General features: G+C 69.6%; 65 protein-coding genes and 2 pseudogenes (1 of these 67 running past the window's edge). 33 read left to right on the forward strand and 34 right to left on the reverse strand.

Annotation, left to right across the window (positions count from 1 at the left end; translation table 11 throughout):
• Positions 1-24 precede the first annotated feature (24 nt).
• Positions 25-474: a hypothetical protein gene (locus M2302_RS10965; RefSeq protein WP_280837804.1), complete on the forward strand. Its 450-nt coding sequence runs from the start codon at positions 25-27 to the stop codon at positions 472-474.
• Positions 475-625: 151 nt separating this feature from the next.
• On the forward strand, positions 626-1390 hold the full coding sequence (locus tag M2302_RS10970) for a hypothetical protein (RefSeq protein ID WP_280837805.1): 765 nt from the start codon (positions 626-628) through the stop codon (positions 1388-1390).
• Between the two features lie 45 nt (positions 1391-1435).
• On the opposite strand, the gene M2302_RS10975 is transcribed toward M2302_RS10970, so the two are convergent.
• A complete protein-coding gene (locus M2302_RS10975; protein WP_280837806.1) occupies positions 1436-1891 on the reverse strand; it encodes a hypothetical protein in 456 nt (151 codons plus the stop codon).
• A gap of 161 nt (positions 1892-2052) precedes the next feature.
• Between M2302_RS10975 and M2302_RS10980 the strand changes: the two genes are divergently transcribed.
• The gene (locus tag M2302_RS10980) at positions 2053-2262 is read left to right on the forward strand and encodes a hypothetical protein (protein ID WP_280837807.1); all 210 of its coding nucleotides are present in this window, start codon (positions 2053-2055) and stop codon (positions 2260-2262) included.
• A gap of 48 nt (positions 2263-2310) precedes the next feature.
• Here the strand turns inward: M2302_RS10980 and M2302_RS10985 are convergent, their stop codons facing one another.
• The 28 genes and pseudogenes from M2302_RS10985 to M2302_RS11115 all read right to left on the reverse strand — a co-directional run bounded on the left by M2302_RS10985 (position 2311) and on the right by M2302_RS11115 (position 27828).
• Positions 2311-2703: a hypothetical protein gene (locus tag M2302_RS10985; RefSeq protein ID WP_280837808.1), complete on the reverse strand. Its 393-nt coding sequence runs from the start codon at positions 2701-2703 to the stop codon at positions 2311-2313.
• Positions 2696-2974 (reverse strand): thioredoxin family protein, encoded by a 279-nt coding sequence (locus M2302_RS10990; protein ID WP_280837809.1) that lies wholly within the window; start codon positions 2972-2974, stop codon positions 2696-2698. Before M2302_RS10990 ends, M2302_RS10985 begins: the two co-directional genes overlap by 8 nt.
• A complete protein-coding gene (locus tag M2302_RS33100; RefSeq protein ID WP_348529416.1) occupies positions 2971-3357 on the reverse strand; it encodes a peptidoglycan-binding protein in 387 nt (128 codons plus the stop codon). Before M2302_RS33100 ends, M2302_RS10990 begins: the two co-directional genes overlap by 4 nt.
• A 129-nt stretch (positions 3358-3486) precedes the next feature.
• Positions 3487-3987 (reverse strand): annotated as a pseudogene (locus tag M2302_RS33105) (hypothetical protein); the annotation flags it as partial.
• Positions 3988-3989: 2 nt separating this feature from the next.
• A complete protein-coding gene (locus tag M2302_RS11000) occupies positions 3990-4412 on the reverse strand; it encodes a deaminase (protein WP_280837811.1) in 423 nt (140 codons plus the stop codon).
• A complete protein-coding gene (locus M2302_RS11005) occupies positions 4409-4750 on the reverse strand; it encodes a DUF2746 domain-containing protein (protein WP_280837812.1) in 342 nt (113 codons plus the stop codon). The genes M2302_RS11000 and M2302_RS11005 overlap by 4 nt, the downstream gene beginning before the upstream one ends.
• A complete protein-coding gene (locus M2302_RS11010) occupies positions 4747-6099 on the reverse strand; it encodes a fibronectin type III domain-containing protein (RefSeq protein ID WP_280837813.1) in 1353 nt (450 codons plus the stop codon). The genes M2302_RS11005 and M2302_RS11010 overlap by 4 nt, the downstream gene beginning before the upstream one ends.
• Positions 6100-6109: 10 nt before the next feature.
• The gene (locus M2302_RS11015; RefSeq protein ID WP_280837814.1) at positions 6110-6796 is read right to left on the reverse strand and encodes a hypothetical protein; all 687 of its coding nucleotides are present in this window, start codon (positions 6794-6796) and stop codon (positions 6110-6112) included.
• A 68-nt stretch (positions 6797-6864) separates the two neighbouring features.
• Positions 6865-7119, reverse strand: a complete 255-nt coding sequence (locus M2302_RS11020; protein WP_280837815.1) for a hypothetical protein — start codon at positions 7117-7119, stop codon at positions 6865-6867.
• A 9-nt stretch (positions 7120-7128) separates the two neighbouring features.
• The gene (locus M2302_RS11025) at positions 7129-9693 is read right to left on the reverse strand and encodes a hypothetical protein (RefSeq protein WP_280837816.1); all 2565 of its coding nucleotides are present in this window, start codon (positions 9691-9693) and stop codon (positions 7129-7131) included.
• Position 9694: 1 nt separating this feature from the next.
• The gene (locus M2302_RS11030; protein ID WP_280837817.1) at positions 9695-12433 is read right to left on the reverse strand and encodes a phage tail domain-containing protein; all 2739 of its coding nucleotides are present in this window, start codon (positions 12431-12433) and stop codon (positions 9695-9697) included.
• Positions 12434-16711, reverse strand: coding sequence for a hypothetical protein (locus M2302_RS11035; RefSeq protein WP_280837818.1), 4278 nt, complete (start codon positions 16709-16711; stop codon positions 12434-12436).
• Between the two features lie 3 nt (positions 16712-16714).
• Positions 16715-17041 (reverse strand): hypothetical protein, encoded by a 327-nt coding sequence (locus tag M2302_RS11040; RefSeq protein WP_280837819.1) that lies wholly within the window; start codon positions 17039-17041, stop codon positions 16715-16717.
• A gap of 59 nt (positions 17042-17100) precedes the next feature.
• Positions 17101-17457, reverse strand: a complete 357-nt coding sequence (locus M2302_RS11045) for a phage tail assembly protein (RefSeq protein WP_280837820.1) — start codon at positions 17455-17457, stop codon at positions 17101-17103.
• Positions 17458-17584: 127 nt separating this feature from the next.
• Positions 17585-18148, reverse strand: a complete 564-nt coding sequence (locus tag M2302_RS11050; protein ID WP_280837821.1) for a hypothetical protein — start codon at positions 18146-18148, stop codon at positions 17585-17587.
• A 17-nt stretch (positions 18149-18165) separates the two neighbouring features.
• Positions 18166-18660: a hypothetical protein gene (locus M2302_RS11055; RefSeq protein WP_280837822.1), complete on the reverse strand. Its 495-nt coding sequence runs from the start codon at positions 18658-18660 to the stop codon at positions 18166-18168.
• Positions 18660-19043, reverse strand: coding sequence for a DUF5403 family protein (locus tag M2302_RS11060; RefSeq protein WP_280837823.1), 384 nt, complete (start codon positions 19041-19043; stop codon positions 18660-18662). Before M2302_RS11060 ends, M2302_RS11055 begins: the two co-directional genes overlap by 1 nt.
• The gene (locus M2302_RS11065; protein ID WP_280837824.1) at positions 19043-19378 is read right to left on the reverse strand and encodes a phage head-tail adapter protein; all 336 of its coding nucleotides are present in this window, start codon (positions 19376-19378) and stop codon (positions 19043-19045) included. The genes M2302_RS11060 and M2302_RS11065 overlap by 1 nt, the downstream gene beginning before the upstream one ends.
• Positions 19375-19833 carry a hypothetical protein gene (locus M2302_RS11070; RefSeq protein WP_280837825.1) on the reverse strand — a complete coding sequence of 153 codons (459 nt, stop codon included), beginning with the start codon at positions 19831-19833 and terminating at the stop codon, positions 19375-19377. Before M2302_RS11070 ends, M2302_RS11065 begins: the two co-directional genes overlap by 4 nt.
• Before the next feature lie 66 nt (positions 19834-19899).
• Positions 19900-20961, reverse strand: a complete 1062-nt coding sequence (locus M2302_RS11075) for a hypothetical protein (RefSeq protein ID WP_280837827.1) — start codon at positions 20959-20961, stop codon at positions 19900-19902.
• Positions 20962-21035: 74 nt separating this feature from the next.
• Complete coding sequence (locus tag M2302_RS11080) at positions 21036-21539, reverse strand: hypothetical protein (RefSeq protein WP_280837828.1); 504 nt, start codon at positions 21537-21539, stop codon at positions 21036-21038.
• A 5-nt stretch (positions 21540-21544) separates the two neighbouring features.
• Positions 21545-22651, reverse strand: a complete 1107-nt coding sequence (locus M2302_RS11085; protein WP_280837829.1) for a hypothetical protein — start codon at positions 22649-22651, stop codon at positions 21545-21547.
• Entirely contained in the window at positions 22648-24111 is a 1464-nt protein-coding gene (locus tag M2302_RS11090) for a phage portal protein (RefSeq protein WP_280837830.1), read from the reverse strand. The genes M2302_RS11085 and M2302_RS11090 overlap by 4 nt, the downstream gene beginning before the upstream one ends.
• 12 nt (positions 24112-24123) lie before the next feature.
• Positions 24124-25767 (reverse strand): terminase, encoded by a 1644-nt coding sequence (locus M2302_RS11095; RefSeq protein WP_280837831.1) that lies wholly within the window; start codon positions 25765-25767, stop codon positions 24124-24126.
• A gap of 158 nt (positions 25768-25925) precedes the next feature.
• Entirely contained in the window at positions 25926-26360 is a 435-nt protein-coding gene (locus M2302_RS11100) for a hypothetical protein (protein ID WP_280837832.1), read from the reverse strand.
• Positions 26361-26493: 133 nt separating this feature from the next.
• Positions 26494-26742, reverse strand: a complete 249-nt coding sequence (locus M2302_RS11105) for a hypothetical protein (protein ID WP_280837833.1) — start codon at positions 26740-26742, stop codon at positions 26494-26496.
• 128 nt (positions 26743-26870) lie between these two features.
• Positions 26871-27086, reverse strand: coding sequence for a hypothetical protein (locus M2302_RS11110; protein WP_280837834.1), 216 nt, complete (start codon positions 27084-27086; stop codon positions 26871-26873).
• Between the two features lie 430 nt (positions 27087-27516).
• A complete protein-coding gene (locus M2302_RS11115) occupies positions 27517-27828 on the reverse strand; it encodes a hypothetical protein (protein WP_280837835.1) in 312 nt (103 codons plus the stop codon).
• A 102-nt stretch (positions 27829-27930) separates the two neighbouring features.
• Here M2302_RS11115 and M2302_RS11120 point away from each other — a divergent pair, with 102 nt between their 5' ends.
• From M2302_RS11120 to M2302_RS11225, 22 genes are all read left to right on the forward strand, one after another.
• Positions 27931-28125, forward strand: a complete 195-nt coding sequence (locus M2302_RS11120) for a hypothetical protein (protein WP_280837836.1) — start codon at positions 27931-27933, stop codon at positions 28123-28125.
• Between the two features lie 1243 nt (positions 28126-29368).
• A complete protein-coding gene (locus M2302_RS11125) occupies positions 29369-29737 on the forward strand; it encodes a hypothetical protein (RefSeq protein ID WP_280837837.1) in 369 nt (122 codons plus the stop codon).
• Positions 29738-29831: 94 nt separating this feature from the next.
• Entirely contained in the window at positions 29832-30005 is a 174-nt protein-coding gene (locus M2302_RS11130) for a hypothetical protein (protein ID WP_280837838.1), read from the forward strand.
• A gap of 95 nt (positions 30006-30100) precedes the next feature.
• Positions 30101-30718, forward strand: coding sequence for a hypothetical protein (locus tag M2302_RS11135; protein ID WP_280837839.1), 618 nt, complete (start codon positions 30101-30103; stop codon positions 30716-30718).
• A gap of 103 nt (positions 30719-30821) precedes the next feature.
• Positions 30822-30953, forward strand: coding sequence for a hypothetical protein (locus M2302_RS11140; protein WP_280837840.1), 132 nt, complete (start codon positions 30822-30824; stop codon positions 30951-30953).
• 29 nt (positions 30954-30982) lie between these two features.
• A complete protein-coding gene (locus tag M2302_RS11145) occupies positions 30983-31201 on the forward strand; it encodes a hypothetical protein (RefSeq protein WP_280837841.1) in 219 nt (72 codons plus the stop codon).
• Between the two features lie 98 nt (positions 31202-31299).
• A complete protein-coding gene (locus M2302_RS11150) occupies positions 31300-31701 on the forward strand; it encodes a hypothetical protein (protein ID WP_280837842.1) in 402 nt (133 codons plus the stop codon).
• Positions 31702-31776: 75 nt separating this feature from the next.
• A complete protein-coding gene (locus M2302_RS11155) occupies positions 31777-32046 on the forward strand; it encodes a hypothetical protein (RefSeq protein WP_280837843.1) in 270 nt (89 codons plus the stop codon).
• A gap of 1 nt (position 32047) precedes the next feature.
• Positions 32048-32239: a hypothetical protein gene (locus M2302_RS11160; protein ID WP_280837844.1), complete on the forward strand. Its 192-nt coding sequence runs from the start codon at positions 32048-32050 to the stop codon at positions 32237-32239.
• 33 nt (positions 32240-32272) lie between these two features.
• Positions 32273-32560 (forward strand): hypothetical protein, encoded by a 288-nt coding sequence (locus M2302_RS11165; protein WP_280837845.1) that lies wholly within the window; start codon positions 32273-32275, stop codon positions 32558-32560.
• Positions 32557-32763, forward strand: a complete 207-nt coding sequence (locus tag M2302_RS11170) for a hypothetical protein (RefSeq protein ID WP_280837846.1) — start codon at positions 32557-32559, stop codon at positions 32761-32763. The genes M2302_RS11165 and M2302_RS11170 overlap by 4 nt, the downstream gene beginning before the upstream one ends.
• A gap of 88 nt (positions 32764-32851) precedes the next feature.
• Entirely contained in the window at positions 32852-33274 is a 423-nt protein-coding gene (locus M2302_RS11175; RefSeq protein ID WP_280837847.1) for a hypothetical protein, read from the forward strand.
• Positions 33274-33477 (forward strand): hypothetical protein, encoded by a 204-nt coding sequence (locus M2302_RS11180; RefSeq protein WP_280837848.1) that lies wholly within the window; start codon positions 33274-33276, stop codon positions 33475-33477. Before M2302_RS11175 ends, M2302_RS11180 begins: the two co-directional genes overlap by 1 nt.
• 125 nt (positions 33478-33602) lie before the next feature.
• A complete protein-coding gene (locus tag M2302_RS11185; protein WP_280837849.1) occupies positions 33603-34328 on the forward strand; it encodes a DUF2786 domain-containing protein in 726 nt (241 codons plus the stop codon).
• Positions 34329-34436: 108 nt separating this feature from the next.
• Complete coding sequence (locus M2302_RS11190; protein ID WP_280837850.1) at positions 34437-34913, forward strand: hypothetical protein; 477 nt, start codon at positions 34437-34439, stop codon at positions 34911-34913.
• Positions 34914-34933: 20 nt separating this feature from the next.
• Positions 34934-35494: a dATP/dGTP diphosphohydrolase domain-containing protein gene (locus tag M2302_RS11195; protein ID WP_280837851.1), complete on the forward strand. Its 561-nt coding sequence runs from the start codon at positions 34934-34936 to the stop codon at positions 35492-35494.
• A gap of 70 nt (positions 35495-35564) precedes the next feature.
• Complete coding sequence (locus M2302_RS11200; protein ID WP_280837852.1) at positions 35565-36476, forward strand: hypothetical protein; 912 nt, start codon at positions 35565-35567, stop codon at positions 36474-36476.
• Between the two features lie 43 nt (positions 36477-36519).
• Positions 36520-36951: a hypothetical protein gene (locus M2302_RS11205; protein ID WP_280837853.1), complete on the forward strand. Its 432-nt coding sequence runs from the start codon at positions 36520-36522 to the stop codon at positions 36949-36951.
• Between the two features lie 13 nt (positions 36952-36964).
• Complete coding sequence (locus M2302_RS11210) at positions 36965-37183, forward strand: hypothetical protein (RefSeq protein ID WP_280837854.1); 219 nt, start codon at positions 36965-36967, stop codon at positions 37181-37183.
• The gene (thyX, locus tag M2302_RS11215) at positions 37180-37878 is read left to right on the forward strand and encodes an FAD-dependent thymidylate synthase (RefSeq protein ID WP_280837855.1); all 699 of its coding nucleotides are present in this window, start codon (positions 37180-37182) and stop codon (positions 37876-37878) included. Before M2302_RS11210 ends, thyX begins: the two co-directional genes overlap by 4 nt.
• Positions 37879-37927: 49 nt before the next feature.
• A complete protein-coding gene (locus M2302_RS11220) occupies positions 37928-38386 on the forward strand; it encodes a WhiB family transcriptional regulator (RefSeq protein ID WP_280837856.1) in 459 nt (152 codons plus the stop codon).
• 14 nt (positions 38387-38400) lie between these two features.
• Positions 38401-38727 carry a hypothetical protein gene (locus M2302_RS11225; RefSeq protein ID WP_280837857.1) on the forward strand — a complete coding sequence of 109 codons (327 nt, stop codon included), beginning with the start codon at positions 38401-38403 and terminating at the stop codon, positions 38725-38727.
• A 117-nt stretch (positions 38728-38844) separates the two neighbouring features.
• Here M2302_RS11225 and M2302_RS11230 read toward each other — a convergent pair whose 3' ends face one another.
• Entirely contained in the window at positions 38845-39123 is a 279-nt protein-coding gene (locus tag M2302_RS11230; protein ID WP_280837858.1) for a hypothetical protein, read from the reverse strand.
• Positions 39124-39299: 176 nt separating this feature from the next.
• Between M2302_RS11230 and M2302_RS11235 the strand changes: the two genes are divergently transcribed.
• A complete protein-coding gene (locus M2302_RS11235) occupies positions 39300-39461 on the forward strand; it encodes a hypothetical protein (RefSeq protein WP_280837859.1) in 162 nt (53 codons plus the stop codon).
• Here M2302_RS11235 and M2302_RS11240 read toward each other — a convergent pair.
• Positions 39442-41046 (reverse strand): recombinase family protein, encoded by a 1605-nt coding sequence (locus M2302_RS11240; RefSeq protein ID WP_280837860.1) that lies wholly within the window; start codon positions 41044-41046, stop codon positions 39442-39444. The genes M2302_RS11235 and M2302_RS11240 overlap by 20 nt on opposite strands.
• 29 nt (positions 41047-41075) lie before the next feature.
• Here M2302_RS11240 and M2302_RS11245 point away from each other — a divergent pair.
• The 3 genes and pseudogenes from M2302_RS11245 (at position 41076) to purE (ending at position 44910) form a co-directional block, all read left to right on the forward strand.
• Positions 41076-43132, forward strand: a pseudogene (locus M2302_RS11245) (thioredoxin domain-containing protein).
• Between the two features lie 75 nt (positions 43133-43207).
• Entirely contained in the window at positions 43208-44365 is a 1158-nt protein-coding gene (locus M2302_RS11250; protein WP_280837861.1) for a 5-(carboxyamino)imidazole ribonucleotide synthase, read from the forward strand.
• Positions 44366-44418: 53 nt separating this feature from the next.
• On the forward strand, positions 44419-44910 hold the full coding sequence (purE, locus tag M2302_RS11255) for a 5-(carboxyamino)imidazole ribonucleotide mutase (protein WP_280837862.1): 492 nt from the start codon (positions 44419-44421) through the stop codon (positions 44908-44910).
• 247 nt (positions 44911-45157) lie between these two features.
• On the opposite strand, the gene M2302_RS11260 is transcribed toward purE, so the two are convergent.
• Both M2302_RS11260 and M2302_RS11265 read right to left on the reverse strand, forming a co-directional pair.
• Positions 45158-50071: a permease gene (locus M2302_RS11260; protein ID WP_280837863.1), complete on the reverse strand. Its 4914-nt coding sequence runs from the start codon at positions 50069-50071 to the stop codon at positions 45158-45160.
• A 157-nt stretch (positions 50072-50228) separates the two neighbouring features.
• On the reverse strand, positions 50229-51656 hold the full coding sequence (locus tag M2302_RS11265) for a UDP-glucose/GDP-mannose dehydrogenase family protein (protein ID WP_280837864.1): 1428 nt from the start codon (positions 51654-51656) through the stop codon (positions 50229-50231).
• Between the two features lie 249 nt (positions 51657-51905).
• Between M2302_RS11265 and M2302_RS11270 the strand changes: the two genes are divergently transcribed.
• Positions 51906-53069 (forward strand): acyl-CoA dehydrogenase family protein, encoded by a 1164-nt coding sequence (locus M2302_RS11270; RefSeq protein ID WP_280837865.1) that lies wholly within the window; start codon positions 51906-51908, stop codon positions 53067-53069.
• 88 nt (positions 53070-53157) lie between these two features.
• Positions 53158-53646 carry an HIT domain-containing protein gene (locus M2302_RS11275; protein WP_280837866.1) on the forward strand — a complete coding sequence of 163 codons (489 nt, stop codon included), beginning with the start codon at positions 53158-53160 and terminating at the stop codon, positions 53644-53646.
• 316 nt (positions 53647-53962) lie between these two features.
• Here M2302_RS11275 and M2302_RS11280 read toward each other — a convergent pair whose 3' ends face one another.
• Positions 53963-54628: a hypothetical protein gene (locus M2302_RS11280; RefSeq protein ID WP_280837867.1), complete on the reverse strand. Its 666-nt coding sequence runs from the start codon at positions 54626-54628 to the stop codon at positions 53963-53965.
• Between the two features lie 23 nt (positions 54629-54651).
• Here M2302_RS11280 and M2302_RS11285 point away from each other — a divergent pair, with 23 nt between their 5' ends.
• Both M2302_RS11285 and M2302_RS11290 read left to right on the forward strand, forming a co-directional pair.
• On the forward strand, positions 54652-55170 hold the full coding sequence (locus M2302_RS11285; protein ID WP_154939395.1) for a hotdog domain-containing protein: 519 nt from the start codon (positions 54652-54654) through the stop codon (positions 55168-55170).
• 172 nt (positions 55171-55342) lie between these two features.
• Positions 55343-56145, forward strand: partial view of an acetoacetate--CoA ligase gene (locus M2302_RS11290; RefSeq protein ID WP_280837868.1) — the 5' end (the start) only. 1189 nt of this gene lie beyond the right edge of the window; only the first 803 of its 1992 coding nucleotides appear in the window; the start codon lies at positions 55343-55345; the stop codon falls past the right edge of the window.

The following is a 56145-nucleotide window of genomic DNA, read 5'->3' on the forward strand; positions in this document are numbered from 1 at the left end:
ATCGTGTGTCCACGTTCGTGGACCGTGCGTCCTGTCACCTGGACGAACCCGCAGGTCAGGGGCTACGGTGGCGTCGCCGCCAAGCAGAACCAGGAGGCGTACATGATTGACCACGAGCTGGCGAAGCTCATCGAGAAGAGGCGGAAGGAGCGCAGGGAGTCGTACGGAGACATCGCCGACCGCGGCGGTGAGCACCTGTCGAAGTCGTACGTGCACAAGCTGGCAACCACCGACCGCCCGCCCATGCCCAAGCCGGAGCAGATCACCGCGCTCTCGGCCGCCCTTGAGGTGCCCGAGGACATCGTGCTGCGCGCGGCCCAGCAGTCGGCCGGCTACCACGTCTACGAGACCGAGACGCCGGACACAGGCACGCGGATTCTGATCAGCAACATCGAGAAGCTGACCCCGGCGCAGCAGGCTTCGGTGGCCGCGCTCGTCGAGCACCACCTCCGCGAACTCGGTGACCGAACGTGACCAAAAGGGTGAGCGTTCAACAGTTGCACCGCGACAAGAGGCACGTTTACGATCTCCTGCGTAGCGCCTGACCAGGCAATATGATCAACCCGGGCCCCCACAAGAGGTGCCCCTCTCCCCGCCAGTAACACCAGCACCAAGGACACGCACCGTGAAGATCGTGAAGGCGCACACCGGGGCCGACGCTGTCCCGGTCCCAGGTAGGGACGTCATCCTCGTCGACCCGGAGATCGGCCGCACCACGGCGATCAACGCCATCAGCGCCATCCTCCCCACGCATCGGGCGATGGTGGAGAGCTGGGTCGACCCGGTCATTCCCTCCCGCCGGCCGGTGATCGAGGCGATCACCCAGGAGATCCCGGTGGTCGCCCGCCAGTACCGCCCGGTGCGGCCGATCGAGATCCAGCCGGGACGGCACCGTGTCCCGCAGAGTCGCCGTCGACCCCTCAGCAAGCCTGTCCGGGTGGCGCTCCGGTCCGCCTCGCTGGCCGTCATCGCCACGATCGGGCTCACGCTGGGCGCGATGATCGGCGGCGGCCCGCAGCCGGCGTCCGCCGACGGGGTGTGGAGTAAGCCGGCCTTCACCACGGTGAGCCAGACGGGGATTGGCTGGACGTGCGAGACCCATCCCGAGCTGGCCGAGTGCATCTCCGACGAAGGTGCCCCGGTGACGGTCGAGGCGTGGGACGGGCCCGACGGGATGAAGTACACCTTCGAGTACGAGGACCCGATCACGCTGGAGAAGCATCGCGTCGACCTCAAGGTCTTCGAGTCCGAGGAGGCCGAGCGGAGGTGGCACACCTACCAGACCGCCGGTCGCGAAAACCTGGTGGCCGGGAAGAAGTGGGTCGCCTACGGCACCGACGCCAAGCGCATCGCCAAGTACACCAAGATCCTGAAGCAGCGGCACAAGTAACCCGAGCAAGAGAGAAGCCCCCGGCCAGGTGCACCGGGGGCTTTCTCAGTCTGCGCGCTTGAGGATCTTGGTCTTGCGCTCGGGGACTCGGACCAGGTCCGTGTCGATACCCTCCCGCGCCGGCACGTAGAAGAAGCCCTCCTCCGTGTCCGGGTCGTAGTGCACCACGAGCTTCTTGTTCTTCAGCCGGGCGACGAAGGCGCTCAGCCGGGTGGCGTCCTCCTCCCGCAGCTCCTTGCCCTCGCGCCGCCGGGCCTCCGTCCGCAGCATCATGGCTGGGAACAGCCAGCGGTGCTCGTCCCTCAGCGCCCAGGGAATCAGCTCGTCGTTGCGGGTGTATCGGCTCTCCAAGCCCTTCCTCCTTCGGAAGTTTCCCCAGAGGGAGGGGACCGTCTCGATGTTGTACTTGCGCTTGTACTCGTCGATCATCCACTGGTAGGAGCGGCCTTCCTCGAACCAGCGGAGCACCTCTTGCTCGTTCTGGATCTTCCGTGCTGGCACGGTTTCGCCTCCCAGGGGATCGACGTGGCAAATTGGACTTGTGCAATGTTGCCTCGCTTGCAAGGCGCTGTCAAGTCGGCATGCTAGGTTAAAGCCGACATCGAGGCATGGCGGCCCCACCTGGAGGGACAATGGCAGAGGTCAGGCTCATTGTGTGTGACGTGTGTCGCGATCCCACGCGCACCACAGATCGCTACAAGATTCAGACCGGAGGGCGCACCGTCACGACCGACCTCTGCGACCAGGACGCGGCCCCGATCGTGGAGCTGATGGAGAAGATCAAGAAGGTCAGCCCGGGGCAGAAGACGCGGGGGATGGCCCGGGTCGCCACGATGGAAGAGATCGAGGCACTCAAGAAGGCCCGCAAGTAAGACAGCAAGAGAGCCCCACCCGCCATTCCGGCAGGTGGGGCTCCTTCGTTACTGGACCGCGGGGAAGGTGACGGTCTGCGCGTCCGCCGGGTCGACCGTGCCGACCTCCTCGACGGGGGTCAGCTCGTCGCGGGGCTCGACCTCGGCCAGCTCGTCGAGCACGGTCGGCTCCTCGGCCGCCGTCTCCGGGTCGGTGGCGGCCAGCCAGGGCAGCCGGCGCTCGATGAACGCGGCGACCGCGGGGTTGTTCATGACCTTGGTGATCCAGCTCGCGATGGCGACGATGGCCGCGCCAGCGGTGGCCAGGATGCCGTACGTCTCGCCGGGGACGACGTCCTTGGCGTGCTCCAGCAGGAGCGGGACGAGAACCAGCATGACCGGAGCGGCGGCCACGACCGTCTGGAAGGTGGTGCGGATGCGACGCCTGGTTGCGTCATTCACTGGGGGCGATCCCTTCTTCGGCCGCGTCGAGACGGGCGCGGAGGTAGGTGGTGGACAGCGGGCCGAACTTGTCGACGGCCTTGCCGTCCTTCAGGACCAGGACGGTGGGGACCGAGGCCACCCCGTACTCGTCGACGAGGTGGCCGTTCGGTCCGTCGATGTCGACCTTCAGCAGCTCCAGCCCCCGGGCCTCAGCCTCGTCGACCAGCCGGGGACTGAACGCCTTGCAGGGGCGGCACCACTGGGCGGAGAAGTAGAGGAGCTGGATCATGCGCGCAGCTTCGCCGCCGTCTTCGGGCCGACCACGCCGTCCGGCCAGATCAGCTTCTTGCGCTGGAAGGACTTGACCGCGCTCTTCGTGGCGGAGCCGAAGACCCCGTCGAGCACCAGGCCGTAGCCCTTGGCCTTGAGCAGGCGCTGGGCCTCCTTGACGTCGGTGCCGGTCAGGCCCTCCTTCAGCAGGCGCACGCCGAAGTTGGTGACCAGGGCGTTGAGGGTGTCCTCGCCGACGAGTCCGTCCGCGTCCAGCCAGCGGGCCTTCTGGAAGTCCTTGACGCCGGCTTCGGTCTGGTCGCCGAAGATGCCGTCCTGGCTGACCTTGCGGCCACGCTTCACCAGCAGGGTCTGCATGGCCTTGACGTCCGTGCCCCGCATGCCCTTCTTCAGCACCCGGGAGCCGAGCTTGTAGGCCGGCAGCGACGGGGCGGGAGTCGGGGCGGGAGTCGGGGCCGGAGGCGGCGGGGCGACGTCGAGGAGCTGGCCGCCGCGGGCCAGGTAGTCGACCAGCGACTCACCCCGCAGCACGGAGAGCAGGGCCTCCTTGTTGACCATCGAGTCGACGTAGGCCCGCACCTCGGACAGGTGAATGTGCCACAGGTGACTCGGGTCGGAGGTGGAGGTCTGGTCCTTGCGGAAGTCGTAGCCCTCGACGTCCAGGTCCAGGTCGCACTGGCCGAAGAACTCCCGCCAGCCGGCGAGGCGCGGGTCGTTGGCCTGGCCGGCGTCAAGCAGCCGGGAGCTGTACTTGTCGATGTTGTGGTAGTCGCCCCGCTGCGCCGACCGGAAGGTCAGGTCGATCGCGGCAGCCTTGTCGCTCGGGCCGCGCCGGTCGTCGGCATGGACGACGGAGTAGTTGCCGGGCCAGTTCGCGTCGTTCGCGGCGCGAGTGTTGTGGTAGCCCTTCTTGTTGGCGTAGATCCCGCCGAGGGCGATGTCAGCGTCGAGCTTCTGGATCTCCAGCCACAGCCACCACATGGAGTCCGTGATGCGGGCGGGGTTGGGGTTCGTCACGAGGGGGAGACCTCCAGGGTCTGGGGGGTGACGACGCGGGCGATCCCGGCGGCGCGGACGATGCGCGCACAGCCGTCGCAGGGGGCGTCGGTGACGTAGAGGGTTGCCCCGAGGCAGGCGGCTCGGCCGCCCGCGTCGAGGAGCGCATTGACCTCGGCGTGCACAGAGATGCAGGAGCCGGGGCCCGTGTCGTAGGAGGAGCCCGGTGGGACGACGTCCGAGCCGAAGCGCCCACGCGGGCACGCGCCAGCCGTCAAGCAGCCCGGCTCACCGGGCGGGGCACCGTTGTACCCCTGCCCGATCTGCCGATGGTCTGCGTTGACGATGACCGCCCCGACCTGGCGTCGGGTGCAGTCGGCGCGGGCTGCGACCGCGTGGGCGATGTCGAGGTAGTACTCGTCCCAGTCCTTGCGGCTCACCGGCCGCCGCGGACGTGGTCGTCCAGCCGGCGCTCGACCTCAAGCCGCTCGACGCGCTCATGGCGCAGCTCCTCGCGGAGGCCGGCGATCTCCCTGCTGTGCCGGAGCTGGCCCTCCAGGACTCGATCGAGGCCGGCGAGGACCTGGTCGACGTCGTCGCGCAGGTTGGTCTGGTGGGAGTTGGCGACGTGCTCCCGCACCTCACCGAGCCGCTTGTGCTGCCGGCGCAGTATCTCGACGAGCACACCGACGAGGGCGACCGTGACGCCACCGCCGGCCGTCACCATTGCAGCCTGGACCGGGGCCTCCAGGGCGAGCGTGATCACAGGGTGTCTCATCTCCAGTTCGATCCGTCGCCCGTCTTGACCTGGGCGAGCACCCACTGGGAGCCGTTGCCGACCCACACGATGGCGTCGCGCCAGGTCGTCCCGTCGCCTACCCGGACACCGGAGAGCGTCGTGAACGAGCTGGTCGGGGACCACGCACCCGCGCCGGCCGAGTTGACCGCACGGATTCGGACGTAGTAGGTGGTGCCCGGCAGTAGGCCGGACAGGGGGGCAGGCGAGGCCGAGTCGGACACCGTCGTCGGGCTCGTGAAGGACGAGCTGGTGGACCGCTGGACCTCGTAGGTCGTGATGGCCGCACCGCCCGTGTCGGACGGGGCGAGCCAGGACACCGAAGCCGTGGTGGCCTTGATATCGCTGGTGCTGGGCGCGGCCGGCGCGCTGGGCACCGTCGTGGCGGTCGTGAAGCTGCGCGCACTCGACCAGGCGCTGTAGCCGGCGGAGTTGCGCGCCCGGACCCGGACGAACAGCACGGTGCCCTTCGGCAGGCCCGTGAGGTTCTGGCCGCTCCAGCCCGACTCATCCCAGCTCTGGATCACTTGCGTGAACGCCGAGTCCCGGGCAACCTGGCCGCCGTTGCCGTCCAGGGCGGCACCACCCAGGTCGGCGGGGTTTCCCCAGGTCACGGATGCCGTGGTAGCCGTGATGCTGTCGACGTTCGGCGCAGGCGGCGCACTGGGAACGGTGGTGCCGGTCGTGAAGGTGCGCGTACCCGAGTAGGCGCTGTATCCGGCCGAGTTGTGCGTTCGCACGCGGGCGTAGAGCGTGGTGCCCTTCGGGAGGCCGGTGACGGTCCGGCTGGTGGCCCAGCCCGATGCGTCCCAGCTCGCTGCCAGGTCCGTGAACCCGGTGTTGCGCGACACCTGGCCGGCGTTGCGGTCCAGGGAGGCACCGTTGTTCGCCGGGGTAGACCAGGACAGGGCCACGCTCGTCGAGGTGACGGAGCCGGCGGTGGGGGTGCCCGGCGCACCGGGAACGCTCGGCGGTCGCTTGGGCAGGGTGAGCGACCGGGTGTACGAGGGAGTGCCCCCGTTGTACATCCCCGAGATCGAGGCGGTCCAGGTGTAGGTGGGGCCTCCGTCGTAGTCGATGGAGGCGTTCATGTCGTGCGAGTAGATGAGCTTCGTCTCGCTGCCACTCAGGCCGTTGTAGAACGTGCCCGAGTCGCCGCCGGTCCCAGAGACCGAGTAGCTCTGGTTGTCGTCGAAGCGCCAACTGTCCATGCACTGCACGTAGACGCGCAGGTGGACCGTGACCGCGGTGCTGCTCGCGGTCGGCGTAGAGGTCCAGCAGTCGATGCCGACCCGAAGGTGCCCCTCAGCGGAGCCCCAAGTGGTAGCCATTCAGCCCTCCTCAGCCGACCGGCTGAATCCAGATGCGGTCGGCGGTCGGGGTGCCGGACGGCGTGGTGCTCGACACGGTCAGCGTGTAGCCGTTCCACTTGGTGGAGGTCTCGACGACGCTGGGGATCAGGTCGGACCAGCCCGAGCCGGTGTGGTACTCCCACTTGCCGGTGGTGGTGTTCAGGCCGAGCAGGGCCTTCCGCGGGCTGGACGGGCGGGTGTCGGTCGACCACGCCCGCACCCGGTTGCCCAGGAAGCGCCGGTCGTCGGTCACAGCCGTCGAGGCGATGCTCGCCACGCCGTTGGCGACGGTGATCTGGGCGAGCGGCAGCTCGTAGACCTCGGTGTCGGTCTGAATCAGTGCCGGCGCAGAGCCACCGGGCACACCCTCAACCGGGACGATGGTGATCCCGTTCTGGGCGGGGTCCAGCCGCAGCACGATCCGGTCGATGCGAGTCGCCGCCGAGGCGGGGCTCAGCGTCACCGTCTCCACGGCGGTGGAGTAGATGGCGTGGCCGCGGACCAGCGCGAAGCCGGGCTGCACGAAAACCTGCATGCCCGAGGCGTTGCCGCTGACCTGGAAGCCAGACCCGCCGTGGGTGTCCGCGACACCCGAGTCCTGCAGCTCACGGAACAGCCGGGAGTAGTCGCTCTCGGTCGTGTCGATGTTGTCGAACGGGTAGGAAGTGATGGTCACTCGCGGCTCCTGCGGACATGAGGAAGCCCCCCGAGTCGCGGGACTCAGGGGGCTCCAGGGAGGGAGGGTCAGGCGGGGGGTTGGGCGGGCGTGTTCGGGTCGAGACCCTCGCTGTACTCGCGGACGCGGTTGGTGGCGATCTTCACGGGAGGCTTGAGGATCGTCAGCACCACGCGGTACTGCTCGGGCGCGACGTAGCTCGCGGGGTCAGGGTCGCCGTCTGGCAGGGCTCGCTCGAAGACGGCATGGATCACGCCGCTCGGCTGGCCGTCGTAGGCGTTGTCGTAGACCCACGCGACGGGGGTGATGGGGATGAGTGCCAAGGGAGACTCCTACCATTCGGCAGTGAAGCGGATCGCTTCGAGCGACATGAAGCCCTGCGGCTGCGTGGGATCAGAGCTGCCCTGCTGCCCGGCCTGCCTGTTGATCGCCCCCACGTTGGTGACGTCAAGCCGACCGAGGCCGTTGCCGCCGGCCACCGAGGGGAACATCAGGCGGTACCTCGGCCGGCACCCCTCGGGCAGGATCGCGACATCGGCGGTGCCGTTCTTCACCAGTCCGCGCACCTCGACCAGGCTGCCGGGGTGCATCTTGAACTCGGCGAACGGGTAGCCGCCCGAGTAGTTGGCCCAGCCGTTGATCAGGCTGAGCAGCGTCCACCGCCCGGTCCAGTACATGCCGATCGTGTGCCACTCCTGCTGAGCGACAGACCAGGCGTCGGTGACCTGCGCGAAGTTGACCGGCACCCACCTGGTGCCGTCCGTCCAGTCGTCGTGCTTGACCGTGAGGGTCGCCTTGAAGTCGGACGGCGTCGCGGCAGCCTTGACCTCCAGGTGGAAGCCGTCGTACGTGCTGCCGATCGGGATGAGTCGCGCCTGGGTGAAGGGAGGGGCGGTGAAGGCTGCGCTGTTGTACCCGCCGAACTCCTCCAGGCGCAGGTGCGCGCCCTCGCGGTCGTAGTAGGCCGGGCTCGCCTTGATGCGGATGTGGGCGTGCTGGCCACTGCCGGTGGTGCTGATGGTGAACTCGGCCGCCGCCTTGTTCGGGACTACGTTCTGCACGCCGGGGATGGTGCCGATCCGGTACCAGTTGCCGGCGGTCAGTGCGCCAGTCTTGGTCAGCACCTCACTGTTGTCGAAGGCGAGCTTCTTCCACTGACTCCAGCCGCCCTGGTCGGTGTGGTAGAAGCGCTTCCACATGCCGTCGCCGTCGTTGTCGTAGCAGATCTGCGTGCAGCGGTAGTTGCTGATGCTGTGCGTGACGACCGTGCCGTAGCCACCGTTGACGCTCCAGCCACTGCCGGCCCCGAGGCTCAGGTGCGACACGCCAAGGGGGTAGGTCTCTGCCGCGTCGGCCTCGGCCTTGGTGTTGTTCCCCAGGTAGCGCGCACCCTCCAGGGTGTCGAGCCGGCCGTCGAGCCCGGCGATGTCGGTCTCCACCAGGGCGACCTTGTGCCAGTCGGTGAAGCCGTAGCCCTCGACCCCGGAGCGGATCTTCATCTCCGGCGTCTGGAACACCCCGGTGTGGTTCTGCCAGGTCTGGGTGACCTTCCCGTCGCCGGCCGGATGCTGCGTCCGCACCGGGCCGGACTGGAAGCCGAACGGCCAGCCCTGAATGGAGGCGTCGCTGATGTAGACCAGCGACTCACCCTGTGGGTAGTTGGCCGGTTCGGTCTGGTCCTGGTAGTCGGCCACGTTGAGGATCTGCGTGCCGGTCGTCTTGGCCGCGGACTCCAGCGCGGAGATCCGCGCCTCCGCACCCTTCACCCGCTTGCTCAGTGCGGCGTCGGCGTTGAAGCCGGTCGGGTCGCCCAGCACCACGCCGAGGCGGAAGCCTTCCTGGTCGACCTTCATCACGTAGCCGGTGACGGTGGCCTTGACCTCCTGGCCCTCGACCACGACGGCGACCTGGTCGCCCACGTTCCAGTGGGTGCCGAAGTCCATCGCGCTGTCTTCCATCGGCACGACCTGGACGGCCAGGCTGGTGAAGCCCTCGTCGGCGAGCACCTCCAGGCCGGTCTGCTCCAGCTCCTCGCCCTCGTGGGCGTTGGTGTTCTCCAGGAACTTCTCGATGCGCCGGCCCCAGTCGGCCTCCGCGGCGGTCGAGGAGCTGGTGGTGACGTGCTCGAAGTGTCGAGCGCCGCCCTTGACGTTGCCGGCGACGATGACCCGGGTGGTGCCCGGGGGGCTCATGGCGACCCGGTGGCCGGCGAGCGTGCTGTGGTAGATGTCCAGCCGGACCAGGTCCGACCGGTCCGCCACCGAGTAGGTCTCGAAGTGCAGGTAGTCGCCGCGCTGGATGATGCGGAAGCCGAGGTCGGCCGCCACCGCCAGCTCGCCGACCAGGTTGCCGAGCACCTTGAAGCGGGCGCTCTTGGTGACCGTGGGGCCCCGGCCGTGGTCGGTGCCCATGCGGAGCCTGCTCACCAGCGCGGCGCTGCGCCGCTCGGCCGGGGCACCGGGTCCGATGTTGGCGTTGACGAACTGGTGCATCAGGGTCTCGGCGGGGCCGGTGCGCTGGTCGTGCTTGGTGCCCCACTCCTTGATCATGTGGGGGTCCGACGGGTCTGGGACGGCCAGGGCGTCGGCCAGCAGGACGGTGTCGTCGACACCCTCGAAGGTGATCGTGCCGCCCGGGTCCTCCGCGGTCGCTGCGTTCTCGGGCTTCACGGTGGGGCCGGAGAACATCTCCTTGCCGTCCGGCCCCGTGACCACGATGCCCGCGCCGGGCTGGCGCAGAGCCCCCGCGAGGGGGTGCTCCGACGCCAGCTTCAGCGTCCAGCTTCCGACGTTGTTGTGCAGGTCCTCCAGTTGCAGGTCCAGGTCTTCCGGCCGGATCAGGCCCAGCCGGACCAGGCTCCTGTCCCGCACCTCGACGGTGATGTCCTGCAGACGCACGTCAGATCACCATCCAATTCCGGGGTCGCCAGGTACAGGTGATGGACGACCGGCCCTGAACCTCGGCGAGACTGTTCGTCGAGACCGAGGCGTGGGGCGTGCCCGTCCAGTCGTAGTAGCCGGCGATCTCGGTGTCCTTGTTGTCGCCGTCGAAGTAGGTGCCGGTGTAGTCGCCCGGGACGACAGCCCAGTAGGCGATGTCGAAGGTCCCGTGCCCGCTCCCCGCTGCCGGGGGGTTCAGCGGCAGCCCGCAGTACAGCCCGATGGTGCTGTCCACGGAGGCGTCGGCCTGCGCGGTGAACACGACCCGCACGTCCTTCCAGGCCGACCCCACCGAGGAGACGGTCACCGCGTCCATGACCCGGTTGCCGTAGCCCGGGTTCGCCAGCGCGACCGTGATCCCCGGCGAGCCCCAGCCCTGCACCCGCATCCGCATCAGCAGGGTGTACTTCTGGCCCGCCACGATCTCCGTGCGGGACAGCGCCTTGGACCGGGCCACCCGCCACTTCGGGGCCGGCGTGCCAGGCAACACCCGCCACCGGCCGTACCGGGAACCGGCCGACCCATCCGCCCAGCAGTGGAACCAGTCCTGCGCGGCCCCTTCTCGGATGGTCGGGTTGGTGACCGTGAGGTCGTCGAACTGCCACGTTGCCGGCACGCCCTTGGCGTAGGCGGCAGGGAAGACAGTCGCGAACCTGGCGGGGCCTGCCGCCGTGTGGGAGCAGGTCCACTCGTGAGCCCAGGTCGTCGGCTCGGCCGTGCCATCGAGCCAGCCCCGCAGCCTCAGCTTGTTGCCGGTGCCCTGGAACCTGACCCGCACTGGACTGTTGGTCGTCGAGCCAGCGATGCCGGGGTAGGCCGTCGTGCTCGTGTCAACGCCGCCAGAGCGGTTCAACAGGCTGGTGGTGATGTTCGCATCCGTGAACCAGACGCGGGCCTCCACGAAGTTGTTGCCATCGACCCGCCTCGCCTGGATGTTGATGCGAGGGTTGCTCGGGTCAGCGACCAGGTCGGGAGTATGGATCAGCATGGTGATGTCGAAGTCCGCGAGCGCCGTGGGCGCGGACGGGATGACCTCGTAGGTGATGCCCGGCGTGGTGGCCTTGACGTTGAGCCTGCTGCCGTCCACCCAGTAGTTGGCGGTGGTGCCGCCCCCCGTTGTGTACGTCGCCCCGGAGTCCGACGTGCCGACGCCGCCCGTGACCGAGCGGGTGAACGTGTCGCGCAGGAGCGGGGTGATGTCCAGCCCGGCCGACCCCTCCTGCCCGGTCGCCAGCGGCGCGAGCATCTCCGAGGTGGAGGCGTGCGCGGTGCCGGTCCAGCGGTGGGTGTAGATCCCGCTCGCCGACCAGGAGCCCTCGAAGAAGTTCTCCATCGAGGTGGACTTCTCGATTAGGGCGGCGTCGAAGTAGGCCACGTCGCCAGCCGCCGGGAGCGTGCCGGTCGTGTAGCAGGCCACCGTGACGTACGACGTGTTCGCCGGGGCCAGGCCGCCGTAGCCGCCCACCCGGGTCCAGGTGTTCGCTGGCACGCTGACGACCGAGCCAGAGACGGTGGACAGCTTGACGTTCGCGCTGTCCTTGAACTCGACGTTGATCTTGAAGTCCAGCGCGGCCGACGAGTAGACGTACATCGACCCGTACACCGGGTCGCCCGCCACTACCGAGCCAGCCAGGGAGTTGGCGTATCCACCGAACGTCACGCCGCCCGTGGCGACGGTCTTGTAGGAGGCCACCGTCCCGCCGTAGCGGTTCTGCTCGGTCGATCGAGCGGCGGACGACGCGCCGACAGCACCCCAGTTGCTGGCGTCGTTGGCGAGCACCGGGTTGGGCATCAGGTTGGTGCGGATCGGCGTCGTGGTGGGCGCGCTCTCGAACCGGGGGTTGGTGACCAGGTTCTTCCAGAGCACGCCGCCCTTGGCGACGATCGTGCCCGCGCTGGTGTTCAGCAGGGACGCGGTCACACTGGTCCGACCCGGGGGGATCGGCCAGAACCGCGGCGCGGCGGCCAGATCGGCGTAGCGGTTCGCGCCGGCCTGGTCGACGACCGTGCCGGCCTTCGTGTCGATGGTCAGGATGTCGTTCGCGCCCAGGGTGCCGTTCCACTTGAAGCCCTGGCCCGTGTTGGAGACGACCTCCAGGCCGGAGCCGGGACCGTGGACGAGCCACACCGGGTAGGCCGGCGCGGAGCCGGTGTTGTCGAGCAGCATCTTGCCGATGGCCTGGCTCGCGGAGACCTGCATGGTGGCCAGGCCCTTGAGCAGGCTCCGACCCGAGCCGCTGTTCTCGACCTTCGTCGAGGAGGTGCGCGAGTAGATCCAGAACGGGTCGCCGGCCCGGAAGGTGATGACCGTGGAGAAGTCCTTCTCGCCGATCGTGTCCAGGCCGTAGGAGTAGTTCCCGCCACCGACCCGGCGCACCCTGACCGACCAGTCGGAGCCGTCGTCCTCGACCAAGCGCAGCGTGCACTCGCCGGCCAGCATGCGGGACAGCTTGTTGAGCAGCGCCTTCATCTCGGCCCGGCTGTTGGCCTTGATGTGCAGCGGGAGGTCGATGTCCCGGGGCAGCACACGCTGACCCCGGAACATCGCGCCGTCGCCTGCACCTTCGAGCCACTGCACGGACACCTCGGGGAGACCGAGGCCGACCGTGCCACGGAGGGCCTGCACGCCGACGCCCTTGTTCAGGATGTCGTCGAGGTTGAGCACATCCGTGGCGGTCTCAAGTTGCAGCCTTGGCATTTACCAGCCCACCATCCTTGCGCGCCCAGCAGCCTTGAACAGGTCCTCCTCGGACCCGAGCGAGCTGCCAGCCGCCGCGTAGTAGTTGAGTACCTTCGTGACCCGGTCCTCGTCGCCGCCGGCAGCGCCGGAGATGGCGGCCGAGATCCCGGCAGACAGGGCCCCGGAGGAGATCCCCGGGATGCCGAACTCGGTGCCGGCGATGTCACCGGTCAGCCCGCGCAGCGACCGGCGGACCGAGTCGTAGCGGGACTCCATGCCCTTGATGAGGCCGTCGATGATCAGCTTGCCGGCGGGGGTGAGGAGCACCCGGTCGTAGGACTCGGGGCCCTTCCAGTCCTTGATCCACTCGGTCAGGGAGCTGAGGGTGCCCTTGACCAGATCGAAGCCGGCCCTGAGGCCGGCGATCAGGCCGTCGATGATCTTCTTGCCGATTTCCTTGAGGATCTCGCCCGGGTTCCTGAACACCTCGGTCATGATCTTGACGACTTCGTTGAACTTTTCCCGAACCGTCTTGGCGATGCTCTTGCCCATGTCGACGAAGAACTCTTTGACCTTGTTCAGGCCATTCATGGTCTTGTCCTTCGCGCCCTTCAGGCCGTCATCGAAGAACTTGACGACCGCCTTCCATGCGGAGGACACCGCCTCGCGGATCGCCTTCCCCATGTTCCTGAAGAAGTTGATGACCGCCTTCAGCGCATTCGAGATGAGCGCGACCCATTCGTCGAAACTCTTCTGCGCGAAGCTCTTGATCCAGCCCACGAAGTCGGTGAAGAACTTCTTCACCGCATTCCAGCCGGCGGTCCAGCCCGCGCCCACGGTCTTGAACAGGCCCTTGATGGCGGTGCCACCGATCCAGGCGATGAAGACCTCAAGGATGCCGACGAGGCCATTCCAGAGGGACGAGAAGATCTGCTTGATGCCGTCCCACATCCGGCCCCAGTCGCCGGTGAAGAGGCCGGCGAAGGTGTTCCAGATGCCCATGACGATGCCGACGACGGACTCGAAGATCCGGGCGATGCCATCGATGGCCATGATCAGGACGTCGATGATGATGCCCGCGACCCACACGATCACCGGGCCAAGGAACGTCAGCAGCCAGCCGACCACCACGCCGATGGCGGCGATGACGGGCTGGAGCGCCGCGACGAGCTTCTGGACCGCCTCGATCAGCGGGTCCATGTTCTCCTCGATGATCTTCCTCAAGATCTCCAGGAGCGGCGGGATGATGTTCTGGTACATCCCCATGAACGTCGTGACCAGCGGCGCGATTGCCGTGACCAGCCGGCTGAACAGTTCGCCGACCAGTTGCAGGATCGGAGCCAAGCCGTCAACGAGGACCGGGGCGAACTCCTTCACCGCGTCCATGACCGGCTGCAGCGCCGGCATGATGTCCTGGAACGCCGAGAGCAGCACGTCACCCAGGACCCGGGCCAGCTCGTTGATCGACGGCAGGAGCGCCGTGAACAGGCCCGCCAGGGGCGGCAGGATCGTCGAGATCAGCGGGCCGAGGTTCTCCACGACGATGCCGGCGAGCGTGGCGAGCCCACCGAACACCGGGCCCAGGGACTCGATCGCGGGAGCGAGCCCGCCGATGCCCTGCTTGACGCCCTCGACCAGCGTGATGATGCCGGTCTGCAGGGCCGGGTCCGAGAACATGTTGGCCAGCGACTTGGTCAGCGTTCCGATGATCACGCCGACCGCCGGCAGCACCGTCTGCAAGGTGCCGGCCAGCGTGCTGAACATGTTCTCGACCGCCGGGCCGGAGGTGTTGGCGATCATGTCGAACATCGCGTGAGCCGCCGCGAAGGTGTCCGTGAGCTGACCCTGGAAGGCCGGACTCTCAGCCGCCTTGGCGACCGCCGACAGCGAGTCGGCCATCGAGGCGAGAGTGGAGCCGCCAGCAGCCTGAGCCGCCTCGCCGATGCTGCCGAAGATCTTGAAGACGCTGGTCAGGATCGTCCAGAGGTCACCGATGCCGGCGATGGCGTTGTCGATCCAAGCCTTCAGGCTTCCGTCCGCCTTGGCGTCGGTCAGGAACTTGGAGAACTTGTTCGTGATGTCGACGAACCACTGAGCCAGCCTGGGCAGGTACTCCGACCCGACCTGGCCGAGGATCTTGATGATGTTGGCCAGGCCGTCGGTCGCGCCGCCAGCGATCTCGATCGACTTGTTGAGGTTGGCGAACATCCCCGTCAGGACGTCACCGCCGAGCGCGACCTTCAGCGAGTCGGAGAGCTTGCCGAAGAAGCCGCCCATCGTGGTGGAGACCATCTCCAGCCCAGCGCCGAACTTCGGCAGGAGCGTGTCGATCAGCTCCGAGATCGGCTTCTTGGCCGCGCCCCAGAAGTTGCTCGACATCCGGTCGGCCAGCTCGGAGAGCTGCTGCTTGACGCCGGGCAGGACCGTGTTGAAGTCCTTCAGCGCAACCCAGGCGGTACCGATGCCGATCGCCATGCCGGCGAAGATCCCGGGCAGCAAGAGGGCGGCCGGCGCGAGCTGGGCGAGGGAGACGCCGAGGGCGGTGATGTTGCTGATGGACGCCAGGGCGGCACCGGCCAGGCCGAGGACCGCCGTAGTGACCGCGCCGATCTTCGGAGCGAGCTTGTCGAAGTTCAGCATCGTGTCGAAGAACTTCTGGAACAGGTCGGTCACCACGCGGATGCCGGAGAGGCCGGCGATCGTGGCGGCCATCGCCGCCGGGTCGACCGTCGGGATGAAGTTGACGATCCGGCTCCGGGCCAGCCACGCCAGCATGGCGGCGGCCGGGGCCCCGAAAACCTCCGGCTTGATCGTCGCCTTGAGGCCGTTGATCTTGTCCTGGAGGTCAGCCATCTCGCGCTCGACCTGGGCCTTCGCCCGCGCATCGATCTCCGGTGTGATCTTTGCCTTGAGGTCCTCCATCTTGTCGAGGAGGCTCTCAATTTCACGCATGGTCGCGGCGACCTTCGCCTTGTCCATCTTGGTGCTCACCGGAATGTCGGCGAGTGCCTTCTCGATCCGGTCGCGCACGATCTTCGCGGCGGCCTTGTCCATCTCGGCCTTGACGATCGCCTTGGCCTGGAGCTGCGACTCCAGCTCGGCCTTGGCCTTCAGCAGGCTGTTCAGATCCGGCTTCACAGTGACCTTGGCGGTCGGCTGCAGCTCCTCGATCATCTCTTCGATCTGAGCGATGGCCTTCTTGACGGAAGCGTCGCTGCCCGGCTTGACGTCGATCTCGACGGACATGCCCTTGAGCTTGGCCCGGTACTCCTCGATCTTGGCGGTCAGCGACCTCTCGTCGAGGCCGACCGGAACCGTGATCTCCTTGAGCTTGGCCAGCTCCGCTTCCATCTGGTCGAGGGCCTTCTTCAGTGACCCCCTGTTGCCAAGATCGACCGACAGCTCGATGGGATCGCGCTTGATCTTGGCCCGAAACTCCGCGATCTTGGCGACCAGCGACTTCTCGTCGAGGTCGACCGGGATCTCGATCTCTCGGATCTTGGACAACTGGGATTCCATCTGGGCGATGGCCCTCTGCAGCGACCCCTTGTCGGTCAGGTCGACCGACATCTTGAGGGGCATGCTCTTGATCCGGTCCTGGAACTCCGCGATCTTGGCGACCAGCTCGTCCTCGCTGACGCCGACCGGGATCTTGACCTCTCGGATCTTGGACAGCTCGGCTTCCATCTGGGCGATGGCCCTCTGCAGCGACCCCTTGTCGCCGAGGTCAACCGACAGCTCGATGGGGATGTCCTTGAGCCGCTCCTGGAACTCCGCGATCTTGGCGGTCAGCGCCTCCTCATTGAGGCCGACCGGGATCTCGACCTCCTTGAGCTTCGCCAGCTCCGCTTCCATCTGAGCGATGGACTTCTGCAGCGACCCCCTGTCAGCGAGGTCGACCGACAGGGTGATCTTCCTGATCTCGTCGAGGCGGTCGTTCAGCTCCGCGATCTTGGCGTTCAGCTCGTCGGCGTTCAGCCCAACCTTGAAGGTCTTCGTCTTGCTGCCGAGCTTGTCCAGCTCCGCCTGGAGCTTCTTGATCCCCGACAGGACCGAGTCCTGGTTGTCCATGTTGACGTGGATGGTGATGTCCTTGGCCGCCGCCTTGGCGGCCTGGTTCATCTGCTCGACCTGCTGCTTGACCTGAGCCTTGTCGACCTTCGCGACGATCTTGGCCTCGATCTGGAGGCCCCGCTCGATGCGTTCGAGCTGCCGCTTCGCGTCCTCGCGGAAGTGCCGGGTGTCCGGCATTACCTTGACCGCTACGCGGCCGATCACCGTGCCGGCCTGAGCCATGACCTACCTCCGCTGGTACTGCTTGTAGATGTCCGCGACGGAGACGGGCTTCTTCTTCTCGCCGGGCTCCGTCGTCTTCGCCTTCGGCTTGCTCTTGGGCCGTGGCCACTGCGGGAGCTTCGGGGCCTTGCCTTTGGCCCAGTTGCCGGTCGCCCGGGTGTTGGCGTTGATCGCGTCGAAGGTGTCTGCGGCCATGTGGCGGTCGACGCCCCAGCCGTAGTGGTCCCTGCCGCCGGACGCGAGAGCGACGGTCAGGGAGGTGTCAGGGAGCCCCAGCGCGAGCGAGAGGACCAGGGCGGGGGCTGGCCCCCGACCCTCGATCACGGCCACCAGGTCGACCTGGTAGTACCGGAGAAGGTCGGGGTACAGCCCGTCGCCGTAGTCGTCGATCAGTCGCGCGAGGGCGAGGCTTCCCCCACCTGGGTGCCCTCGCTGTAGCGGGCGAAGATCTCAGCCTTCACGGCCAGGTCGTCACCGATCGCGGTGAGCAGCACCTTCGCCTGGGCCGGCGTCTCGGCTACTACGCGCAGCGCCTCGCTGAACAGCTCGTCCTGGTCGACCTCCTCGGCCCCCTCGTCGGTGGAGGAGGAGAGCTGCTTCTGCACAGCGACGAGAGCGTCGCGGTTCTTCTTCGACATCCGCAGCGGGTTGAGCAGGCGGACGACGGTGTCGCCGACCTCGATGTCGGTCGAGCCGTACTTCGCCTCGGCGGCGGCGCGGATGTCGTCGAGCTTGAAAGCGGACATGGGGTTGCGGACCTCCAGTGTTGTTGAGAGCAGGGAGCGGACCAGGGGATGGGCACCGGTTGGTGCCCCCGGCTACGGACGGGTCCGCAAAGCATCCGTAGCCGGGAAGTCACAAATTCACACCGGGTCAGCCGGCCGGCGGCTCCTCCACGGTGCCGAGCGGGGTGATGGCGTACGTCCACTTGTTGGTGCCGTGCGCCAGCGGCTTCACGCCGATCGGCAGGCCAGCGAGGGACTCGGTGTCCGCCAGGGACAGGTCGTCGGCCCGGTAGATCTCCGCCCGCGGCGCGTAGATGGCGAAGTGGTTCTCGCCGTCCACGAAGATCGCGAGGAACGCGGCCTCGGTGGGCTCCGGGTCGGACGGAACACCGACCATGCCGTCCGGCAGGACCTCGGCGTTCGAGCCGTAGTAGAGCTTCAGGCCCTTCTCGTCGAACTGCTGCAGGGTGATCGCGATCGTCTCGGTCCGGGCCGAGTACTTCGTCCGCAGGCTCTTGTTCTGCAGCGTGCCGATGGTGGTGGCCTCGCCGCCCTCGGAGCTGATCGAGAGGATCTCTTCCAGCGAGGTGTGGCCGACGTTGTCCCAGGGGGTCGTCGGGGCGAGCAGGTCGGCGGGGATTGCAGTGCCGACCGGGGCCGTCAGGTAGTTACCACTACCGATGACGAGGGTTGCATTGTCGTTGACAGCCACGAGGGCTACTCCTTACATCAGGTGGGGAAGGGTCGGTTGCGTGGCTTGCGGATCTCGACCCGGTAGGTGGTCTCGTAGCGCCACACGCCAGTGGGAAGGTCGGCGTACTGCACAGGTCCCATCGCGGTCGCCCAGTCGGGCGCTCGACGAGGGGCGGACGTCATCTCGACGCGCTTGATCTGCCCTCGGCCCTCGATGGCCTTCTGCTGTAGGAAGGCGTCGCGCAGGACCACACGCACCGCCTCGGCCAGAATCGCGGCGTCTTCGTCGCCGTCGGGGTCGGGGCAGAACGTGTGGATCTCGACGTCGGCCTCGTCGGTGAAGCGGGTGTCGCCGCCCCACGCGCCAAAGTGGGGTGCCCGGCGAACGAGGACCAGGGGGAAGTCCTGGTTGGCCTCGACGAGGCTCTGCACCCGCACGCCGGGCAGGCCGGCGCGCAGGACGGCCAGCATGATGTCCTCGACCGGGCTCAGCTCGGCCAGGGCGCGCACCTCAGGGGGGAGACCGGCCATCAGAGCTTCACCCGCCGCTTACTCCGGCGCGGGAGCTGCGTGACGTCGTGAAGGATGTACAGACCCTGGGTCGCGCCGAGCTTGCGCGGCACCTTGCGGCCGAGGACCGCGTCGTAGACCTCGATCTCGCTCTCTTCGCGGCCGAACTCGATGCTCATGGCCGCCTTCTCGCCGCGCTCGTCGGTGAGCACGACGTACCAGTCGACATCGCCGTGGTCGGTCTCGATCGAGGCGTGGCCCTCGGCTCGGTGCTGAACCAACAGAACCGAGGCGTGCGAGGCCATCTCGAAGGTGATCTCGCGCAGGAAGTTCTGGACGCCGGGGTTCGTCGCGATGATCTTGTTGCCCCGCTTCGAGCCCATCGGCCAGTAGACGTCTGCCATCACGTCCTCTCTCTCAGGTCGATCGACCAGTGCCGGGTGCGCCGGGTGCCGTAGTGCAGGGCAGGCGGGGTGACCACGTCCCACTGCTTGCCGGCCCACTCGACGCGGCCCCACAGGTCCACGTCCGCCAGCTCGGCGTCGACCAACATGCGAACCACGTTGATCTGCTGCTGACCGGGGACCTCCGCCTTGGCCGAACGCTGAGGGATGAACGCGGCGCGCACCTCGTACGGGCTGTCCGGGTCGGCGACCCGCACCGTCTGGCCCCGCTTGTCGGTGACGACCTTCGTCTTCCAGACCCGCGCCATCTGCCCGCGCCTGCGCTGAAGGCTCACCAGGGCTCCACCGGGTCAGCGAACATGGGGAACGGGTCGCCCCCGTAGTCCACCGGGACGTAGCCGATGCCGGTCTTGGCCTGCGGGCCCCACGCGGAGACCGGCGCAGAGCCGAAGCCCTTGCTCTTGCCCGCCAGGGAGCGCAGCAGGTCGATCTCGTCCTTCTTGAAGTAGACGGTGCCGGCGTCCTCGCCGGCCGCGTCACTCCAGCCGAGCGTCTCGTCGCCGGCCCGGGACAGGGTGTTGCCGGCGGGGCGGTCCATGTACCGCTTGGCCGCCCGCAGCACGAGCGTGCGGACCAGCCGGGGAGCGGAGTCCGCGGCCCAGTCCCTGCCGTACTCACGCGCCAGGTCGGAGGCGTCCTCCAGCGCGCTCGCCGCGATCCGCTCCTCGTCAGCGTCGAGGGTCCAGTCGAGGCGGTTCTTCAGCTCTTCAAGCGTTGCGAACGCCGTCACACAGCCTCCTCACAAGGGGAGAGCGGGCAGCCAGTCACAAATTCACACTGGCTGCCCGCTCATCGATCAGGCGTTGGCCGGGTCGGTCTCCGGCTTCATGCCAGCCGGGGTCCACACCGCGGCGTCGGAGATGCCGGTGATGGTGGCCAGCTCGCTGGCGGCGGCCGGGTAGTTCGACGCACCGTCGAGGGTCAGCTTGATGCCCCGGACGAAGTGCTCACCCGTGGAGACGACCTCCTTCTCCTGCACCGCGTCCCAGCCCACGAGCACGTCGGTCACCGAGCGGAAGCCCACGTAGGTGTTGACGATGCTCCGGTCCTGCAGGTACATGGAGTCGTAGTCGCGCATCCACCGCAGGGAGATGCCCTCGAACGAGGTGGTCGAGCCGAACGGCACGGACTGCGGAACGGCCGGCGCGGCGTTCAGGAAGATGAACGCGCTCGACGCGAACGCGAAGGCCGCGTCGCCCGGGATGGTCTGGTCGACCACGATCTTGAAGCCGTACCGGTCGCCGATGGTGGCGTTCCGCAGGGCGCTGGCGGCCTCGGCCTCGCCGACGTTCTGCGCCAGGTTCAGCTTCTCGTCGCCGAGCAGGGCGGTCTCGAAGTCCGAGCCGACGAGCAGGTAGCGAGCGCCGTCCGGCACGTTGAACTTGTTGAGGACCCGGCGGGCCTCGATCAGCGCGCCGCGCAGGTTCTGCTCGGCGTTGCCGACGGTGACGGCGTACGTCTGGTCGGTCAGGGTCTTGACGGCCCGGCGCTGCATGCCGCGGGCGATGGCCTTGACCTGCGGGCGGAGCAGCTTGCCCCAGCCGTCGAGGTCCATCTCGGCCTGCTCGTCGGTCAGCTTGACCGCGTTGTAGACGTCGCCACCGAAGGTGACGGCGATCTTCCGCTCCGAGTAGGTGTCGAACTGGAGCGGGTTGGTGCGGTCGTTCCGCCAGCCGTACTCGTGGAACGGCAGGACGCCCTCGACGGTCACCGAGACCGTGTCGTCCTTGGCACCGCGGAACTGGTCGATGCCCTCCTTCTGGAACAGGGCCGGGATGACCAGCTCCTGCTCCAGCATGCCGACAGCGGTCAGAGCCAGCTTCTCCGGCTTGACCACCTGGTGCTGCTGAGTAGCCACTTGATTGCCCTCCAGGGCGTGAAAAAGCCCCCGGTCACTGCGACTCGGGGGCTACGGGTGATGGGGGGTTGCGGTCAGCGGCGACGGCCGCCGTACCGCTGAGCGAGCTTGCGGGGGTCGGTCTCGGCTTCCTCGTCGTTCGAGGGGTCGAGGCCACCGCTGAGAGACTCGGGAGCGGTGGTGACCACGAACTTCTGGAGCTTCTTGGCGTGCGCCTCCAGCTCCTCGTCGGTCTCGCCCTTGAGCAGCTCGGCCAGCTCGTCGGGCAGCTCGAACCGCCGCGCCACGTTGGCCCGAGCGATCGACCGCTCCAGCTCCGCGTTCTGCGCCCTCAGCTCCGCCACAGCCGCCTCGAACTCCTCGACGGTCTTGGCGTTGGCCAGCTTCGTCTCGGCCTCCCGCAACTTGGTGCGGTAGTTGGCCGCCTCGGCGTTGGCCTCGGTGAGCTTCTTGCGCAGCACCTCCGGGGGCAGCTCCTCCTTGCCGGCCTCCGGGGTCTCCGGGGTCTCAGCCGGCGGGGCCTCGGTCTGCTGGACCTCGGTCTGCTGCTCGGTGCTGGTCTCGTCGGTCTCGGGCACTGTTCTCACGCCTCCTGGACGTTCGATTCACGCCGCGCCACCTGGGCGCGGTCTCGTTCTTCCTGGCGGATGAAGCGCCGCCACGCAGAAACAGCCCTCTCGCCGGACAGACCGCTGGTGACCTTGGGCCACAGCTTCTGGTACTTCCGGTTCAGGGCTGTCAGATCAGAGGTGTCGTACTGCGTCTCGGAGTAGATCGGCTCCGCGTAGCAGTGACAGTTGTCGTGGTACCGGTCGCCATCGGCGTAGGTCGCCGACTTGGCGGACTTGTAGACAGCTCCTCGGGAGATCAACATGGCGCACCAGCCACACGGGGTGCCGGTACGCGACAGGCGGACGTAGCCGATGACCCGGCGGTCCCGCTGGGCGACCCTCCAGACGAAGCCCCTGGCCCCGTCCATCGCCACCCGCTCTGCCGCCGCAGCCTGCCGGCTGCCTGCCTTGCGGTGCGCCTCCTCGCGCAGCGCGTCGACCTCCTTGGCCGGCGCATCTGTGTCGATCTTGTGGAGCTTCTTGGTCAGGTTGTCCGGGCCGAGGGCCTGCAGGACGACCCTGGCCTCGACCACAGCCTCGCGCTCCAGGCGCTCCAGCTCGCGGTCCAGGCCGGCGATCGTCTCGACCTCGATGCGGTCGTCGTCGGCTTCCTCGTTCTCGGCTTCCTCGTTCTCGGTGTCGGCCGCCGGCTCCTGCTCTTCGCTGGGCGTCTCTGCGGGCTCGGGGGTGGTCTCGGTAGGCGTCGCCTCCGTAGCGCCCTCCTGGGGCGCTTGGCGGGCCTGCGGCTGGGCCAGCTCCTCGAACTCGCGGCGCAGCATGTCGAGCGTGACGTAGGCCGGCTCGGGCTTGCGGGGGTCGGCAACGGTCCTGCCGGTCCGCAGCGCCCGGACCAGCCGGTAGTAGGCCAGTGCCAGCTCCCGGGACAGACCCCGTCGGGTCATCACCAGGTGAATGGCCTTGGCCATCCAGGCGGCACTCTGCTGCGCGGTCGCCGTGGGCGGGACGCCGGCCCAGAGCTTGATCGCGTCCTCGACGGTCGCGACGCCGATCTGGGTCAGCGCAAGGTGGTAGGCGACCGAAGCCTTCTCAGCCTCGGCCGCCTTCTGCTGTGGCGTCACTCGTTGGCCACCCCCGGGTCAGCGGGGATGTCGGAGCTGGAGCCGGATGCGCGGTACAGGGCGTTCGCGAGCGCCAGCTCGCCGTCCTCCTCCTCGCGGAGGCGTGCCCACTCGTCCATCTCCTGCTTGGTGACGGACGGAACCCGCGACCACAGGCCACGCTTCGGGATCTCCAGCGCCTCGGCCAGCTTGCCGAGCCCGTCCGCGGACTGGGCCAGCGAGCGCATCTCCATGTCGCGCCAGAGCACCTCGCCGGAGTAGTCCTCGGCGGACGAGGTCACGCCCTCCAGCTCGGCGGCCAGGCGGAAGACCCGCTCCCAGCTCTCGCCGAAGCTCTTGCGGAACTCCTCGATCTTGCGCGACAGCGCCGTCTCCGCGGCGAGCAGAGCCTCGGCGGAGAGGTTGGCAATCTGCCCCAACAAGTGATGCGGCGGAGTCTGCGAGATCGCACTGAGGTGGCGGATGCTCATGTCGATCGACTCGATGAAGCCGGTCAGCGGGGTCTCGTCGAGCGAGCTGAACTTCACGTCCGGGTCCTCGGCGAAGAGGAACCGCTTGGCGTTGGCGTTGATCGGGGCCGGCACCGGGCGGCCCTGCTCGTCGCGCACCGGCTCGTAGTCGGTGACCTCGGTCGGGTCGGCCGGGTTGCCGTAGACCGGCTTCATCAGGGCCGGCGGAGCCATGCCGGTGACCGTCCGCACCTTGAACGAGCCGTAGGTCTGGGCGACCAGCAGGTCGAAGACCGTCTGGTTGATGCGGTTCTGCAGCGGGATCATCGGCTCGACGACCCCGACCGTCCGGCCCTCCAGGTCGACCGCGGCGGCGAAGCGAGTGACAGGGCACTCGGACGCGCCGTGCCGCTTGCCGTTGTGGACCTTCACGCTCTTCTCGTCGGCGAGCGACTTGAAGGAGACCTCGTACTCGTTCTTGCCGTCCCACATCCGGGCCTTGCCGGGGTTGTCCTCGGACGCCCACCGCACGACCGTCAGGGCGGCGAACGGGACCATGTCGTTCGCAGGGTCCTCGAACAGGGCGGCGGTCTTCATGGCGCTCAGGCCCTTGGTCCGCGCGCCCTTGCTGGTCCGCTCGGTCAGCGTGAAGGAGTGGCCGTAGGTCAGGGCACCGCGGTGGACCGCGATCTGGCGGGCGTCGAGGCGGGACTGCTGCCAGTGGGTCCACTCGGGCAGCTCGCCGCCTTCTGGCGTTGAAGTCGCGGCGGAGCCGCGACGGAAGCTGTCGACGTAGAGCGCCTGAGCCGGCGTGCCGATCAGCAGGGGCATCCAGTTGGACACCGCCCGCTTGACCAGCAGCCGGTACTCGTCGTCGCTGTTGGCCGGCATGTAGGGGTCGTCGTGACGGCCCTGCACGTAGTCGTCGATGCGCCGCAGGCGCTGCTCGTCGCGGTACAGGATGCCGAGGAGCTGGCGAGCCAGGCCCAGCGGCGTTGTCGTCTCGATCACAATTACACACCCCTACAGGAAGTAGCCGCGTCCGCTCCTTGGCTTGACCTTCTTGCCTCGGGTACGCAGGTCGTGGAGAGCCTCGTGGGCGAGCATCAGTGCGGCGTACAGGTCGACCTTGCGGGGGCTTTCGCGGCTCTCCTTGCCGAAGCTCACCCCGTAGTTGTTCGTGCGACGCCTGGCATTGAGTAGGTGCCTACGCAGGGACAGGTCGCCGTCGTGGCGCAGCTTGCCGTCGAAGATGGTCTGCATCAGCCGCTCGTGTGCGCGGGTCACGCGCTGCAGCGACTGCCGCATGTCCCAACCGATGACTGACTTCTCGCTGGCCTTGACCGCCAGGCCCTCGCCGTAGGTCTCCGACCACTCGGTGATGTAGGACTCCCACAGCGCGACGTCGGCGTAGAAGCCCTTGACCTTGAATGTCCTGAACGCCTCGTGGACCGCGGAGTCGACCGCCACCCGGTCGACCTCCCAGCCCTCGCTGGCAGGGCCGTCTGGCTTTTCCCAGAGGCCAAGCACAAAGGCCACGGAATCCGACACCCGAATGCAGACGAGGCCGGTGGAGTCGTCCGTCTTGCCGCCGTCGAATCCAAGCACAATTTCGTCGCCGGGCTGCAGCGTCGCGCCCTCGACCTCGAGAGGCACCCACTGCTCGGGGCCGTAAAGCGCGTCTTCGTCGGCCACAATTTGGTTGAGCCACATACGGCGCGACCGCGACGCCGAAAGCGTCAGGTCCTGCACCGACTGGATGATCGTCTCGACGTTCAACCAGACCGCGTCGCCGCGAATCTTCGGCAGGACGATCCGAAGCGCCTCCGCGGTCAGCGGGGTCTTCGGGTGCGCCTCGACGCTGTCGTACAGGAAGCCGACGTCGACCGCCCGGCCCTCGACGATCTTGTTGTACGCCTCGCGCATCCGCTCCGCGACGGAGTCCTCGCCAGGCAGGTAAGCGTTGGTGATCGCCAGGTAACGCGAGTCCTTCTTGGTGGCGTTACCGTCGATCGTCTCGTACATCTTGTCGCCGTTGTTGCCCTTGATCCAGTGATGCGTCTCATTGAGCACCACGAATGTCGAGCGGCCACCTTCGAGGGCGCGATACGAGCTGGTGACGGCCTCAAGTCGTTGCCGGCCACCATTTGCGCGGATCAGCTCCGCGCCGGCCTTGATCTTGTAGGTCGTGATGAAGTGGTCGCTCATCAGCGACGGGAACAGCGTCATCGTGTTCCGCGTCTGATCGCGGGAGACCGCGGCGACCTGGACCCACGCCTGCGGATGGGCGATGCCGACCGGCTCGCCGGTCTCCTTGTCCCAGTGGGAGAACCGGGACGGGCCGACCAGCTCGATCAGGCACATCACCGCGACCAGGGGGTCCTTGCCCCAGCCCTTGAGCCGCTGCAGGACGCCCTTGCGGTGGATGAAGCGGCCGTTCTCGTCGACCGCGTACCACCACAACACGAAGCGGAGCTGCTCGTTGGTGAACCGCCAGGGGCCGCCACCCTCGGCGCGTAGGTACTCAGCGCACCAGCCGGCGATCTGCCAGCCGAGGGTCCAGCGGGGGAGGAGCCAGCCGCCGCCCTCCTGCGTCTTCCAGGTGGGCCCGAGGTAGATCGGCTGGAGGAGGTCGATCTCCTCTGGGGTCAGCGTCGGCGAGGCCATCGCTCACCTCCCCTCGGAGGGCTTCCCTCCGTCCTGGGGAGGCTGGCGGAACAGGTCAGGGTCAGGCTTGGTGGCCTTCAGCTCGGCCACCCACTCGACGAGCTGGTGCTCCTCGCGGGTCATCTCGCACCGCGGGCTGCTGCAGTGCCGGGTGTACTTCACTGCGCGACCCCCAGGGCCGCCTTGTAGTCGGCGATGGCGATGACCGAGGCGGGAACCTGCTCTTCCTCGGGCTCGTGCAGCTCGATCCGCACCCGGCGGCGATCCCCCTCGGTGACGAGGAGCCGCTCCATCGCGGAGTAGATCGACTGCAGCATCTGGCCGCTGCGCTTGCCGGAGGACTTGTAGTAGGACAGGTCCTCGCACAGCGAGTAGGCGAACGCCCAGTCGCTGTTCTGGTAGAAGTCCGCCTGGCCGCTGGTCTTCAGCGAGTCCCACAGCTTGCGGGCGATCGGGTGCCAGTTCGGGTCGGCGTGGGGGATGGTGACCTTGCGCAGCTCGCCCCGGGTGATCGGCTCGACGTCGCCGCCCTTGCGCTCCCGCGGCCGAGCGAGGTCATCCTCGCGGTTGGGGATCGGGCCTCGCTTGCCCATGCCGATCACCTCCTCGCTTACAGGTAGAGCCCGGTGCCCTTGTTGTCGATGTCTTGCGCCGGCGGCTCGATCTCCTGCTCGCCGAGGGCCAGCTCCAGCACCCAGCGCCAGAGCACCAGGCGGAGCTGCAGGTTCACCACAGCCGCCACACGATGTGGGGGATGAACCAGACGACGAACGCGACCAGGGCCACGATGAAGGCCAGCGGGCCGGCGCTCTTCCAGCCGCGGTCGGTCCGCAGCCAGACCCGGGTGTTCTCGGAGAGCGTGTCGCCCTCGCGCTTCTTCGCCAGGGCCAGGCCCTCAAGCAGTGCGAAGGAGAGCGCCACCACAAGCAGCCAGCCGGCCCAGATCCGGGCCCAGGTCTTCGTGTACCGGTCCACACAGCTCCTTCGTCGAAGGGAAGTCAGGGCCCCTGCCCAGGGAGAGGAGGCCAGGCAGGGGCCAGGGGGGAGGGGGCGTATCGCCCGCACCTCCCGCGCTCAACGGGGGTAGCGACCCGGAGCGCACATCACAGCAGGCCGGGGTGCTCCTCGGTCCTGCGGAATCGCTTGTCGATCTGGCGACGCTTGGCGGCCAGGGCCGCACCACCCTCGCCGCCGCTCTTCTTCCCGTGGTGCCATTCGCAGATGGCCCTCAGGTTGTCGTCCGAGTGATCATCCCCAGCGCGGATGTGGTCGACCTCGACCGCGGCTTCCTTGCACCGTTCGCCGTAGGTGTTCTTCACCTTGCAGCGGTACCCATCGCGCCTCAGGATGCGGACTCGGATCTTGTCCCAGTCCGGGGGGAGCCGGTCGCGCCGGTCACTGTTCTGCCAGCCTGGCAACCAGCTCCCCCCTCCCTGTAGAGAGAAGGCCCCGGCCGCGTATGCCCGAAGACTGCGGACCCAGGGCCAAGCAGAGGACAGGAGACCCAACCTGCTACCTGGTAGCTGGTCTCCGGTGATGGCCCCGAGAGGGGCCAGACAGCAGGTCAACAGTCGTCGGTTGTTGGCCCCTTCGGGGCCCAACCCGCTGGCTGCGAAGCTGCTTACAGTATTAATACGGTTCGACGGAGACCTTTTGCCGGATGAAGTGACCGGGCTCACAATTACATACATCGGCGAAGGGAAAGGGCCCCCGAAGGGGCCCCAACCAGGAGACCACGGCGGCAGGAGGCTACTCGATCGGCTTCTCACCCAGAGCCTGCTGGAGGTAGAGAACGCACAGCTCGGAGATCCTGACCTGCACCATGTCACCATCGGCGGTCGCCTTCTCGATCTTCCCCTGGAGGTTCTCGATCAGGCGGCGAGCGCGCCGAGACGTGGTCTCGACCCCCGGGTCGACGTCGAGAGTCTTCCTCAGGAGTTCGAGCTGGAACTCGCAGGCAGGGATCATCAGCTTGCGGTCTTCCCTGCGGTACATGGCCAGCTCGTCCTCGGCCTTCAGGATCATGGCGTCGATGTGCTCGACAAGCTGCTCAAGAGTCATGATCAGCAGGTTAGGGTAGACCTACGACAACCAGGCAGCGGCGAACGGATGGGGCCCTTTCGGGCCCGTCCACGGATGTGGACGATGGGGTAGGGTGAGGTCATGGTCGACATGAACAACCCGCAGGAGGTCAGCGCCGCCTTCATGGCGCAGATGCTCGGCACCACGATCTCTGACACCGCGCCGCCCGGCTCGTTCGTCGCCGGCCTCCAGGAGCTGGTCGCCGAGAAGGACGCCGGCAACCTCAGCGACGAGGAGTTTCACCAGCGGCTGATGGACCTCCGGCGCACCCGATGAACGGCGATGACCTGCGCAGACTCCGCGGGGCCGGCGCAGGTCCCCTCGTCAGATCGACCTTGGAAACTGTGGCAGAATCTGAGCTGCTACGACCGAGCGGTGTGAATCACGTAGCGTGAGGGGTCCGCCCCCCTCCCTTGTGGACAGTCGAGAGTGGACAGACCACGTAGGACAGTCGACGTGGGACAGTCCACAACAGACACAGAGCACAGTGGACGATGACACTCATCGATCACCACAGTGGACAGTGACCTAGCCTGCCCACACTGTGGAGTGTGACGCCCATCGATCGCCACCGTGGACGGTCGACAGTGGACAGACCACAGTGGAACATGACAGCCATCGATCCCCCGCGCCTGCCTGGGCAGCTCTACCTAGCGTGATCACTCCGCTACCCTCCGGCTGAAAGCGGCGCCTGCTGTCCACACCGGACAATCAATGCCAGTCGATACCATCGACGTTCCGTCATGATCAAACTACGTTGTGTCGACGTGTGCATATCGGGCAGAATCGGGACAGAGCAGGCACATTTTTGTGACCTGCGTCTCAATCTCGACGACAATTTGCCATCCCTTACCTGTCATGGTTGTGTGTGTGTCGTACCTCCCCCGACGGACGCCGGGCGGACCGGGGCGACAGCCCGGGGGGATGCGTACTTGTGAAGCACGGCGCAACTACACAGAGAACAGATTGGCCGAAACGGTCCGGGCACACGCATGGCGGAGTGCGCATTGTGTGAGGTAGCCCGGTAGGTAGGTCCCCAACGGTGTCACCGTGTTGTTCCCCCGTACGGGGGAGTAGGCGGAGTAGCTGCCAGGCAGTGAAGTCGCACGGAATGATCGGTAAGGAAACCACCTATCGGGTCTCATCGATATACGGGAGTAGCGTCCCGTGAGCGCACATCAAACCCGGGCACAAACAGATTGGCCACCGGGACTGTCCCGGGACCGTGAGTGTTCCCCCGTACGGGGGAGTAGGCGGAGTAGCTGCCCGGGGATGCCCGGCAGTGAAGTCCTCACGGTCCCGGTCGACGCCCGATTACCGGGACTACCCGGGACCGTGAGTGTTCCCCCGTACGGGGGAGTAGGCGGAGTAGCTGCCAGGCAGTGAAGTCCTCACGGTCCCGGGACGTCCCGGGTACGCCCGGCCGGTATGGATACCGGCGAGCGATCGGCAGGGTTCGATTCCCTGGCCGGGCACGCAACATCCATCCCCATCCATTCCCTCACTCTCGGAGGTTTCAATGATCATCGATGTTACGCACGCGGTGTACCTGGCAGCTTTCGTCGCTGCCCGCGCTACCCGGCCGGAGATTGTCGAGGCTTGCAGCAAGCCGGAAGAGATGCCCGTCGATGCCCGGTACTACCTGGCGGAGGATGGCCACAGTGGATACGGCATCACGCCGGACGGGGACGTGATCGGCGTATTCAGCACCGTCAAGGGGCGCGGTGACCTGCTGGTGACGTCGGCGATTGCGGCCGGCGGGGTGACCCTCGACTGTTTCGACGGGTACCTGCCGACCCTGTACGCCCGGCACGGATTCCGTGAGACCGGCCGCGTGCCGAACTACACCCCGGGGAAGCCGGACGTGGTTTTCATGGCGCGTGTGTGAACTGTAGCGCCCGGCCTGGCAGGGACAGCGTCGGCTCACGACCGACCGGGCGCACCAAATCTCCCATCCATCCCCATCCATGAGAGGACTCATCATGACCGAGACCACCACCGCCATCGATATCTCCGTCTGGTCGCAGACCGATTGGCAGAACGGCGTCACTCAGTTCTGCGCCAGCCGGGGCGACGAGATCATCGCGCGGTCCGGCTGGTACCCGGCCCCGGCCGATGCCTGGCAGGCACTGGGCAAGCAGCTCGGCTGGCTGTGACATGTAGCGCCCGGCCCGGCAGGGACGGCGTCGGCTCACGACCGACCGGGCGCACCACCACTCCCCAATCACACCCCTCAATGAAAGGACTCACCATGTCCCGTCGCAAGATCCTCACCCACGACCAGCGGCTGCGGCACAACGGCGTCGGCGGCACCCGCGCGGTGGCCGACCAGATCTGCCGGGTGTACGACCGGACCACGCCCGCCATGAAAGAGGACGGCGCGCTGTGGTACCCGCGCGCTCTGGACATCGCGCGGGACCTGGCGGAGGTGACCGACTACAGCGTCGAGCACGTCGCCGCCGCCATCGCGCACCTGTCGCCGCAGCTCATGTGGACGCCTAACGTGGTGGCCGCTACCACCCTGGTCACGACCGGCCGCGCGCCGCACGCGGTGATGGGGCGGAGTGTGGAGAATGCCCGCGCTGCGCTGGCCAGTGACACGCCGCTCGCGACGTTCGGCGAGGGCAGCCCGAAAACCCGGCGCTTCGCCGCCAACATCCTCGGCGACCGCGAAGTGGTGACCATCGATGTGCACGCCGTGCGCGTGGCGCTCGACAACCGCGAGGACTGCAAGCTGCTGCTCGACCGGGTCGGCATGTACGAAGCGCTGGAGTACGCCTACCAGACCGCCGCGCGCCGGCTCGGGATCTGCCCGGTGACCCTGCAGGCCACCACCTGGATCTGGCAGCGCAAGGGTCGCAAGGACTGACCCGGTGTGCAATGTAGCCCCCGGCCCGGCCTGGACGGCGTCGGCTCACGACCGACCGGGGGCACCACTCCTCCCACTGACAACCCTCGATGAAAGGACCGACATGCGTACGTGCAAGGGCTGCCGCAAGACCACCACCGACTTCCTGGCCAGCTTCTTCGGCGACGGTCGATGGCTGAACTTCTGCCGCGAGCGCGGCTGCGCCGACCGGTGGCTGTCCGCCACCGCCCGCTGACCCTGACCTACCGACCCGAGAGGACATCGATGAGCACCACCAAGTGGGACCTGATCAGCGACGCCGACCGCGACGCGCTGGACCGTACGCCCTTCACCCGGTGGGACGGGACGCCGGGGGAGTGCTCCGGCTGCGGCGAGGAGCTGCCGACTGAGGGTGCCTTCGCCCGGCACTTCCTGCTCTACAACCGCGTGCACCTGAACCTCGGCTACTGCCCGCGCAAGGGGCCCGGCAACGCCCGCTTCTGACACCACCGCCCCGGGCCCGGCCTGGACGGCGTCGGCTCACGACCGACCCGGGGCACGCACGACCCCCATCCATCAGCACCGATCTCGAGGAGACATTCATGACCGTCGGCACCCCGACTCGCCTGTTCGCCGGCTACGGCGACTACTGCTCGCAGCCCGCGCAGTGGACCGTCGACCACGTCACCGACGGCAACCCTGCCCGGGACTACTACCTGGTGACCGTGACCAGCGAGACGCTGCACACCCGGTCGTCGCAGGTGTTCGGCAGCACGCACGACGTCAAGGTGGCCGCCGCCTGGCTGGTCGGGCACGGGGTGTCGCCCCGGTGCTGCGACTACTGCGACAACCCCGCCGCGTACCGGTCGCTGGACGCCACCGACGAGGTGCTCTGCCGGGCGTGCCTGTGGGAGCAGGCGATCGGCCGCCCGTCGGACTCGGCCCGACCCCTGACCGACCCGCAGCGGGTGCGACTGATGGTCGCCGAGCTGACCCGACGCTGACCCTGACCTGCGCGGTCGACCGGACCGCCGCCTGACCTGACCCCATCCTTTAACCCGACGCGAGGAGAGACGACCGTGATCAAGATCAATGGCTTCGAGGTGCACGCCGTGCTGCCCCACCTGTACGCCGGGGGTGTCGACGGCTACGTGATCGCCGCCCTGCACCCCGAGAGGGGGGAGGCGGTGACCGCCAACGTGCGGACGCTGGGCGACACCACCTGGTCGAACGGCAACTACTTCACCGCCGGCACGCCGCAGGCCAACCTGCAGCGGGCTGTGCGCAACCTGCCCCGCCGCGCCAGCCTCACCACGGAGCAGCTCCTGGCCGACGTAGAGGAGAACTGACATGCCCAACGAGATGGACCTGCCCACCACCGACGACGGCCACGTCTACCTGGCCGGCAGCAGGAAGAACCTGGGCGAGTACGTCCTGGCCGTGACCGACTCCGAGGGGCGCGAGTCCGAGGTCAAGCTGCTGCCCGTCGACCTGCTCCGCCTGATCCACGCCTCGTCTCGGCTGCTGGCCGAGGCTGCCTGACCTACCCACCCCGACCCGAGGAGGACCCACCCAATGAACAACATCATGGCCGCCCTGCTGGCTGAGACCGACGCCGACCGCGACGCCGCCCTGAATCGCGAGGTGCTGCGGCAGGCCGTGGCGCGGAACATGTTCTGCTCCGCGTCCCGCCGGGTGCTGGATGTCCGTACCGCCGTCTACGTGAGCGCGACGACCGCCGGCCGGGTGGCTGCGGTGGTGCTCGACGGTGAGGTGTACGACCGCATCCGCCCGGACATCGAGGTGCTCGCCCTGGCCAAGGGTTCGACGCTGGAGATCATCGATGGAAGGACGCTGTCGTGATCTACGACATCGAGGTGGACGTGGCGGTCGCCCGGCCGCCGACCCCCGCCAACACCCGGACCATCCACCTGCGCATCGCGGTGGAGGGGGAGCCCGGGTTCACCGCCGACAACGAGGCGCTGCTGACCGCCGCCCTGATGGCGTACGGCAGCCGGACGGTGGCCATGCCGCTGGCGACGCGCATCGTCGGCCTGACTCTCTGACCCGCTGTGACATTGGGCGCTGGCCGGTGGACCGGTCGCCGGCCAGCGCATCCCCCGACCCGACACCACACCACACACAGGAGGCATCGTGACCATGACCAAGACCCGCACCCGCAGCGCCGAGCGCATCGAGTTCCTCGACGGCCTGCTCGTCACCGCCATCGAGAACTACGGCTACGGCTGGTTCCTCGTGCACGAGTACGAGGGGGAGGGTGCCGACGCCTACGCGGTGATCGAGCCGGAGGACGAGCCGGGCACCAAGCACCGGGTCGACATCGACACGATGGCCAAGGGCCTGGGCGTGATCCGCCGGGCGGTGATGCGGGAGACCGAGCGCGACGGCGAGGTGCTGCACAACGCCGAGACGGGGGAGCGGCTGTACATGGGCCGGGCCCTGCGCAAGGACATCCTCGACGCCGACCGCACCAACGGTGACGAGGGAGACATCGACGTGGTCGGTGCGCTCGCCGTCCTGGAGTGCGCCCTCTTCGGCCAGGTGGTGTACGCCTGATGGCCGCCGCCGTCGAGGTCGTCGCCTTCGACGACGCCGTCCACGTCTACGAGCCGGGCGACCCGGCCGCCGTGATTGTCGAGACCGCCGCGCTGGCCGCCCAGGTCGACGTGCTGCGGACCACCCTCACCGCCGAACAGTGGGCCCGCGTCCAGGTGACGCCGGCCGTGCAGCAGTACCCCATCCACGACCACCGGGCCTGACGGCCCAGCCTGCGGCCCGACCTGGGCGGCGACGGTTCACGACCGACCGCAGGCACCAGTACTCCCGACCAACCCATCCCTCAACCACGAGGAGCTGCACCATCTCCAACATCCCCGCCGACAAGATGCTCGACCGCATCCGCAAGATGCTGACCCTGGCCGAGAACCCGGCCGCCACGCCGGCCGAGGCCGAGGCGTTCACCGCCAAGGCGACCGAGCTGATGGCGCAGTACGGGATCACCCGGGCCATGCTCGCCTCCGCGGACCCGACCACCGACGTGATCGGCGACAAGATCGTGGTGATCGAGGGGGCGTACGCCCTGGACAAGCAGCGCCTGCTCGACTCGGTGGCCCAGGCCCTGGGTGCCAAGTGCGTGCTGCGCACCCGGTACCCGAACGGCAAGCGCCAGTACCAGGTGCACCTGTTCGCCTACGGCAGCGACCTGGAGCGCATCGAGATGCTGTACACCAGCCTGCTGGTGCAGATGGCCAACGGCCTGGCGCAGGCCGAGGCCCCGCCGACGTGGTGGGAGAGCACCGTCGCCTTCCGCAAGTCCTGGATCGAGGGCTTCCGCGTCGCGATCTACCAGCGCCTGACCGAGGCCGAGAAGCGGGCCAAGCAGCAGGCCGAGCAGGTCGCCCAGCCGGGCGGCCCGTCCGTTGCGCTGGTCCTCGCCGACCGGGCCACGCTGGTCAAGGCGCAGCGTGACCAGGCGTACGGCAAGCTCGGGCAGGCCCGGCAGCGCAGCTTCAAGGGATCGGGGGCTGCCGCCGGCTACCGAGCCGGCCAGCGTGCCGACCTGGGTGGCAGCCGCCTGGGCGGCAGGGGTCGGCCGGCGCTCGCCCGCTGACCCAGCACGCAGGGGGAGGGGGTGCGCGGATGTCGGAGCCCCCTCCCCGGGACGTGTAATGTAGAGCAGGACAGGGGGGAACAAGAGCACAGAGAGGAGGTCCGCCGGGTGGCCAAGTGCACGGTGGAGAGCAGCCAGGGCAAGGGCTGCAGGAACGACGCCCTCAAGCCGGGCGGCATCTGCGGGGGACACACGAGCCGGCTGCGCCGGCACGGTGACGTCCTCGCCGACGTCCCGCTGCGCCACTACACCAAGCCCGAGTCGAAGCGCCTGCCGACCTTCGTCGAGGGTGACACCGAGGAGGAGCGGTTCTGGAACCGGGTCGACCGGACCGGCGACTGCTGGATCTGGACCGGGGCCGACGTCAAGGGGCAGGGGATCGCCACCCTCTACGGCGTCGCCTGGACCGCCACCCGCACCGCCTGGACCCTGACCTACGGCAGGCCGGAGGCCAACCAGAAGGTGGTGTCGTGCAGCTCGGCCAAGCTGTGCGTGCGCCCCGACCACCTGAGCCTGAAGACGATGGCCAAGCCGCAGCGCACGATCGCTGACCGCAGCCGCCGCCGGCACGGGCTGGCCGCATGAGGTGCTGGCCGGGTGATCGGGTGCTGGTGACAGGCGACGAGGCGTGCCTCGACCACGAGCTGGAGCCGGGCAGCTCCGGCATCGTGATCGGGCAGGGCTACCGCCCCGACGTGTGGCTGGTGCAGCCGGACGCCGGCCCCAGCAGGCTGCGGGCGGTGCACGAGGACGACATGGCACCGAGTGTGCCGTGCCGGGCCGGCGAGACCGAGACGCTGATGTCCGTGGACGGCGTGGTGCGGCAGGTGGCCGCCAGCGGGGGCGCGAAGGACGCCAAGCCGCAGCGGTACGACCAGATCCCGACGCTGACCCTGCGCCAGCTCGCCGAGCGGTACGGCTACGGCAACGCCAAGTACCCCGTCGAGCCGGGGGACCTGGACAACTGGCGCAAGGGGTACCCGTACTCGCTCAGCTACGCCGCCCTGCAGCGCCACCTCAACGCCTTCTGGTCGGGGGAAGACCTCGACCCGGAGACCGGCCAGCCGCACCTGGTCGCCGCCGCCTGGCACTGCTTCACGCTGAACGAGTGGAACCACAAGCCCGAGCTGAGCAAGCAGTTCGACGACCGGCAAGACACCCGCTGACCCCAATTGCACACCGCTGACCTGCGTGTGTAATGTAACCGGCGAACCAAGAGAGAGGCACGACCTACCAGTGAGCACCATCAAGATCACCGACGAGAAGTACACCGTCGAGGACGAGGCCGGTCTGAACGCCCTGCCGATCGGCACCCAGCTCAAGGACATCGAGGGCGACGTCTACCTCAAGCTGGAGGACGGCAGCTTCGAGGCCGACAGCTTCACCATGTCGTCCTGGGCGCTGGAGTCCTACCTGCCCGGCGAGATCCTCAACCCCGAGATCCTGACCACGTACGAGGTGGGCGACATCGTCGAGGTGACCACCACCCACTTCCTCGGTGGGCAGATCCTCCCCGGCCAGCGGGGCACCATCGACGAGATCCACGGCCCGGTGCTGCGGGTGAAGTTCGACGACGGCCTGGTCTTCCCGTTCGCGGGGGACGAGGTCCGCCTGATCCAGCGCCCCGCCAAGCAGGAGGAGGCGGACCCGGTGGCCGCCTTCACCGAAGCCCTGGAGCACTGGGCCAAGCAGCTCGCCGACGTCTACGCCATCCCGCAGATGTTCATCGCCGGCCGGACGCTGCAGGTCGGCGACCGGGTGCGGGTGAACGGCACGTCCAACTACACCAGCCCCGAGCTGCGTGAGGGTGCGGTCGGCCGGATCGTGAACAAGCGCAGCCACCCGCTCGACCAGCGGTTCGAGGTCGAGCTGGAGACCGAGGACGCCTTCGCCGGCTCCCAGCCGTGGGCGTACGAGCCGGAGCACCTCGACAAGATCGACGACGACATCGTCGCCTCGGTCGCCCAGCTCCGGGCCCTGCCCGACGGCAGCGTCGTGGTCCGCGTCGAGCCCCGCCTGGGCAACCGCGACGTCCGGGTCAAGGTCAACGACATCTGGCGGGTGCCCGGCGAGGAGGGCCGGTTCAACTACTCGACCGAGTACCTGGCGGGCAACGCGAAGCTGCGGCTGGTCTACACGCCGGCCTGACTGTGAATTGTAGAGCGACCGACGAGAGAGAGGAGGCACCTGAATGAGGATCACCCCGCGCAAGGACGAGGTGGCGGCAGTCGTCGCCATCTTGGAGAGCGACCAGTACAACAGCGCCGACGCGATGGCCAAGGCAGTCATCAAGGAGGTCGCCGAGCTGCTGGACATGCGCGACTGGGTGGCCCTGACACACCGCTTCGGCGACGGCCAGCTCGGCATCAACTGGGGGCCCTTCGCCTCCGAGAGCGAGGCGCTGAAGCTCGCCGGCAAGGTCGGCATCAACGGCAAGTTCGGGACGGTCAAGCTGCACAGCCCCGGCCTGCTCCTGGCCAACACCGTCGGGGCCAAGCGCCCCACCAAGGACTTCTGCACCGACATCCGCTGCATGCACGCCGCCTGGGTCCACAGCGCGGTCGGCAACAGCCGCGGAGCCTGCGTCCTGGAGTCCTGCCCCTGCGACGAGATGAAGAAGTGAGGAGGCAACACCCATGAAGACCGTCGACCACGTCTGGTGCACCGCCTGCAATAAGCGCGGGTTCTTCGACCAGCACGACGCCGACAAGGCACTCGGCCGAGCCAAGGCCAAGCGCAACCGGACCGCCGCCAAGTACGGCACCCGCCGGGGGATGGCTCGGGAGAACCGCTACTACGACTGCCCGCAGGGTCTGTACCACCTGACCGGGATGAGCCGGAGGTACGTCAAGTGATCACCTACCGCAACGACGTGACCATCCTGCTGGACGACAGCATGGGCAACGACGCCAAGGTCATCCGCATGGCCAAGGCCAGCATCAAGAAGACCGGCGGCGACATGAACGAGGCCGCCCGCCAGGGCTTCATCGACTTCCTGCTCAGGGAGCGGCACGGCGTCCCGTTCGAGCACTGCGCCATCACCTTCTACTTCGAGCTGCCGATCTTCGTGATGCGCCAGCTCGCCAAGCACCGGATCTCCTCGATCAGCGAGGCGTCCGGCCGGTACGTCGAGCTGGAGCCGGTGTTCTACCTGCCCAACGAGGACCGCAACCTCGTGCAGGTCGGCAAGGCCGGCGCGTACCAGTTCGAGGCCGGCACGCCCCGCCAGCACGGCCAGACGCAGGCCGCGATCCGACTCAGCGCCCGCGACCAGTTCCGCCGGTACCGGGAGCTGCTCGATGCCGGCGTCGCCCGCGAGATCGCCCGCTCGGTGCTGCCGGTGAGCCTCTACACCTCGGGCTACATCACGGTGAACCTGCGCAGCCTGATGAACCTGCTCTCCCTGCGCACGGCCAAGGACAACGCCACCATCAAGGGCCACCCGCAGCACGAGATCGAGCTGATGGCCGAGGGCATGGAGCGGATCTTCGCCGAGGAGTTCCCGCAGGTCCACGCCGCCTTCGAGAAGCACGGTCGTGTCGCCCCGTAAGCACCGCCCCGCCCCCTCCGCAACAACCCCAGCAAGGAGCACCACCCCAGTGATCTGCCAGAACGACCCCGAGCTGTTCTTCGACCCGGCCCGGGAAGACGAGGCGAAGGACGCCTGCTCCTTCTGCCCCCTGATGGAGCAGTGCAAGATCCTCGGCGAGGCCGAGGAGTACGGCGTGTGGGGCGGCATCGGCCCCGTCGAGCGGGCGCTGGCTCGCTTCCGCAAGGCCGGCGACAAGACCGAGGCGCGGCAGAACGCCTTCGACGTCCTCGTCGAGGTGCTCGCCGACCGAGGGATCACCGGCATCCTCGGCATCGCCAAGGCCACCGGCCTGCGGTACACCGTGGTCGCCCAGCGGATGGGCGTGGACGTCGAGGACCCGCGGGGCAGCCAGGTGGTGAACCTGCGCGCCTCCGGCATGAGTACCCGAGCCGTCGCCCGCCAGCTCGGCATCGGTGAGAGCACCGTCCGCGACATCGAGAAGCGCGTCCGCCAGGCTGCGGCCTGAGAGAGGAGTCGACAGTGATCGTTCAACCCGCCAGCCTTGAGGACATCCTGGTCGTCGGCTGGCTGCAAGAGGGCCCGCAGTACCGACAGTTCCAGCCCAACCAGGTGTTCAGCTCCAACGCCGTCGACCGCCTGCGTGGCCGGCGCTTCCGCCGGGCCTTCTTCACCCAGTCGGCCACCGCCCTGCCCCGCTCGGGCCGGTTCTTCGAGTACCTCCACCAGGTCGCCAGCCGGTACGGCGGCGAGGTGCGGCCGATCGAGGACTACGACCAGTGCATGCTGGCCGACGAGGTGGACCGGTACCTGCGCGAGCAGCTCGACTTGCTCGACGGTGGTGTGTGATTGTGAGCATGGTCAAGAGCCTGCTGACCTACCTGGCCGCCACCGTCGGCGCGCTGATCCTCGGGGCCGCCGCCCTGGCGCTGTCGCTCTACGTCGCCCTGGAGTACGGGGCGTAGGTCAGGCCGCTTCCTCCAGCCGGACCCCGTCCGGCGGGTAGTGCGCCTTCCCCCCGTGCACGTACGCCGCCTCAGGCACCACCCGGCGGGTGTGCCTGCCCTCGAACCAGATCTCGCCGCGCCGCTTCCCGCCGGCCGCAGCCCTGGCTCGCAGGTACACCCGCTGCGGGGTGACCAGCTCGATGTTGACCGGCACCGCGGTTCGTTCGGGCCCTACCCAGATCGCCCGGTCGCCAGCCCAGAGCACCCACTGCCGGCTCTGCGGATCGTACTCAGCCATCCCCTACCCCTACGTATCAACACCGACCCCTGCATTTCTACCCAACTCGGGCATCGATTGCCCACCCCTACGCCACACCACCGTGAACGGAACAGCCCCGAGGCTGGCTCACCGCAGGGTGGCCAGTCTCGGGGCTTTCGTCGTTCACCCCCCCTCAGCAAGGAGCAGTGCGCAGCGTGGTCAACGTCCTGACCGAAGACCTGTTCGACCCCGTCGTGGACGCCGAGATCGAGACCTGGGTGGCCGCCCACCTGGCGGCCTCGCCGGAGTGGGACGAGGAGCGGTGGGCGGCCCTGGGGGAACTTCTCGGCGTCGAGTTCACCGCCAGATCGGCTTGAGCCGGTGGGGGTCCGGCCTCTTGGACCCCTTCTGCCCCGGCTGCACCTGGATCGCGGCGAACACATCGAACAAGATCCTTCGGCGCTGCGCGAGATCGTATTCGCCAGTGCGCCACTTGCGGATGATGTCGGCCGGTTCTTCGGAGCCGGCCGCATTTTCCATTTCCCACCGGGCACGCTCGGTGCGCAGCTTCTTCACCTCAGCCGACAGGCCAGGGGACAGGCGGTAGAACTGCTCGTCATCGACTTCGCCCGCCATCCACCGCTTCTCCAGGCCAGCGAGCCGGTCCGCCAGGTTCTTGAGGGTCGACTCCAGCGGCCAGGCCAGCTCGGGCTTGCGGTAGGTGATCTGCGCCTGCCCGAGCTTGGCCAGTAGCAGGCGCATGATCTGGCGGTCCACCATCGGCCCGGCGATCGAGTTCTTGTTGCAGCCGCCACACCTGTAGGTGTACGGGCTCCGGGCCGACTTCGTCGGGCTCCCGTTGAGCGAGCCGTTGCAGATCCGAGTCTCGCCGTCGCGCTCGATCCTGTTCATGCACTTCAGCAACTGCGAGGCCAGGTACTTCACGGTCTTCGGCTTGCCCGTGACGCGCGGGGCTCCGGGCCCCCGATGCAGGTACGTGCTGCCCGCGCCGAACGTGGCACAGACCGCCTCCCATTCAGCCGGCGTCACGATCGTCTCCCACTTGCCGACGATCGGTGCGTCGTTCTCGTCCAGCGCGAGCGTGCCGCGATTGGCCCGGTAGCCGCACACGCGAGGGGCGGTCATCATCTGGGACAGCGTCGTGGGAACGATCGTTCCGCCCTTGCTGCCCTTCAAGCCGCGCCGCTCCGCTTCCGCGCACAGCGTCGGCAGTGCCTTGCCCTTGATCCGTTCGCGGATGGCCCAGGCCAGGAAGTCGGACTCTGCCTTGCGCAGCGTCATCTTGTCCTCCTCCCAGCCGAAGGGCCGCGGGCCACTGTGCGGCAGCCCGTCGAGGATGAGGTCTTGATGCCAGTCGCGGATGCGCCGCTTCTTCTTCATCGACTCGGCCCGGTTCAGGACGGCCATGATCCCCGACTTGATGACCTCGCCCTCGTCGGTGAGGTCCATCGAGCCCGATGGTGTCCAGAGCATTCGGCCAGGCCGGGCGTGGAGAGCGTCAACGAACCTCTCCCAGGCCACGCTGGTCCGCTGGACCCGGTCCTGGTCGACGGCGATGATCCCGTCCAGCCGGTAGCCGGTCTTGGTCCTGCCCGCACGGAGGTCCCGCAGCATCGCCTCGAAGTCCGGGCGGACGAGGTCGTCCGACGACGCGGTCAGGTCGTTGTCGGTGTAGCGATGCACGATGATCAGCCCGTGCCGGGCGGCGTTCTTGTCGTTGCGCCGATGCTGGTTCGCCACGCCCTTGCCGGCCGCCCAGGCGGACGCCTTGGCCTTCTTCGTGTTGTTCTTGCGCCAGTCGTCGGAGATCCGAGAGTAGGCACCTACGAGGACGGCGTCCGGGTGGTCCGCCAGCAGGTCGGCGAACGGCAGCAGCCCGGGAGGGGTGCCCCGCAGCTCAAGGTCATTCGGTCCCGACTCTTCGGGCAGTGACGCGCTCACTTCACTCCTCCTGTGGCAGGATCGGCCACATGAACCGACTGGCAAGCTCCCAGTCGCCCTACCTACTCCAGCACGCCACCAATCCTGTGGACTGGTGGCCGTGGGGAGAGGAGGCGATGGCAGAGGCTAAGAGGCGGGACGTTCCCCTACTGATTTCAGTTGGGTATTCGTCCTGCCACTTATGCTTCTGCTAGTCTACTGGTGTCACGTGATGGCCCACGAGTCGTTCGAGAACGAGCAGGTCGGCGCGCTGGTCAACGACGACTTCGTGGCGATCAAGGTGGACCGGGAGGAGCGGCCGGACGTCGACGCGGTCTACATGACCGCCACCCAGGCGATGACCGGGCAGGGCGGCTGGCCGATGACGGTCTTCGCCACCCCCGACGGCACCCCGTTCTTCTGCGGCACGTACTTCCCCCGGGCGAACTTCGTCCGGCTGCTGGAGTCGGTCGCCACGGCGTGGCGCGACCAGCGTGAGGCGGTGCTGCGCCAGGGCGCCGCCGTGGTCGAGGCGATCGGCGGCGCCCAGGCCGTCGGCGGCCCGACCGCCCCGCTCACCGCCGAGCTGCTGGACTCCGCCGCCGACCAGCTCTCCCGCGAGTACGACGCGACGAACGGCGGCTTCGGCGGGGCGCCGAAGTTCCCGCCGCACATGAACCTGCTCTTCCTGCTCCGGCACCACCAGCGCACCGGCTCGGCGCGCAGCCTGGAGATCGCCCGGCACACCGCCGAGGCGATGGCCCGGGGCGGCATCCACGACCAGCTCGCCGGCGGCTTCGCCCGCTATTCCGTGGACGCGCACTGGACCGTGCCGCACTTCGAGAAGATGCTCTACGACAACGCCCTGCTGCTGCGGTGCTACGCCCAGCTCTGGCGGCTCACCGGTGACCGGATGGCCCGGCGGGTGGCCCGGGACACCGCCCGGTTCCTCGCCGACGAGCTGCACCGGGCGGGGGAGGGCTTCGCCTCCGCGCTGGACGCCGACACCGAGGGCGTCGAGGGGTTGACCTACGCCTGGACCCCGGCCCAGCTCGTCGAGGCGCTCGGCGAGGAGGACGGCCGCTGGGCAGCCGACCTCTTCGAGGTGACCGAAAAGGGCACCTTCGAGCACGGCACGAGCGTGCTGCGGCTGGCCCGGGACGTCGACGACGCCGACCCGGAGATTCGGGCCCGCTGGCGGGACGTCGTCGGTCGGCTGCTCGTCGCCCGGGACACCCGCCCGCAACCGGCCCGCGACGACAAGGTGGTGGCCGCCTGGAACGGCCTGGCGATCACCGCGATCGCCGAGTTCCTCCGGGTCGCCGCCCTCTACGCCTCGCCCGACGACGAGGACGCCAACCTGATGGAAGGCGTCACCACCGTCGCGGATGGCGCGATGCGCGACGCCGCCGAGCACCTGGCCGCCGTGCACATCGTTGACGGGCGGCTGCGCCGGGCGTCCCGGGACAAGGTGGTCGGCGAGCCGGCCGGCGTGTTGGAGGACTACGGCTGCGTGGCCGAGGCGTTCTGCGCGATGCACCAGCTCACCGGCGAGGGGCGCTGGCTGGAGCTGGCCGGCGGGCTGCTCGACGTGGCCCTGGCCCGGTTCGCCGCCCCGGGCGGCGGCTTCTACGACACCGCCGACGACGCCGAGCAGCTGGTCGCCCGGCCGGCCGACCCGACCGACAACGCCACCCCGTCGGGGCGCTCGGCGATCGTGGCGGCGCTGGTGGCGTACGCGGCGCTGACCGGGGAGAACCGCTACCGGGAGGCCGCCGAGGCGGCGCTGGCCACCGTCGCGCCTATCGTCGGGCGGCACGCCCGCTTCACCGGCTACGCGGCGACGATGGGGGAGGCGCTGCTCTCCGGGCCGTACGAGATCGCGGTGGCGACCGACGACGCGGTGGGTGACCCGCTGGTGGCCGCCGCCGTGCGGCACGCCCCGCCCGGCGCGGTCGTGGTGGCCGGCCGGCCCGACCAGCCGGGGGTGCCGCTGCTCGCGGACCGGCCGCTGATCGACGGGCGGCCCACCGCGTACGTCTGCCGGGGTTTCGTCTGCCAGCGGCCGGTGACCTCGGTCGACGACCTGGTCGCCCAGCTCGGCTGACGCCCGGAGTTGATCCGGCGGGCCGGCGCCCCTCGCCGCGGTGATCGCCGGCGGCCCGGATAGGCTGGCGGCGCTATGGATTCCCGTACCGGTCTGCCCGTCGTCGGCATGGTGGGCGGAGGCCAGCTGGCCCGGATGACCCACCAGGCCGCCATCGCCCTCGGCCAGTCACTGCGCGTGCTGGCGCTCGCCCCGGACGACGGCGCCGCCCTGGTCGCCTCCGACGTCCAGTACGGCGACCACACCGACCTCTCCGCGCTGCGCACCTTCGCCAAGGGCTGCGACGTGGTCACCTTCGACCACGAGCACGTGCCCACCGAGCACATCCGCGCCCTCGCCGCCGAGGGCGTGAAGCTCTTCCCGCCCGCCGACGCGCTGCTCCACGCCCAGGACAAGCGGATCATGCGGGAGCGCCTCGATGCGCTGGGCGCTCCGAACCCGGCCTGGCGGCCGGTCGCCGAGCCCGCCGACCTGGTCGCCTTCGGCGAGGAGAACGGCTGGCCGGTGGTGCTGAAGGCCGCCCGCGGCGGCTACGACGGCCGGGGCGTCTGGATGGTCGACGACCCGACCGGGGCCGCCGAGCTGGCCGCGACGCTGCTCGCCGGCGGCACCTCGCTGATCGTCGAGGATCGGGTGGCGCTGCGTCGGGAGCTGGCCGTGCAGGTGGCTCGCTCGCCGTTCGGGCAGGTCGCCGCGTACCCGGTGGTGGAGACCGTGCAGCGGGACGGGATCTGCGTCGAGGTGCTCGCCCCCGCGCCCGACCTGCCGGAGGAGCTCGCGCTCGCCGCCCAGCAGCTCGCCATCGACCTGGCCACCGCGCTCGGCGTGGTCGGCCTGCTGGCGGTGGAGCTGTTCCAGACCGACGCCGGCCTGGTCGTCAACGAGCTGGCCATGCGGCCGCACAACTCGGGGCACTGGACCATCGAGGGCGCCCGCACCTCGCAGTTCGAGCAGCACCTGCGGGCCGTGCTCGACTACCCGATGGGGGACACCTCGCTGACCGCCCCGGTGGTGGTGATGGCGAACGTGCTCGGCGGCGAGCCGGGCGGCATCTCCATCGACGAGCGGCTGCACCACCTCTTCGCCGCCGAGCCGGGCGCCAAGGTCCACCTGTACGGCAAGCAGGTGCGGCCGGGCCGCAAGATCGGGCACGTCACGGTGCTCGGCAACGACCTGGACAATGTACGGGCGCGGGCCGCGCGGGCCGCCCGTTGGCTGCGCGAGGGACAGTGAGCGCGAGGAGTGAGCTTGCGAGCCCCGCAGCCGCGAACGAAGGGAAGCCGCGTGTGAGCACCGTCGGGCTGATCATGGGCAGCGACTCGGACTGGCCGGTCATGAAGGCCGCCGCCGAGGCGCTGGACGAGTTCGGGGTCCCCTACGAGGTGGGCGTCGTCTCCGCCCACCGCACCCCGGTGAAGATGATCGAGTACGGCCGCTCCGCCGCCGATCGTGGCGTCAAGGTGATCATCGCCGGGGCGGGCGGCGCGGCCCACCTGCCCGGCATGGTCGCCTCGGTGACCCCGTTGCCGGTGATCGGCGTGCCGGTGCCGCTGAAGTACCTCGACGGGATGGACTCCCTGCTCTCCATCGTGCAGATGCCGGCCGGGGTGCCGGTGGCCACCGTGTCGATCGGCAACGCCCGCAACGCGGGCCTGCTCGCCGTCCGCATCCTGGCCGCCTCGGACCCGGCGCTGCTGAAGCGGATGACCGCCTTCCAGGCCAGCCTGGAGGAGATGGTGGCCGAGAAGGACGCCGCCCTCCGCGCCTCCCTCGGCTGACCCCTCCACCCGACGACGTCGCTCACCGTCGGTGATCCCAGGGGCCGGAGTTGGCGTCACCGCTGGTAGTGGCGACCCCTGATCACGTCGGGGATCGACCGCGCCGCCCGGCGCCGCCCGGCGAGCGACCCCGGTATGACCCCGGCCGCGACGAGGCCCCCCCGCACCGGCCTGAGCAAGCAGTTCGTGATCCGACCCCCGGCACGCTCTGCGCAACACGGCACTCACGCCACAGGGACCCTCCGATTTATCTCATGCCGCGCAGCGCGGTCTGCAACCGCTCCTGGGCGCGGCGGCGGCGCTCGTTGCTCGCGCCCAGCACCAGCAGCACCACGCCGACCGGGATCAGCACCAGCCACGGGCCGAGGCTGAACAGCGCGTGCACCGCGGCGATCGCCGTCACCGTGGCGCCGACGATCACCGGTGCCTGCTGCCGGCTCGTGGTGCCGAAGATCAGCACCGCCACCGCGCCGAGCAGCAGCAGCACCTGCCGCAGCATGCTGGACTCGGTCGCCAGCACGATCGCCAGGGTCGGCACGAACGCGGTGACCAGCGCCGGCCCGTACGCCACCCAGCTCGACAGGTCCGGCCGGTGCCGCAGCTCCAGCACCCCCACCAGCAGGGCGAGCGCCGCGAACGGCAGGGTGTACGCCTCCGGCAGCGCCACGGCGGCGACCCGCATCAGGATCCACCAGGCGGTGATCTCGCAGGCGACCACCGCCCAGAACAGGATCTGCCGTTCCAGCGGGCGGCGCCCCGGCCGGCTCGCGGCGATCCCGAGCACGGCACCCCAGGCGGCCAGCAGGGCGGCGATGTGTCGGGGCGAGTCGTAGGCCAGCGCCAGGGCGATCAGCGCGGCCGCGTATCCGGTCCACTCCACGGTGGCCGCCTCGGGCTGCGCCTCCGGGCGGCGCAGCCTCGGCAGGGTCGCCGCGAACACCTGCAACGCCGCGCCGACCGCCAGCACCCCGAACGCCGACCAGACGGCGGCGAGCCCGGCGACCAGCCCGGCGGTGAGCACGAAGAGCTGCGCCATCAGCGAGGCGAAGAGCCAGCCGAGGATGCGTGCCCGCTGGGTGGCGCCGTAGAGTGCCGCGACGCTGCCGACGCCCACCGCCCCGCCCAGCGTGAACAGGGTCAGGCCCTGGGTGCCGAGGCTGCCGGCCAGCCCGGCGCCGCCGCCGGCCAGCCCGATCGCGAAGACCAGCACCCGGGTCACCCGCAGCGACCGGGCCGGCTCGGCCAGCGGCGGCGGCGGCGTCAGCGCGAGCCCGAGCATCGAGATGGTGAAGACGGCCAGTGCCGCCAGGGCGCTCTCGGGCCAGGCGTGGCCGAGCGCCACCGGGGTGATCAGCAGGGTCACCGCCAGCCCCGGCAGGACCACCGGTACGGCCCGCGCGCGCCGCCCGCCGCTGAGCCCGGTGGCCGCCAGCGCCGCGGTCGCGGTGAGCAGCAGCGCGGTCAGCACGTGGGTCGGGTCCACCGTCTCCGGGGGCGGGGTGAGCAGCTCCGGCGGCGGCCCCTGCCAGATCCGGGAGAGCATCCGGTGCGGCTCCACCAGGGCGATGTAGAGCAGCGGCGCGAGCGAGGCCAGGGCCAGCGCCGTCGGCAGCGCCGCCGCGGCGAAGGCCCCGACGGCCGGGCTGATGCGCCAGCGGCGTCGGGTGCCGTCGTCCGGCAGCCGGCGCAGCGCGCCGTCCAGCAGCACGGCCCACCGGCGTACCGGCTGGGCCGAGCCGACCGGCGGGACGGTGGCCGCCCGGACCAGCTCGGCGAGCACCCCGAGCAGCGCCGCCGCGGCGGCGTACACGCCGGAGGGGAGGTGGGCGAAGATCGCGGCCAGCGCGCTGACGGTCGCGCCGCCGACGATCGCCGCGCTCGCGTACGGCAGATACTGCGGCACCTGGCGGCGGACCGCGGCGACCCCGGCCAGCCCGATGCTGGACGCCGCCAGCGCGCCGGTCAGCACCACCTGGGCCGAGTGACCGAACTCGGCGGCCAGCGCGGCGACCGCGCCCGGCAGCGCCAGCAGGGCCGCCCCGGCCGCCGCGCCGCCGATCCGCACCAGGTGCGGCGGCATCCCCTCGGTCTCCACGTCCTCCGTCAGCGACGGGGCGAGCCCCCGGGCCAGCGCCGCGACGACCAGGCCGATCAGCGCGATGGCGCCCAGCGCCAGCGCGGTGGTCCACGGCCGGACCAGCCCGGCCGCCGCGGCGTGCAGCGCCACCGCACCGGCCGCGACCGCCCGGGAGAGCCCCGCGCGCGGGTCGGCCGAGGCCACCGCCGCCATCCCGAGGACCGTGGCGACCATCGTCCCGACCAGCACCGGCGACCACCAGGGCAGGTCGAACGCGGCGGGCGCCCCGATGGTGGCGAGCACGACCGCCGCGCCGGCGATGTCGTACTTCCAGGGCGGCGGAAGCAGGATCCCGGCCGCCGTTCCGAGCATCGCCAGCGCCACCGGGGCCTGCCAGGTGGCGCCGCCGGTGGGCGCGGCCGGCCAGCCGGTGAGGTCACCGGCCCAGATCGGGCCGGGCGTGGCGAGCACGCCGACCCCGCCGCGCAGGGCCGACCAGCCGGCCAGCAGGCCGATCAGGGTGCCGCCGACGGCGATCCCGAGCACCGGCCCGCGGCGCCACTCCTCCGGCATCGCCCGGGCCGCGACGGCGACCAGCAGCACCAGCGCGGCGGCCATGGCGAGCTGCCCGCCGGCGGAGATCACCGCCGCGATCCGGGCCAGCGTGGCGATCAGCGCGGCGGTGACCGCCGCGGCGGCCAGGTCGGAGCCGTCGAGGGCGAGGTCGGACCGGCGGCCCGCGTCGATCCGCGGGGCGAGCAGGAGCAGCACGGTGGCGACCAGCAGCAGCCCGCCCACCCAGGCGTCGGCGGCGGTGGTGCCGGGGGCGCCGAAGGCGGCGGCGACGACCGCGAGCGCGCCGAGCGCCGTGCCGGCCGCGTGCGGCAGCGCGATGTGTCGCTGGGAGACCTGCACCATGGCCGCGTAGCCCAGCGTGACGCAGACGGCGAGGAAGGCGGCGGCCAGGATCGGGACGGTCAGCTCCCGCAGCACCGCCGGGGTGGGTGCCGGGACGGCCGGTTCGGTGGCGGCGACGAAGGCGGCCACCGCGCCCGGCAGCGCGAACGACGCCCCACCGGCCGCCCAGCCGGAGAGCGTGTCGGCCGCCGCCGGGGTGATCCGCACCCGGGGCGCGAGCGCGACCAGCACCCCGGCCACGACGAGGGTGACCAGCGCCGCCGCGGTCAGCGCGGGCCGGCTCAGCGCGGCCCCGGCGCCGATCACGCCCACCACCGTCGCGGTGACGGCGTGCACCAGCGCGGCGCGGGTGGTGGCGGCGGAGAGGCCGAGCACCCCGATGCCGACCGCGGTCAGCACCATCGGCCACGGTGCGGCCGCCCAGCCGAGGCCGAGGGAGGCCGGCACGGCGAGCGCGGTCAGCCCCGCGCCGACCACGGCGAACTCGCGGCGGATCTCGGGAGGCAGGGCGAGCACCGCCGCCACGGTCAGCAGCAGGGCGCTGGCGGCCAACTGCCAGGCCGCCGGGCCGACCGCCGCCGCCAGTTCGCCGGGGAACCGGGTCAGGTCGGCGTTCCAGGCCGGCAGGGCCGCGCGGGCCGGGGCCAGGCCGGCGCGCAGGGCGCCGCCGGCGACGACCACCCCGCTGACCGTGAGCGCGGCAGCGGCGGCGAACTGCGGCCCGCGCCGGGCCGCCTCCGGTACGGCCCGCACGGCCAGCCCGGTGAGCGTGATGACGGCGGCGATCAGCAGCAGCGCCCGACCGGGGTAGGCGACCGAGGCGATCCGGCCCAGCGCCCCGATGACGGCCAGCGTCATGATGCCGGCGGCCACGTCGGGCAGCGGCGGTCGCCGCAGCACCAGCGCGCCGGCCAGGGCCACCGCCGCGGCCAGCAGCAGCGCCGCACCGGCCACCGTGGCCGCCGGTACGGTGGCCGCCCGCAGCAGCGCGGTGACCGCGTACGCCAGGGCGAGCGCCACCGCCGCGCCGTGCAGCAGCCAGGTCACCTGGGGCAGCCAGGGCACCGGCCGGACGACCTCGGCCGGTGCCGGGGCGGCCGACTCGCCGAGCACCTCGCCGGCCTCCTCGGGCGCCGCCTCGGGCCGGCCCTCGGTGGCGGTGCGCTGCCGGGGCGCGGTCGGCGCGGGCGGCGGGTCGACCGGCAGGTCACGGCGGACCGGGCGTTCCAGCAGCAGCGACGAGCGGGCCAGCAAGAGGTCGAGCACGGCGACGACGGTCAGCGCGAACGCCCACCCGCCGGGGCCGGTGATCCGGTCGTACGCCAGCAGCGGCACCACCGGTTGGGCGGCGAGCACGGCGGCGAAGCGGGGCGCGCGCAGGCCGGTGCCCCGGGCGTACCCGAGGGCGACGGCGGCGGTGACCGCGAAGATCACCCCGGAGAAGACCGCGCCGGAGGCACCGCCGGCGCCGATCCGGTCCACCGCCCACAGCGCGTACCCGGCCAGCGGCACCAGCAGCAGGCCGACCGCGGCGATCGTCTCGGCGGTCGAGGTGAGCCCGCGCCGGGCGAGCACGGGCGGGGCGAGCAGCAGCAGCACGGTGGCGACCAGCAGGATGCCCAGCCGGGCGAGGGCGTCCATCGAGCTGGTGGCGACGGCGGCGAAGACCACCGCGGCCACGGCCAGCAGCAGCGCGCCGAGCCCGAGCGGGATGTTCTGCACCTCGCGGGAGGACGCCTCCGGCGGGTGCTCCGGATCGTCGGCGTCCAGCCAGGTGGCGGTGGCGCGCGGTGGCGGCGGCGGACCGTCGTCGGACCCGGGCGGCGCGGCGCCCTGCCGGGGCACCCGGGGCGGGGCGCCGGTGGCGGCGGTCGGGGGTCGGCGGCCGGGCTTGCGGCGCAGCACCCGGCGCGGGCGGGTGGCCTGCCTGGTCCGCTCCTCACCGGCGTGGGCGAGGATGTCGCGCTGGAAGAGGGCCGCCTGCATCTTGGCGGCGATCTGCCGCTGCTCGGCGAGGATGGCCGCCTCGCGCGCCTTCATCTCCGCGATGGACCGCTCGATCTCGGCCAGGTGTTCCCGCCACTGCGGCTGCTCGGCGCCGCAGTGCGGGCAACGGGCGGCCGGCTGAATCTGCCGCCCGCACGAGGAGCACTGAAAGCTCTCCACGACACCCCTCCACCCGGCCGGCCCGCACTGTGGACCTCCAGTGTCGAGCATGCCCTGCCCCGGCGCGGATTTCGACACCTGCCGCTGGCGATTCGGCCCAACGACGAGCGCCGGCCGGGAAGCGGTGCTTCCCGGCCGGCGCGTCGGCGCGTACCCGTCAGGGGCGGCCCATGCCGCGGTATTCCCAGCCGGCCTGGGTCCACAGTGTGGAGTCGAGGCAGTTGCGTCCGTCGACCACCTTGCGCCCGGCGGCCAGCTCGCCGAGGACGAGCGGGTCGGCGTTGCGGAAGTCGGCCCACTCGGTGAGCACGCAGACCAGGTCGGCGCCGGTCACCGCGTCGTTCATGCTGGCCTCGTAGGTCAGCTCGGGGGCCACCCGGCGGGCGTTCTCGGTGCCCTGCGGGTCGTACACGTGCACGTCCGCGCCGGACTTGGCCAGCAGCGCGGCGACGGCGAGCGCCGGGGCGTCGCGGACGTCGTCGGTGTTGGGCTTGAAGGTGGCGCCCAGCACGGCGATCCGGGTGCCGGAGAAGTCCGGGCCGGCCGGGCCGGAGCGACGGCCGAGCAGGTCGGCGGCGAGCTGGAGGACCCGGGTACGGCGGCGGAGGTTGATCAGGTCCACCTCGTGCAGGAAGCGCAGCGCCTCGCCGGCACCCAGCTCCTGCGCCCGGGCCTGGAAGGCGCGGATGTCCTTGGGCAGGCAGGCGCCGCCGAAGCCGAGCCCGGCCTGGAGGAACCGGTTGCCGATGCGCGGGTCGTACCCGATCGCCCGGGCCAGCTGGGTGACGTCGCCGCCGGAGGCCTCGCAGACCTCGGCCATCGCGTTGATGAAGGAGATCTTGGTGGCCAGGAAGGCGTTCGCGGCGACCTTGACCAGCTCGGCGGTGGCGAAGTCGGTGACCACCAGGGGCACCTCGCGGTCCTCGGTGGCGGCCAGGTCGAAGACGCCCTTGTGGGCGGCGTAGAGCATGCCGTTGGCCCACTCGGTCTTGACGCCGACCACGATCCGGTTGGGGCGCAGCACGTCGTCGACGGCGAAGCCCTCCTGGAGGAACTCGGGGCTCCAGGCCACCTCGACGCCCAGGTCGGTGGGGGTGTGCTTGCCGACGAGCTGCTCCACCCACTCGGCGGTGCCGACCGGCACGGTGGACTTGCCGACGATCAGCGCCTTGCGGGTCAGGTGCTGGGCCAGGCTGGTCACCGACGCCTCGACGTACGACAGGTCGGCGCCCATCCCGTCGGCGCGCTGCGGGGTGCCCACGCAGATGAAGTGCACGTCGCCGAAGTCGGCGACCTCGCCGATGTCGGTGCTGAACCGCAGCCGACCGGCGGCGAGGTTGCGCCGGAGCAGCTCGTCCAGGCCCGGCTCGTGGATCGGGACCTCGCCCGCGTTCAGCTTGGCGATCTTGTCGGCGTCGACGTCGAAGCCGAGGACCTCGTAACCCAGCTCGGCGTAGCAGATGGCGTACGTCGCGCCGAGGTAACCGGTCCCGAGGAAGGTCACCCGCGGTCGCGGGGCACCCGAGGGCGGCGTCACCGGGGTGATGGCCGGCACCGGCTGGATGTTCGGGTACGGGATCGTCACGCCTGTCTTCTCCGCTCGCACTGGCGGCGCGTCGCTGCGTCGCGTTCGGCTGGGGCGCCATGGCCGGCGCCGAGGGAACTTTGTCGTCTTGTGTGAGGATAGTCGTGCCGTGTCGACGCTGGTCGTGCGCGAGCCTACCCGCCGGTAAGGTCCGGCCGGACCCGATGGCTATCCTTCACTCTGCGGCAGTCGGCGGACCTTCAAAACGCCACAGACTGCGCATGATAGCGGTGAAAGGGGAGGGCCGACATGGCCGCAGAGCAGTCGTTCGACGTCTACCGGTTGCCGGAGGAGCACGAGGCGATCCGGGAGGCGGTCCGTGAGGTCTGTGCCGCGAAGGTGGCCCCCAACGCCGCCGAGGCGGACGAGACCGGTGAGTTCCCCAAGGCGTCCTACGACGCGTTGCGGGCCGCGGACTTCCACGCCCCGCACATCCCCGTCGAGTACGGCGGCGCCGGCGCGGACGCGCTGGCCACGGCCATCGTGATCGAGGAGGTGGCGCGGGCCTGCGGCTCGTCCTCGCTGATCCCGGCGGTGAACAAGCTCGGCACCATGCCGCTGATCCTGGCCGGCTCCGAGGCGCTGAAGCAGAAGTACCTGACCCGGGTCGCGTCGGGCGATGCGATGTTCTCGTACTGCCTCTCCGAGCCGGAGGCGGGCAGCGACGCCGCGTCGATGACCACCCGGGCGGTGCGCGACGGCGACCACTGGGTGCTCAACGGCGTGAAGCGGTGGATCACCAACGCGGGCGTGTCGGAGTACTACACCGTCTTCGCTGTGACCGATCCCACAGCCCGCTCCCGGGGCATCTCCGCCTTCGTGGTGGAGAAGGCCGACGCCGGCGTCAGCTTCGGCGCGCCGGAGAAGAAGCTCGGCATCAAGGGCTCCCCGACCCGCGAGGTCTACCTGGACAACGTCCGGATCCCGGCCGACCGCATGATCGGCGCCGAGGGCACCGGCTTCGCCACCGCGATGCAGACCCTGGACCACACCCGGGTCACCATCGCCGCGCAGGCCGTCGGCATCGCCCAGGGCGCGCTCGACTACGCCAAGGGATACGTGGCCGAGCGCAAGCAGTTCGGCAAGGCGATCGCGGAGTTCCAGGGCATCCAGTTCATGCTCGCCGACATGGGCATGAAGCTGGAGGCGGCCCGGCAGCTGACGTACGCCGCCGCCGGCAAGTCCGAGCGCGGCGACGCCGACCTGACCTACTTCGGCGCGGCGGCCAAGTGCTTCGCCTCCGACGCCGCCATGGAGATCACCACCGACGCGGTGCAGCTGCTCGGCGGCTACGGCTACACCCGCGACTACCCGGTCGAGCGGATGATGCGGGACGCCAAGATCACCCAGATCTATGAAGGAACGAACCAGGTGCAGCGCATCGTCATGGCCCGGCAGCTTCTGAAGGGCTGATTCGGGGCTGTTTTCGCAGCTCAGAGCAGGTGTGGCCGGGCCGACCGGCCCGGCCACGCAGCGTAGGTCGCACCCGCCATCGGGGAGGATGGGCCATGAAGCGTGGGGCTCGAATCCGGGAGATGCGATCTTGAATCTGTCGTGCGTGTTTTGCTCGGTGACGGCCGGCGTTACCGATCCCGGCGTCTGCCTTGCCGTCAACAACGAGTTCGTTGTCTTCCCAGCACTTCACCAGCGGCCGAACAACCGAGGTCACATGCTGCTCGTTCCGGCCGGTCACTTCGGCGGCATCGCTGACGTGCCTCCCGAGAAGGCGGTCCCCATGCTGGCCGCGCTCCAAGTGACGACACAGGCGGTGAAGGCGGCGTTCGGCGCGAGCGGGACGACAGTGCGGCTTAACCTTGGGCCTCCCGCTCAAGACATCTTCCACCTGCACTGGCACATCGTTCCGCGGTACGTCGGCGATGACTTCAACAGTGCCAAGTCCAGCGAGGTGCCTCTGAGTGAACGTTTGCAGCTCACGGCGAAGCTCGGCCAGCACTTCGCCAGACGAGCTTCGGCCCGAGTCCGTAAGTGATCAGTCCCCGGCGCAGGCACCACCCCCGTATGCCCTACCCGGTCTTCCGGTGGCAGCCGATGAGGCCATTCGACGTTCCATCGCGCAGCATTGGACGCTGCTAGTCGTTGCTGCGACGCGCCCTCACTCGCCGTGACCCGATTTCTGTAGGGCAGTTCAGCGAGTTTTCCCAGCTCAGCGGCTGTGCGCTCGGTGTTCACCCAGATCTACGAGGGCACCAACCAGGTGCAACGCATCGTGATGGCCCGTCAGCTCCTCAAGGGCTGACGACGACGCGTCGGGCGGGCGGGCCGGTTCTCCGGCCCGCCCGCGGCCGTCAACGGTTGTCGGTGCTGTCGCTCGCGGACCCGTAGCGGGGCGGCGCGGTCCACGGCGACTCCGTGCCGCTGCGCCGGGGCAGCGGCTCGGTGGGGGTGCCCACGTCCGGGTAGCCGAGGGTGAGCGGGGCGGTGTCCTGCTCGCTCCGCGCCCCGGACGGCGGCCAGTCGCCGAGCGTGAAGGTGTTCTCCGGCGGTGTGTCGTCGGCCGGGGTCAGCTCCGCCCCGGTCGAGGGCGCCGCCGGCCACTGTCGCCACCGCTGCACGCTGAAGGTCGCCATCAGCAGCAGCAGGCCGATCAGGAACAGCGTGCCGTTCCGCACCGGCTGGTCCAGCGGCAGCGGGTCCCCGAGCACCTTCCAGTTGTCCGGAATCTTGTCGAGCACGGTGAACGGGGCGATGAACATCCCCACGTACGGGATGACCAGCAGCAGCCCGGCGACGAGGGGGCCGAGCGGCGAGATGCGCAGGGTGCCGAGCAGACCGAGCAGGATGCCGGCGACGCCGAGGTAGACGGCCGGCTCGATCAGGTTGGGCGTGCTGTACGTACCGATCTCCACCCAGCGGTTCACGGTCCGACCCGACCCGTCCTGCCCGAGAGTGATCAGCACCCAGGTGATGGGCGCCACCACCAACCCGGCGAGGAAGCTCCAGAGATGTCGCATCCGCGCACCGTACCGTTTCCGCCATGACCGAGCACCCCTCCGCCGCCCCGCCGGGCAAGCCCACCTCGTACTCCCGGGTCACGTTGAGTCGCATCATGACCGCCGTCGACGTCAACCTCTACGGGACGGTGCACGGCGGGGTGCTGATGAAGTTCGTCGACGACGTGGCCGGGGCCGCCGCGGCGCGGCACAGCGGGGGCACCGCCGTCACCGCGGCCATCGACGAGATCGTCTTCTCCGAGGCGGTCCGGGTGGGCGACCTGGTGCACGCGCACGCCCAGGTGAACTGGACCGGGCAGACCTCGATGGAGGTGGGCGTCCGGGTGGTCGCCGAGCGTTGGGACTCGGCCGAGGACGAGCCGGTCCGGGTGGCCACCGCGTACCTGGTCTTCGTCGGTGTCGACGTGGGCGGCGCGCCCCGGGCGGTCCGGCCGGTGCTGCCGGAGACCCTGGAGGACGAGCGCCGGTTCCGGGAGGCGGAGATCCGCCGGGCGCACCGGCTGGCCCGGCGCCGGGCCATCCAGGCGCACCGGGCCGGCTGAGGCGGCCCGCCCGGCCCGTCGCGGCGGGACCCACACAGGTGGCCGGTCCGGCGTGTGGGCCGGCCACGCCCCCTGACCGGGGCCGGGTGCGGAGAATGACGCTTCGAGGTAGGGCAAGATGGCGCCACGGCCCATTCACAGTGTGGTGCGGGGCCCGAGGGAGGGTGGAGCAGTGGGTGACGTGCTGTGGACGCCGCCGGCGGACGTACTCCAGCGGTCGCGGATCGGGAACTACCTGCGCTGGCTGCGTGAGCACCGCGGGCTGGACTTCGCCGACTACGACGCGCTCTGGCGTTGGTCGGTGGAGGACCTGGCCGCGTTCTGGCGCTCGATCTGGGACCACTTCGAGGTCGTCGCGCACACCCCGCCGACGGCGACCCTGACCGACCCGGCGATGCCGGGCACCCGCTGGTTCCCTGGAGCGACGCTCAACTACGCCGAGAACGTGCTGCGGATGCCGGGCCGCGCGGACGACGACCCGGTGGTGATCGCGCACGGCCAGACCCGGGCGCCGGTCACGCTGACCGCCGCGCAGCTGCGCGAGCAGGTCCGCCGGGTGGCGGCCGGGCTGCGCCGGCTCGGCGTGGTCGCCGGGGACCGGGTGGCCGCGTACGCCCCGAACATCCCGGAGACGTACGTGCTGCTGCTGGCCACCAGCAGCCTCGGCGCGATCTTCTCCTCCTGCGCGCCGGAGTTCGGCACCCGCAGCGTCACCGACCGCTGGCAGCAGATCGAGCCGAAGGTGCTGGTGGCCGTGGACGGCTACCGGTACGGCGACAAGCCGGTCGACCGGCGCGGCGAGGTGGCCGCCATCCGGGCCGCCCTGCCCTCGCTGGAGCACACCGTCGGTATCGCCTACCTCGACCCGGCGGGCGCCCCACCAGAGGGCGCGCTGGGCTGGGACGAGCTGGCCGCCGCGACCGACGAGCCGCTGACCTTCACCCCGGTGCCGTTCGACCACCCGCTCTACGTGCT

This window comes from Micromonospora sp. A200 (assembly GCF_029893845.1).
Classification (GTDB): domain Bacteria; phylum Actinomycetota; class Actinomycetes; order Mycobacteriales; family Micromonosporaceae; genus Micromonospora; species Micromonospora purpureochromogenes.

Bases quoted from the DNA above. Each gene is read 5' to 3' on its own strand.
- M2302_RS11045 (WP_280837820.1), bottom strand. From the start codon at position 17,457: ATGTCCGCTTTCAAGCTCGACGACATCCGCGCCGCCGCCGAGGCGAAG.
- M2302_RS11055 (WP_280837822.1), bottom strand. From the start codon at position 18,660: ATGGCCGGTCTCCCCCCTGAGGTGCGCGCCCTGGCCGAGCTGAGCCCG.
- M2302_RS11135 (WP_280837839.1), top strand. From the start codon at position 30,101: ATGTCCCGTCGCAAGATCCTCACCCACGACCAGCGGCTGCGGCACAAC.
- M2302_RS11060 (WP_280837823.1), bottom strand. From the start codon at position 19,043: ATGGCAGACGTCTACTGGCCGATGGGCTCGAAGCGGGGCAACAAGATC.
- M2302_RS11100 (WP_280837832.1), bottom strand. From the start codon at position 26,360: ATGGGCAAGCGAGGCCCGATCCCCAACCGCGAGGATGACCTCGCTCGG.
- M2302_RS11035 (WP_280837818.1), bottom strand. From the start codon at position 16,711: ATGGCTCAGGCCGGCACGGTGATCGGCCGCGTAGCGGTCAAGGTAATG.
- M2302_RS11130 (WP_280837838.1), top strand. From the start codon at position 29,832: ATGACCGAGACCACCACCGCCATCGATATCTCCGTCTGGTCGCAGACC.
- M2302_RS11205 (WP_280837853.1), top strand. From the start codon at position 36,520: ATGAGGATCACCCCGCGCAAGGACGAGGTGGCGGCAGTCGTCGCCATC.
- M2302_RS11160 (WP_280837844.1), top strand. From the start codon at position 32,048: ATGCCCAACGAGATGGACCTGCCCACCACCGACGACGGCCACGTCTAC.
- M2302_RS33100 (WP_348529416.1), bottom strand. From the start codon at position 3,357: ATGCGGGGCACGGACGTCAAGGCCATGCAGACCCTGCTGGTGAAGCGT.
- M2302_RS11270 (WP_280837865.1), top strand. From the start codon at position 51,906: ATGGCCGCAGAGCAGTCGTTCGACGTCTACCGGTTGCCGGAGGAGCAC.
- M2302_RS11285 (WP_154939395.1), top strand. From the start codon at position 54,652: ATGACCGAGCACCCCTCCGCCGCCCCGCCGGGCAAGCCCACCTCGTAC.
- M2302_RS11165 (WP_280837845.1), top strand. From the start codon at position 32,273: ATGAACAACATCATGGCCGCCCTGCTGGCTGAGACCGACGCCGACCGC.
- M2302_RS11030 (WP_280837817.1), bottom strand. From the start codon at position 12,433: ATGCCAAGGCTGCAACTTGAGACCGCCACGGATGTGCTCAACCTCGAC.
- M2302_RS10990 (WP_280837809.1), bottom strand. From the start codon at position 2,974: ATGATCCAGCTCCTCTACTTCTCCGCCCAGTGGTGCCGCCCCTGCAAG.
- M2302_RS11180 (WP_280837848.1), top strand. From the start codon at position 33,274: ATGGCCGCCGCCGTCGAGGTCGTCGCCTTCGACGACGCCGTCCACGTC.
- M2302_RS11150 (WP_280837842.1), top strand. From the start codon at position 31,300: ATGACCGTCGGCACCCCGACTCGCCTGTTCGCCGGCTACGGCGACTAC.
- M2302_RS11145 (WP_280837841.1), top strand. From the start codon at position 30,983: ATGAGCACCACCAAGTGGGACCTGATCAGCGACGCCGACCGCGACGCG.
- M2302_RS11140 (WP_280837840.1), top strand. From the start codon at position 30,822: ATGCGTACGTGCAAGGGCTGCCGCAAGACCACCACCGACTTCCTGGCC.
- M2302_RS11005 (WP_280837812.1), bottom strand. From the start codon at position 4,750: ATGAGACACCCTGTGATCACGCTCGCCCTGGAGGCCCCGGTCCAGGCT.
- M2302_RS11095 (WP_280837831.1), bottom strand. From the start codon at position 25,767: ATGGCCTCGCCGACGCTGACCCCAGAGGAGATCGACCTCCTCCAGCCG.
- M2302_RS11275 (WP_280837866.1), top strand. From the start codon at position 53,158: ATGGGCCATGAAGCGTGGGGCTCGAATCCGGGAGATGCGATCTTGAAT.
- M2302_RS11010 (WP_280837813.1), bottom strand. From the start codon at position 6,099: ATGGCTACCACTTGGGGCTCCGCTGAGGGGCACCTTCGGGTCGGCATC.
- M2302_RS11210 (WP_280837854.1), top strand. From the start codon at position 36,965: ATGAAGACCGTCGACCACGTCTGGTGCACCGCCTGCAATAAGCGCGGG.
- M2302_RS11120 (WP_280837836.1), top strand. From the start codon at position 27,931: ATGGTCGACATGAACAACCCGCAGGAGGTCAGCGCCGCCTTCATGGCG.
- M2302_RS11280 (WP_280837867.1), bottom strand. From the start codon at position 54,628: ATGCGACATCTCTGGAGCTTCCTCGCCGGGTTGGTGGTGGCGCCCATC.
- M2302_RS11250 (WP_280837861.1), top strand. From the start codon at position 43,208: ATGGATTCCCGTACCGGTCTGCCCGTCGTCGGCATGGTGGGCGGAGGC.
- M2302_RS11125 (WP_280837837.1), top strand. From the start codon at position 29,369: ATGATCATCGATGTTACGCACGCGGTGTACCTGGCAGCTTTCGTCGCT.
- M2302_RS11230 (WP_280837858.1), bottom strand. From the start codon at position 39,123: ATGGCTGAGTACGATCCGCAGAGCCGGCAGTGGGTGCTCTGGGCTGGC.
- M2302_RS11185 (WP_280837849.1), top strand. From the start codon at position 33,603: ATGCTCGACCGCATCCGCAAGATGCTGACCCTGGCCGAGAACCCGGCC.
- M2302_RS11115 (WP_280837835.1), bottom strand. From the start codon at position 27,828: ATGACTCTTGAGCAGCTTGTCGAGCACATCGACGCCATGATCCTGAAG.